Annotated in this window: 57 protein-coding genes, 2 tRNA genes and 1 pseudogene (1 of these 60 only partly in view); 38 read left to right on the top strand and 22 right to left on the bottom strand. The window is 51.5% G+C overall.

Annotation, left to right across the window (positions count from 1 at the left end):
- On the bottom strand, positions 1-1,182 hold the 5' portion of the coding sequence (gene argJ, locus BLV85_RS05025; protein ID WP_090412802.1) for a bifunctional glutamate N-acetyltransferase/amino-acid acetyltransferase ArgJ. Its footprint begins 48 nt before the window's first position; the window shows 1,182 of its 1,230 coding nt (coding positions 1-1,182); its start codon is at positions 1,180-1,182; its stop codon lies beyond the left edge, outside the window.
- 18 nt (positions 1,183-1,200) lie between these two features.
- Here argJ and BLV85_RS15120 point away from each other — a divergent pair, with 18 nt between their 5' ends.
- From BLV85_RS15120 to BLV85_RS04980, 10 genes are all read left to right on the top strand, one after another.
- Positions 1,201-1,362: a hypothetical protein gene (locus BLV85_RS15120; RefSeq protein ID WP_176973934.1), complete on the top strand. Its 162-nt coding sequence runs from the start codon at positions 1,201-1,203 to the stop codon at positions 1,360-1,362.
- On the top strand, positions 1,341-1,760 hold the full coding sequence (locus tag BLV85_RS05020) for a rhodanese-like domain-containing protein (protein WP_090412799.1): 420 nt from the start codon (positions 1,341-1,343) through the stop codon (positions 1,758-1,760). Before BLV85_RS15120 ends, BLV85_RS05020 begins: the two co-directional genes overlap by 22 nt.
- A gap of 113 nt (positions 1,761-1,873) precedes the next feature.
- Positions 1,874-2,131 carry a glutaredoxin 3 gene (gene grxC, locus BLV85_RS05015; protein ID WP_090412822.1) on the top strand — a complete coding sequence of 86 codons (258 nt, stop codon included), beginning with the start codon at positions 1,874-1,876 and terminating at the stop codon, positions 2,129-2,131.
- Positions 2,132-2,200: 69 nt separating this feature from the next.
- Positions 2,201-2,689: a protein-export chaperone SecB gene (secB, locus tag BLV85_RS05010; protein WP_090412797.1), complete on the top strand. Its 489-nt coding sequence runs from the start codon at positions 2,201-2,203 to the stop codon at positions 2,687-2,689.
- A gap of 3 nt (positions 2,690-2,692) precedes the next feature.
- Entirely contained in the window at positions 2,693-3,190 is a 498-nt protein-coding gene (locus BLV85_RS05005; protein ID WP_090412793.1) for an SH3 domain-containing protein, read from the top strand.
- Positions 3,187-4,176, top strand: a complete 990-nt coding sequence (locus BLV85_RS05000; protein ID WP_090412789.1) for an NAD(P)H-dependent glycerol-3-phosphate dehydrogenase — start codon at positions 3,187-3,189, stop codon at positions 4,174-4,176. Before BLV85_RS05005 ends, BLV85_RS05000 begins: the two co-directional genes overlap by 4 nt.
- A 346-nt stretch (positions 4,177-4,522) precedes the next feature.
- Positions 4,523-4,795 carry an HU family DNA-binding protein gene (locus BLV85_RS04995; RefSeq protein ID WP_090412787.1) on the top strand — a complete coding sequence of 91 codons (273 nt, stop codon included), beginning with the start codon at positions 4,523-4,525 and terminating at the stop codon, positions 4,793-4,795.
- A 41-nt stretch (positions 4,796-4,836) separates the two neighbouring features.
- Positions 4,837-4,912 (top strand) — tRNA-Val (locus tag BLV85_RS04990).
- An 81-nt stretch (positions 4,913-4,993) separates the two neighbouring features.
- Positions 4,994-5,070, top strand: a tRNA-Asp gene (locus BLV85_RS04985).
- An 86-nt stretch (positions 5,071-5,156) separates the two neighbouring features.
- The gene (locus BLV85_RS04980; RefSeq protein ID WP_090412785.1) at positions 5,157-7,043 is read left to right on the top strand and encodes a SurA N-terminal domain-containing protein; all 1,887 of its coding nucleotides are present in this window, start codon (positions 5,157-5,159) and stop codon (positions 7,041-7,043) included.
- A gap of 92 nt (positions 7,044-7,135) precedes the next feature.
- On the opposite strand, the gene BLV85_RS04975 is transcribed toward BLV85_RS04980, so the two are convergent.
- The 5 genes from BLV85_RS04975 to clpS all read right to left on the bottom strand — a co-directional run bounded on the left by BLV85_RS04975 (position 7,136) and on the right by clpS (position 13,126).
- On the bottom strand, positions 7,136-7,921 hold the full coding sequence (locus BLV85_RS04975; protein WP_090412782.1) for an enoyl-ACP reductase FabI: 786 nt from the start codon (positions 7,919-7,921) through the stop codon (positions 7,136-7,138).
- Positions 7,922-8,424: 503 nt separating this feature from the next.
- Positions 8,425-9,066 carry an orotate phosphoribosyltransferase gene (gene pyrE, locus BLV85_RS04970; protein WP_090412779.1) on the bottom strand — a complete coding sequence of 214 codons (642 nt, stop codon included), beginning with the start codon at positions 9,064-9,066 and terminating at the stop codon, positions 8,425-8,427.
- A gap of 377 nt (positions 9,067-9,443) precedes the next feature.
- Positions 9,444-10,574, bottom strand: a complete 1,131-nt coding sequence (locus BLV85_RS04965) for a TRAP transporter substrate-binding protein (protein WP_090412777.1) — start codon at positions 10,572-10,574, stop codon at positions 9,444-9,446.
- Positions 10,555-12,810, bottom strand: coding sequence for an ATP-dependent Clp protease ATP-binding subunit ClpA (gene clpA / locus BLV85_RS04960; RefSeq protein WP_090412775.1), 2,256 nt, complete (start codon positions 12,808-12,810; stop codon positions 10,555-10,557). The genes BLV85_RS04965 and clpA overlap by 20 nt, the downstream gene beginning before the upstream one ends.
- A 1-nt stretch (position 12,811) precedes the next feature.
- Complete coding sequence (gene clpS / locus BLV85_RS04955; RefSeq protein WP_090412772.1) at positions 12,812-13,126, bottom strand: ATP-dependent Clp protease adapter ClpS; 315 nt, start codon at positions 13,124-13,126, stop codon at positions 12,812-12,814.
- A gap of 360 nt (positions 13,127-13,486) precedes the next feature.
- Here clpS and BLV85_RS04950 point away from each other — a divergent pair, with 360 nt between their 5' ends.
- Positions 13,487-13,690 (top strand): cold-shock protein, encoded by a 204-nt coding sequence (locus BLV85_RS04950; protein ID WP_004174375.1) that lies wholly within the window; start codon positions 13,487-13,489, stop codon positions 13,688-13,690.
- Positions 13,691-13,835: 145 nt separating this feature from the next.
- Here the strand turns inward: BLV85_RS04950 and icd are convergent, their stop codons facing one another.
- The 7 genes from icd to BLV85_RS04915 all read right to left on the bottom strand — a co-directional run bounded on the left by icd (position 13,836) and on the right by BLV85_RS04915 (position 20,108).
- On the bottom strand, positions 13,836-15,083 hold the full coding sequence (icd, locus tag BLV85_RS04945; protein ID WP_090412771.1) for an NADP-dependent isocitrate dehydrogenase: 1,248 nt from the start codon (positions 15,081-15,083) through the stop codon (positions 13,836-13,838).
- A gap of 23 nt (positions 15,084-15,106) precedes the next feature.
- Positions 15,107-15,766: an SMC-Scp complex subunit ScpB gene (gene scpB, locus BLV85_RS04940; RefSeq protein ID WP_090412768.1), complete on the bottom strand. Its 660-nt coding sequence runs from the start codon at positions 15,764-15,766 to the stop codon at positions 15,107-15,109.
- Positions 15,732-16,520 (bottom strand): segregation and condensation protein A, encoded by a 789-nt coding sequence (locus BLV85_RS04935; RefSeq protein ID WP_090412766.1) that lies wholly within the window; start codon positions 16,518-16,520, stop codon positions 15,732-15,734. The genes scpB and BLV85_RS04935 overlap by 35 nt, the downstream gene beginning before the upstream one ends.
- A gap of 43 nt (positions 16,521-16,563) precedes the next feature.
- Positions 16,564-17,766 carry a tryptophan--tRNA ligase gene (locus tag BLV85_RS04930; RefSeq protein WP_090412761.1) on the bottom strand — a complete coding sequence of 401 codons (1,203 nt, stop codon included), beginning with the start codon at positions 17,764-17,766 and terminating at the stop codon, positions 16,564-16,566.
- 83 nt (positions 17,767-17,849) lie between these two features.
- Positions 17,850-18,515 (bottom strand): site-2 protease family protein, encoded by a 666-nt coding sequence (locus tag BLV85_RS04925; protein ID WP_090412757.1) that lies wholly within the window; start codon positions 18,513-18,515, stop codon positions 17,850-17,852.
- Positions 18,508-19,140 (bottom strand): L-threonylcarbamoyladenylate synthase, encoded by a 633-nt coding sequence (locus BLV85_RS04920; protein ID WP_090412754.1) that lies wholly within the window; start codon positions 19,138-19,140, stop codon positions 18,508-18,510. The genes BLV85_RS04925 and BLV85_RS04920 overlap by 8 nt, the downstream gene beginning before the upstream one ends.
- An 86-nt stretch (positions 19,141-19,226) precedes the next feature.
- A complete protein-coding gene (locus BLV85_RS04915) occupies positions 19,227-20,108 on the bottom strand; it encodes a 3',5'-nucleoside bisphosphate phosphatase (RefSeq protein ID WP_176973933.1) in 882 nt (293 codons plus the stop codon).
- Between the two features lie 125 nt (positions 20,109-20,233).
- On the opposite strand from BLV85_RS04915, the gene BLV85_RS04910 reads away from it, so the two are divergent.
- On the top strand, positions 20,234-21,472 hold the full coding sequence (locus BLV85_RS04910; protein ID WP_090412750.1) for an NnrS family protein: 1,239 nt from the start codon (positions 20,234-20,236) through the stop codon (positions 21,470-21,472).
- A gap of 161 nt (positions 21,473-21,633) precedes the next feature.
- Here the strand turns inward: BLV85_RS04910 and BLV85_RS15115 are convergent, their stop codons facing one another.
- Complete coding sequence (locus BLV85_RS15115; protein ID WP_176973931.1) at positions 21,634-21,789, bottom strand: hypothetical protein; 156 nt, start codon at positions 21,787-21,789, stop codon at positions 21,634-21,636.
- A 396-nt stretch (positions 21,790-22,185) separates the two neighbouring features.
- On the opposite strand from BLV85_RS15115, the gene BLV85_RS04905 reads away from it, so the two are divergent.
- Positions 22,186-24,282, top strand: coding sequence for a TonB-dependent receptor (locus tag BLV85_RS04905; RefSeq protein ID WP_090412747.1), 2,097 nt, complete (start codon positions 22,186-22,188; stop codon positions 24,280-24,282).
- 100 nt (positions 24,283-24,382) lie between these two features.
- Here BLV85_RS04905 and BLV85_RS04900 read toward each other — a convergent pair whose 3' ends face one another.
- Entirely contained in the window at positions 24,383-25,096 is a 714-nt protein-coding gene (locus tag BLV85_RS04900; protein WP_090412744.1) for a DUF2490 domain-containing protein, read from the bottom strand.
- 193 nt (positions 25,097-25,289) lie between these two features.
- Between BLV85_RS04900 and BLV85_RS04895 the strand changes: the two genes are divergently transcribed.
- The 15 genes from BLV85_RS04895 to BLV85_RS04820 all read left to right on the top strand — a co-directional run bounded on the left by BLV85_RS04895 (position 25,290) and on the right by BLV85_RS04820 (position 39,338).
- Positions 25,290-25,607, top strand: a complete 318-nt coding sequence (locus tag BLV85_RS04895) for a c-type cytochrome (protein WP_090412741.1) — start codon at positions 25,290-25,292, stop codon at positions 25,605-25,607.
- Positions 25,608-25,968: 361 nt separating this feature from the next.
- Positions 25,969-26,655 (top strand): helix-turn-helix domain-containing protein, encoded by a 687-nt coding sequence (locus BLV85_RS04885; RefSeq protein ID WP_090412735.1) that lies wholly within the window; start codon positions 25,969-25,971, stop codon positions 26,653-26,655.
- A gap of 242 nt (positions 26,656-26,897) precedes the next feature.
- Entirely contained in the window at positions 26,898-27,665 is a 768-nt protein-coding gene (rpsB, locus tag BLV85_RS04880) for a 30S ribosomal protein S2 (RefSeq protein ID WP_090412732.1), read from the top strand.
- A gap of 115 nt (positions 27,666-27,780) precedes the next feature.
- Positions 27,781-28,665 carry a translation elongation factor Ts gene (gene tsf, locus BLV85_RS04875; RefSeq protein WP_090412730.1) on the top strand — a complete coding sequence of 295 codons (885 nt, stop codon included), beginning with the start codon at positions 27,781-27,783 and terminating at the stop codon, positions 28,663-28,665.
- A 166-nt stretch (positions 28,666-28,831) separates the two neighbouring features.
- Positions 28,832-29,545 (top strand): UMP kinase, encoded by a 714-nt coding sequence (gene pyrH / locus BLV85_RS04870; protein ID WP_090412727.1) that lies wholly within the window; start codon positions 28,832-28,834, stop codon positions 29,543-29,545.
- 74 nt (positions 29,546-29,619) lie between these two features.
- The gene (gene frr, locus BLV85_RS04865) at positions 29,620-30,177 is read left to right on the top strand and encodes a ribosome recycling factor (RefSeq protein ID WP_090412724.1); all 558 of its coding nucleotides are present in this window, start codon (positions 29,620-29,622) and stop codon (positions 30,175-30,177) included.
- Positions 30,178-30,180: 3 nt separating this feature from the next.
- Positions 30,181-30,960 carry a polyprenyl diphosphate synthase gene (gene uppS, locus BLV85_RS04860; protein WP_090412722.1) on the top strand — a complete coding sequence of 260 codons (780 nt, stop codon included), beginning with the start codon at positions 30,181-30,183 and terminating at the stop codon, positions 30,958-30,960.
- A 47-nt stretch (positions 30,961-31,007) separates the two neighbouring features.
- A complete protein-coding gene (locus BLV85_RS04855; RefSeq protein ID WP_090412719.1) occupies positions 31,008-31,835 on the top strand; it encodes a phosphatidate cytidylyltransferase in 828 nt (275 codons plus the stop codon).
- On the top strand, positions 31,832-33,019 hold the full coding sequence (gene ispC, locus BLV85_RS04850; protein WP_090412715.1) for a 1-deoxy-D-xylulose-5-phosphate reductoisomerase: 1,188 nt from the start codon (positions 31,832-31,834) through the stop codon (positions 33,017-33,019). Before BLV85_RS04855 ends, ispC begins: the two co-directional genes overlap by 4 nt.
- Before the next feature lie 223 nt (positions 33,020-33,242).
- Complete coding sequence (gene rseP, locus BLV85_RS04845) at positions 33,243-34,613, top strand: RIP metalloprotease RseP (RefSeq protein ID WP_090412712.1); 1,371 nt, start codon at positions 33,243-33,245, stop codon at positions 34,611-34,613.
- A gap of 2 nt (positions 34,614-34,615) precedes the next feature.
- Positions 34,616-36,895: an outer membrane protein assembly factor BamA gene (gene bamA, locus BLV85_RS04840; protein ID WP_090412707.1), complete on the top strand. Its 2,280-nt coding sequence runs from the start codon at positions 34,616-34,618 to the stop codon at positions 36,893-36,895.
- 28 nt (positions 36,896-36,923) lie between these two features.
- Positions 36,924-37,481: an OmpH/Skp family outer membrane protein gene (locus BLV85_RS04835; protein WP_090412703.1), complete on the top strand. Its 558-nt coding sequence runs from the start codon at positions 36,924-36,926 to the stop codon at positions 37,479-37,481.
- A gap of 49 nt (positions 37,482-37,530) precedes the next feature.
- On the top strand, positions 37,531-37,974 hold the full coding sequence (gene fabZ / locus BLV85_RS04830; protein ID WP_090412698.1) for a 3-hydroxyacyl-ACP dehydratase FabZ: 444 nt from the start codon (positions 37,531-37,533) through the stop codon (positions 37,972-37,974).
- A gap of 179 nt (positions 37,975-38,153) precedes the next feature.
- Positions 38,154-38,732 carry a ribonuclease HII gene (gene rnhB, locus BLV85_RS04825; RefSeq protein WP_090412696.1) on the top strand — a complete coding sequence of 193 codons (579 nt, stop codon included), beginning with the start codon at positions 38,154-38,156 and terminating at the stop codon, positions 38,730-38,732.
- A gap of 126 nt (positions 38,733-38,858) precedes the next feature.
- The gene (locus tag BLV85_RS04820) at positions 38,859-39,338 is read left to right on the top strand and encodes an FKBP-type peptidyl-prolyl cis-trans isomerase (RefSeq protein WP_090412693.1); all 480 of its coding nucleotides are present in this window, start codon (positions 38,859-38,861) and stop codon (positions 39,336-39,338) included.
- An 81-nt stretch (positions 39,339-39,419) separates the two neighbouring features.
- Here BLV85_RS04820 and mutS read toward each other — a convergent pair whose 3' ends face one another.
- The 5 genes and pseudogenes from mutS to BLV85_RS04790 all read right to left on the bottom strand — a co-directional run bounded on the left by mutS (position 39,420) and on the right by BLV85_RS04790 (position 47,997).
- Positions 39,420-42,041, bottom strand: coding sequence for a DNA mismatch repair protein MutS (gene mutS, locus BLV85_RS04815; RefSeq protein ID WP_245725091.1), 2,622 nt, complete (start codon positions 42,039-42,041; stop codon positions 39,420-39,422).
- Between the two features lie 646 nt (positions 42,042-42,687).
- A complete protein-coding gene (locus BLV85_RS04805; RefSeq protein WP_245725093.1) occupies positions 42,688-43,527 on the bottom strand; it encodes a DUF3427 domain-containing protein in 840 nt (279 codons plus the stop codon).
- Positions 43,528-43,567: 40 nt separating this feature from the next.
- A pseudogene (locus BLV85_RS04800) lies at positions 43,568-44,123 on the bottom strand (ISNCY family transposase); the annotation flags it as partial.
- 212 nt (positions 44,124-44,335) lie between these two features.
- Positions 44,336-46,531: a primosomal protein N' gene (locus tag BLV85_RS04795; RefSeq protein WP_090412685.1), complete on the bottom strand. Its 2,196-nt coding sequence runs from the start codon at positions 46,529-46,531 to the stop codon at positions 44,336-44,338.
- An 83-nt stretch (positions 46,532-46,614) separates the two neighbouring features.
- Positions 46,615-47,997, bottom strand: coding sequence for an adhesin (locus BLV85_RS04790; protein WP_090412683.1), 1,383 nt, complete (start codon positions 47,995-47,997; stop codon positions 46,615-46,617).
- 323 nt (positions 47,998-48,320) lie between these two features.
- Between BLV85_RS04790 and BLV85_RS04785 the strand changes: the two genes are divergently transcribed.
- From BLV85_RS04785 to BLV85_RS04740, 10 genes are all read left to right on the top strand, one after another.
- Positions 48,321-49,433 (top strand): aromatic ring-hydroxylating oxygenase subunit alpha, encoded by a 1,113-nt coding sequence (locus BLV85_RS04785; RefSeq protein WP_090412818.1) that lies wholly within the window; start codon positions 48,321-48,323, stop codon positions 49,431-49,433.
- Positions 49,434-49,446: 13 nt separating this feature from the next.
- A complete protein-coding gene (locus BLV85_RS04780; RefSeq protein WP_090412682.1) occupies positions 49,447-50,301 on the top strand; it encodes a DMT family transporter in 855 nt (284 codons plus the stop codon).
- Positions 50,302-50,390: 89 nt separating this feature from the next.
- A complete protein-coding gene (locus tag BLV85_RS04775) occupies positions 50,391-50,735 on the top strand; it encodes a SpoIIAA family protein (RefSeq protein ID WP_090412680.1) in 345 nt (114 codons plus the stop codon).
- Between the two features lie 217 nt (positions 50,736-50,952).
- Positions 50,953-51,438 carry a hypothetical protein gene (locus BLV85_RS04770; RefSeq protein ID WP_090412678.1) on the top strand — a complete coding sequence of 162 codons (486 nt, stop codon included), beginning with the start codon at positions 50,953-50,955 and terminating at the stop codon, positions 51,436-51,438.
- Between the two features lie 3 nt (positions 51,439-51,441).
- A complete protein-coding gene (locus BLV85_RS04765; protein WP_090412676.1) occupies positions 51,442-51,819 on the top strand; it encodes a SirB2 family protein in 378 nt (125 codons plus the stop codon).
- 141 nt (positions 51,820-51,960) lie between these two features.
- On the top strand, positions 51,961-52,395 hold the full coding sequence (rplM, locus tag BLV85_RS04760) for a 50S ribosomal protein L13 (protein ID WP_090412674.1): 435 nt from the start codon (positions 51,961-51,963) through the stop codon (positions 52,393-52,395).
- A 4-nt stretch (positions 52,396-52,399) separates the two neighbouring features.
- Positions 52,400-52,792: a 30S ribosomal protein S9 gene (gene rpsI / locus BLV85_RS04755; protein WP_090412672.1), complete on the top strand. Its 393-nt coding sequence runs from the start codon at positions 52,400-52,402 to the stop codon at positions 52,790-52,792.
- A gap of 121 nt (positions 52,793-52,913) precedes the next feature.
- The gene (argC, locus tag BLV85_RS04750; RefSeq protein WP_090412670.1) at positions 52,914-53,942 is read left to right on the top strand and encodes an N-acetyl-gamma-glutamyl-phosphate reductase; all 1,029 of its coding nucleotides are present in this window, start codon (positions 52,914-52,916) and stop codon (positions 53,940-53,942) included.
- 97 nt (positions 53,943-54,039) lie between these two features.
- A complete protein-coding gene (locus tag BLV85_RS04745) occupies positions 54,040-54,780 on the top strand; it encodes a DUF6776 family protein (RefSeq protein ID WP_090412667.1) in 741 nt (246 codons plus the stop codon).
- 11 nt (positions 54,781-54,791) lie between these two features.
- Complete coding sequence (locus BLV85_RS04740) at positions 54,792-55,229, top strand: bactofilin family protein (protein ID WP_090412664.1); 438 nt, start codon at positions 54,792-54,794, stop codon at positions 55,227-55,229.
- A gap of 482 nt (positions 55,230-55,711) precedes the next feature.
- On the opposite strand, the gene BLV85_RS15110 is transcribed toward BLV85_RS04740, so the two are convergent.
- On the bottom strand, positions 55,712-55,888 hold the full coding sequence (locus BLV85_RS15110; protein WP_176973932.1) for a hypothetical protein: 177 nt from the start codon (positions 55,886-55,888) through the stop codon (positions 55,712-55,714).
- 285 nt (positions 55,889-56,173) lie between these two features.
- The coding region (locus BLV85_RS04730; protein WP_245725090.1) for a reverse transcriptase domain-containing protein at positions 56,174-57,120 on the bottom strand (947 nt) is incomplete at its 5' end.

Genomic DNA, 57,120 nt, shown 5'->3' with positions numbered 1-57,120 from the left:
GCATGTCCATAGCGTGCTGCGGGCTTGTCCTCTATTCAGAACCACACGCATGGTGATTTCGGCAGCTTGCATGACACGCTGACCGTCTTCTTCGCGATAAGCGCTGGCCCGTCCGCCGTGTTCGGCGACCAGGACATCGCCCAGATATAATTGCACGGTGGTGACATCGAGATCATCGATGCCGGCATAACCAATAGCGGCCAAAATCCGGCCCAAATTGGGATCGGAAGCGAAACAGGCTGTTTTGACCAGAGGGGAATGTGCGATCGCGTAGGCGACTTTATCGCATTCCTCGGCAGTCTTGCCTTGTTCGACATGGATGGTAATGAATTTGGTGGCACCTTCTCCATCCCGGACAATCATTTGCGCAAGCGTGATGGCGATCTCGGTGATGGCCTGTTGCAGGATAGCAAAGCCAGGGCTGGCCGATTCGGTGATGGGCGTGTGGCCAGCGCGGCCCGTCGCGATCAGGATCAAGGCATCATTGGTAGAGGTATCGCCATCTACGGTAATGCGGTTGAAGGAATGGTCGGCGACCTGGCGAACCAGGTCCTGCAGCAGGGATGGCGCAATGGCCGCATCGGTGGCGATATAGCCTAGCATGGTTGCCATGTTGGGATGAATCATACCCGAGCCCTTGGCGATGCCCGTGATCGTGACGCTATGCCCATCAATTACAATTTGGCGCGAGGCGGCTTTGGGAACCGTATCGGTGGTCATGATCGCCTGCGCGGCGGCGAACCAATGAGTGGGTGCGAGGTCCGCTATGGCAGCAGGCAAGTTGGCCAGAATTTTTGCGACCGGCAATGGCTCCATGATGACCCCGGTCGAGAAGGGCAAAACTTGCTGGGGATCGCAATCGAGTAACTTGGCCAATGCACTGCAGGTGGCGTGGGCATGGTCGATGCCTGTTTGGCCGGTGCCGGCATTGGCGTTGCCGGTGTTGATGACAAGTGCCTGGATTGCTGTGCTGCTTGCCAGATGCCGTTTGGCAAGGGTGACAGGTGCGGCACAGAATTTATTCTGCGTGAACACGCCGGCCACTTGGCTATGTGCGGCGAGCCGTATGACCAGGAGATCCTTGCGGGCGGTGTATTTGATACCAGCTTCCGCTGTGCCGAGTGTAACGCCATCGACGGGCAGCAAGTGTTCGGGTGACAAAGGTGGAATGTTGACTGGCATAGAGATTCGGATGAAAAAATGGCTATCGTAACTGATCCTGAAGGAAAGGGTGAGTTTACCTCAAGCCAGCTATTGTTTGCGGCAATGGATGGAGGAGTTTACCTGGCGCCCTGGTACTTTGCTAGAATAACGGCTTTGAATAAAGCTGAGTTGTGGTTATGGAATCAACTTTTTTGGTAGACAATGTATTTTTTATCATAGCAGCCATGTTAAGCGGTGGCATGCTGTTATGGCCGCTGATCGCACGTAACAGTGCGCGCGAGATCGACGCACAGCGCGCAGTCCGTTTGATTAATTATGAAGACGCGCTGGTGCTGGATGTGAGAGACGACAGCGAATACGCCAGCGGCCATCTCCCCGATGCCAAGCATATCCCGGTTGAGAGCATCAAAGACCGCTGGAGCGAATTGGAAAAATTCAAAGACAAGCCTGTCGTTATAATATTCACTCCCGGCTTGCGTGCTGGACAAGCCGGCACACTTCTGCGCAAGAATGGTTTTGCGCGGGTCTTCAATCTTTCCGGTGGCATCGAGACCTGGCAACGGGAGAATCTGCCGCTGGTGAAAAAGTCTAAATAGGCAAGCACCCACACAGCTTGCGTGGGTTTGGTCTGCCGTTCCCAAGTTGAATAATGTTTGAAGCTGCGCATTTTCCAAGGGTCGCTAAAAATTTTTACTAACAAACAAACATGATGCCCAAAGTTGTAATGTATGTATCTGGTTTTTGTCCTTATTGTACGATGGCTGAGAAATTGTTGCGTACCCGGGGTGTGGAAGAAATCGATAAAATCAGAGTGGACTTAGACCCGGAGCAGCGGGTGGAAATGATCAATAAGACCGGTCGTCGAACGGTTCCGCAGATTTTTATTGGGCCAACCCATGTCGGAGGCTATGATGATTTGGCGCAATTGGATCGTCAGGGCGAAGTGACTAAATTATTGGCCGGTTGAATGCAATCGGCTTGCTACATCTATTAATGTTTTAAAATTCTGATAATCGTTATTTAACTGGAACTTGCCATGACTGAACAGCAACAGCCTGTTTTTGTGATTGAGAAAATCTATGTTAAGGATCTTTCGCTGGAGATTCCAAACGCCCCGCATATTTTCCTGGATAGGGAAGCCCCGGAAGTCAATTTGCAGTTGGCTACCAAGGATGCCGTCATCGAGGGCGATATTCATGAAGTGGTCCTGACCGCTACGGTGACGGCTCGCCTCAAAGAGAAGGACAAGGTCATGTTTCTGGTGGAAGTCCATCAAGCAGGCATTTTCCGGATTCGTAATGTGCCCGGCGATGATATTGAGCCTGTCCTCGGTATTCTGTGCCCGAATATATTGTTCCCTTATTTGCGAGAGACCGTGTCGGATGTCGTGACGCGTGCAGGGTTCCCTGCAGTCATCCTGAATCCAGTTAATTTTGAGGCTGTTTATCAACAGAAGAAACAGCAGCAACAAGCTGATTCACCAGCTGCTAGTCAAGATTCTGCCGATAGCGGTACCAAGCATTGATTCATGAAACACTTGCCGCTGGTTAAGCGTTCAGTTGGGGTATTTGCCCCGCTTTATGTGTCGTTGGCGCTTCTGCTGCTGGTATTTGCCAGTCAAGCTGTCGCGGCAGATCAGGCTGGAAGTGAATTCCTTTCGATTGCAACCCCCGCTGCCATCCTTTATGACGCGCCTTCACGCAATGCAGAGAAATTGTATGTGGCGAGCGCCAATCTGCCAGTTGAAGTTTTGGTAAAGGTTGAGGGGTGGGCCAAGGTACGGGACAGTAATGGCTATTTGGCCTGGGCGGAAAGCAAGAATCTGAGTGCTAAGCGCTTTGTGATTGTCATTGTGCCGATCGCCGAGGTTTATCCTGCCGCCGATTTGACTTCGCCAATGCTCTTTCAGGCGCAACAGGGTGTTGTGCTGGAGTGGGTGGAAGACGTTCCCAGTGGCTGGACAAAAGTGCGCCATCAGGACGGTCAGGCAGGATATATCAGAAACGACCAAATTTGGGGTGTATGAAAATCCTGGTTCTGGGTGCGGGTGCCTGGGGTACGGCGCTGGCACTGCATTTATCCGCTTGTCATCACGTTACGTTGTGGACACATAGTTCCGAGCACCTGGCAGAAATGATGTCGCTGGGCGAGAACCGACGCTATTTGCCTGGGCGGCATTTGCCTCCATCCATGCGGTTAACGGTGGAACTTGAAGCAGAGCTGAAGCAGGCGGAATTGATTTTTGTCGTAGTGCCGGTGGCAGGACTGCGCGCAACATTGGAAAAAATTGCAGCCCTGAACAGCTCGTTACCACTTGTGCTGGGCTGCAAGGGATTCGAGGCAGGCTCAGCAAAACTGCCGCACCAGGTTGTGCAGGAGGTCTATTCAGCGGACGTCACCTGTGGCGTGCTGTCGGGTCCAAGTTTTGCGCAGGAAGTCGCGCAGGGGTTGCCTGCTGCATTGACCTTGGCTTCGCAGGACGACGGATTCGCTAGAACTGTTGCCAGTGAAATTCATACCCCCTGGTTGCGGGTTTATTCCAGTAGTGATGTGATTGGCGTGGAAACTGGTGGTGCGCTCAAGAATGTGATTGCGATCGCTGCAGGCATTTCAGACGGGATGGCATTTGGCAATAATGCGCGCGCAGCACTCATTACGCGCGGGCTGGCGGAGATCACACGGTTGGGCATGGCAATGGGTGGACGCAAGGAAACTTTTATGGGGTTGACTGGCGTCGGGGATCTGATTCTCACCTGTACGGGTGATTTATCCAGGAATCGCCAGGTTGGCATGCTGCTGGCTACCGGCCAGCCGCTAACGGAGATTTTGCCCAGAATCGGCCATGTGACCGAGGGGGTGTACACGGTTCGGGAGGCCTATGGCCTGGGGCGGCAATTCGGTATCGAAATGCCTGTTACGCAGGCGGTTTACGATATTCTGTATGAAGGTGTTTCGGTGCAGGACGCAATCAGGGAAATGCTTGACAGAGAGGCCGGGCCTGAAGCAGGCTAGTAGGAGGCTGTCCGAGAATAGACCGGTTTACTGCGGACGAACCTGCCAGGCGGGATTTTTCGATCCTTTTCGTTGAATAGAACAACTATCCGCCTCAAAGGATCTAAAAATCCCGCTCAGCCAGCTTCGTCCTCGCTACGATCGCTATTCTCGGACAGCCCCCTAGCCTGGAACGGTTTTGCTGTCCGCTTAAAGTGGAGCAGCGAAAGCAGTTAAAAAACCACAGTTTTTGGGTTTATCACTTGACCCGCGCGGAATGGCTTGATATAAGGGCGTCTACAGTGTCTTCTGTGCTGTATGATTGAATTTACCGGCAACCTAACAAAGCAAAACAAAGGGGAAATATATGAATAAATCTGATCTCATCGATGCTATTGCCCAGTCCGCCAATATTACCAAGGCTGAGGCAGGTGACGCGCTGGATGGCGCATTGTCTGCCATCAAGGATGCGCTTAGCAGGAATGACAGCGTGACCCTGGTAGGTTTTGGAACTTTCAAGGTTGGAGAGCGGGCCGCGCGTACTGGTCGCAATCCACGCACTGGTGAGGAAATTAAAATCGAGGCGGCCAAGGTACCGAAATTTATTGCTGGTAAAGCGTTAAAGGATGCTGTAAACTAGCGCCCATTGTAGCATTGCAGCACAACAAGAAGTACCGAGCAGGGTGCTTAGCTCAGCTGGTAGAGCGTCGCCCTTACAAGGCGAATGTCGGCGGTTCGATCCCGTCAGCACCCACCAAACTTATATGGTATAATTTTTCTTCTTGATGCTGAGAAATTAGATATCTCCAGTCTAATTTTTGTAATAGTTGAACAACCAGGAGTGGTAGTTCAGTTGGTTAGAATACCGGCCTGTCACGCCGGGGGTCGCGGGTTCGAGTCCCGTCCACTCCGCCATATCTGTTGATCATAGGTAAGCATACGGATTTGTATGATTTACACCTCTCGCTTTTCCCATCTCTCTTTTATTCCGGATAACCGCTGTGTTTGATTTTGTCAACCGAAGAAAAACGATCGTTCAGATCGTGTTGCTCATTGCTGTCTTGCCATTTATGTTCTGGGGTGTCCAGTCCTATCGGAGTGAGAGTGACACGGCTTATGTTGCAGTCGTCGACGGCGAGGAAATCAGCCGCAGAGAATATGAACAGGCGTTGCGCAATCAGCAGGAAAATCTGAGGAATATGCTCGGGGAGGATTTTGATATCAAGCTGATGGACGATCCTGAAATGCGGCGCGCTGTCCTGGAAAACTTGATTCAGAAAAGAATATTGCGGCACGAAGCTGGAAATGTTGGATTGACCGTGCTGGATTCGCGTCTGGCCGCAGAAATACAGAATATTGCTTTTTTTCAGGAGGATGGGAAGTTCTCCTATCAGCGTTACCAGGATTTACTGCAGCGCCAGGGCATGACACCCGCGATATTTGAAGCGCGCTTGGTGAGCGAGATCATGGAGCAACAGTTGCTGGAAGGCGTGACCAGAAGTGTTGTCGTCCCGGAGATCGTCGCCAGGAACGTGTTGTCCTTGAGTGAGACGCAATACGAGATTAACCGGATTCTAATCAGTCCTGAGCAATATGTGGCGCAAGTGGAGCCGGATGAAGCCGCAATACAGGACTATTATGACAGTCATTACCGGGATTTTATGTTGCCGGAGCGGGTCCGGGTAGAGTATGTCGTGCTGTCGCTCGAGCAGTTGGCACAACAGGAACAGGTTTCCGAGCAGGCAATCCAGGCATATTTCGAGGAGCACCGGGCTGAATTTGAGCAACCTGAAGAGCGGCGAGCCAGCCATATTTTGTTTACCGTCCCTGCGGATGCGAGTGAAGAGGAAAAGGCTGCGGTCAAGGCCCGGGCAGAGCAGGTTTTGGAACAAGTTCAGCAAGAGCCTGACCAGCTGCCCGAGCTGGCAGCGGAACTATCGCAAGATCCGGGCTCGGCAAAAATGGGCGGGGATCTCGGCTTCTTTTCCCGCGGGTTGATGGTCAAAGCTTTCGAAGATGAAGTGTTCCAAATGGAGCTTGATGAAATACGCGGCTTGGTGGAAACGCCATTCGGGTTTCATATTGTCAAGCTGACCGCGATCAGAGAAGCGGATACTGCCGATTTCGAGGATGTTAGGGACCATGTTGAGCAACAACTGAAATATCAGAAGGTGGCAGAAAGATTTGGCGAATTGGCCGAAGATTTTAGCAATATCGTCTATGAGCAAAGCGATACCCTGCAACTGGCGGCCGAGATGTTCAATTTGCCAATTCAACAAAGTGACTGGCTGGATCGGAAATCCAAGGAACCCGAGCTTATTGCCAACGAGCGCATGCTGCAGGCTATTTTTTCCGAGAGTGCCATTCGCGACCGCTTCAATACTGAAGCGGTGGAAGTTAAAGCAGATACAATCGTCGCGGCCAGAGTGCTCGAACATCGTCCTGCCAGCGCACAATCAATTGAATTGGTCAGGGAGCAAATTCTTACCCGCTTGCAAACACAACTGGCGGCTGAGATTGCAGTGAAAGAAGGAAGCGAGCAGCTTGCACGCCTTCAATCGGGAGAAGCTGATGAGACGATAGACTGGGGAGAATCGGTCAAGGTCTCGTATGCACAGATGCAGGGAGTGGATGTGGAAACGCTGCGTTTACTGGCACAGACTGAATCAAGTCAATTACCTGCCTATACCGGAGCACCTGCCAGGCAAGGCGGGTTTGATTTGATCAGAATCAATCAAGTCACTGCACCTAAAAGTGAGCATGATGCTTCTAAATACGATGCTTTCCTGAAACAACTGCAACAAGTGCGTGGCCAGGAAGAGTTGATGGCCTACCTGAATGGACTCAGGCAGCGCTACGAAGTCAGGATAAGAGAAGAGAGTTTCTAACCAATCTGGGGACTCTGCACGAAGCGCCCAGTATATGCTTTGCTGGACCGCTTCGTCTGTGGCAGTGGCAAACGTGGCAGAGATCACAAAGATCAGAGATCCAAATCAAATGCCACGGTATTGAATCCTGCGTCCACGTAGGTGATTTCTCCCGTTATCCCGCTTGCCAGATCGCTGCAAAGAAAAGCGGCGGCATTGCCTACTTCTTCAATAGTCACATTTTTCCGCAAAGGTGCGACTTTTTCCGCGTAACCAAGCAATTTTCCGAAGTTGCCGATGCCTGAGGCAGCCAATGTCTTGATCGGCCCGGCCGAAATGGCATTCACTCGGATGTTTTTCTTGCCCAGGCTCGAGGCCATGAATCGCACATTGGCTTCCAGGCTGGCCTTGGCCAATCCCATCACATTGTAGCTCGGCATCACGCGCACAGCACCCAGATAACTGAGCGTCAGCAGGGCGGCCTGTCTGCCTTGCATCAGTGGCAATCCAGCCTTGGCAAGCGCTGCAAAACTGTACGAACTGACATCATGCGCGATTCGGAAAGCTTCGCGGTTGACACTTTCCAGGTAATCGCCTGTCAGTGATTCGCGTGGAGCGAATGCGATAGAGTGAACGATGCCGTCCAACCCTTCCCACTGACGGGCGAGCGCTTCAAAACACTGGCTTATTTCCTCATCCTTGCTGACATCACAGCGAAACAGTAGGGTGCTGTCGAAATCTGCTGCCAGTTTTGCCACACGTTCACGAAAATCCTCCGATTGATAAGTGAAAGCGAGTTGAGCACCTTCGCGCCGCATGGCCTTTGCAATGCCATAGGCGATAGAGCGGTTACTCAATAGGCCGGTAATTAGAATATTTTTGTTGGAAAGAAACCCCATGGTCGTACTCCTTATCTTTAATTTTGCACAGCCGAGATTATAACGCAAGAACATTTGTGCAGCCGGCAGGAGGGGAGCAATGTTCTTATTTCATCCTACGATTGCTCAGACAATCGTCAGTCATCAGGCTAAAATCAGCTGGCGCGATCCAGATGATAGATGGATGGATAGAGCGACGCGGGTACGGAAAAAGGGGGGAGTCCGGGCGTTAATCAGGCTTTGGTAGGTAGCCAGAATGCGGTAGTGTAACGGTTATGTCTTTGGTTCGATCTCAACGTGACGAGGCCCATTCCCCTGCCAGACCCGGCAGGGTTTTTTTTGCGAACGATGATCGCTGAAACAATCATCAGGTCCTGTGGGTCGAGAAATATCAGTCAGCTAGGAAGGTCTGCCGGAGCAGGCTTGATTGTTTAGCGGTAATCCTGTGTCGCGTAATCATGGGGCGTCTTTGACATGGCTAATGAAGAAAGACAAGCGAGCAGTCTGGCAAAAACCTGAAGAAGCTATCTGGCACCATATTGGGCGCGGTAGGCTTCAATGGCTGTGACGTAATGCGCTAAATCTTCACGAGTGTGCAAGTATGCAATAATGTCATCCAGCGTGATGAGAGGAAAGGCCTTTATTCCGTGAATGGATTCAATTTCCTGGATGGCAGAAAGTTCCCGCTCTCCCCGTTCCATGCGGTCAAGCGCGACCACAATACCACAGGGTGTGGCATGTGCTGCGTGAATGATATCGATGGATTGTTGCACTGAGATCCCTGCGGAGACCACATCGTCGACAATCAGGATGCGTCCGGCCAACGGTGCGCCCACGATGTTGCCTTCCTCGCCATGATCCTTGGCTTCCTTGCGGTTGAAGCTGAACGGGTGATTGTGCCCATGTTCAGCAAGTGCGATAGCGATGGCGCTGACCAATGGGATGCCTTTGTATGCCGGGCCGAACAGAGCGTCAAATGGAATTTTTGCGTCAAGTATGGCCTGGGCATAAAACTGGCCAAGCTGGCGCAATGCATGGCCATCGTTAAATAATCCGGTATTGAAGAAATAGGGAGAGAGCCGACCCGCCTTGGTTTTGAAGTTTCCAAAACATAGCACTTTATAGTGGATGGCGAAATCGATAAATTTCTGCTGAAAATCTGACATGATTCTGTAATGTTTTAATCTGGAAGTCTCGGCTCCAGGAAGCTGTCCGAGAATAGACTGATCTACTGCGGACGAGCCTGCCAAGCTGGATTTTTCGATCCTTTTCGTTGAATAGAATCACTATTCGCCTCAAATGATCGAAGAATCCCGCTCAGCCAGCTTCGCCCTCGCTACAATCGCTATTCTCGGACAGTCTCCTAGGGGTTACCATGCGGCTTAAAAACTGCGTGATTCAGTTGGATTCGTTGGCAAGGGTTCTGGTGATATCGCCGCATGATGGAATTGAATCAGCCGGCTGAATAAATGAGTGAGTCAGTGTCATTCATGGGTGACCGGCATTTAAGCTGTCTTCAAAGCCGGCCAAACGGGTGCAATGCTCAACGTAGCTCCAAATAGTTATGTTCGGTTATCTGGCTCCATTTTCTGGCTTTGGCCAGGAATGCTTGCTGGCTCTGAATGACTTCCTGGGCGAGTGTTGATCGGCCGGCTGCTTGCAACAACAATTCTTCATTGGATTGCTTGAAGGCGTCCAGCACGTCGTCCGGAAAAGTCCTGATATTGATGCCATGTTCCTTGCGCATGCTTTCCCAGGCCAGGGCATTGCGATAGAAGGATTCTGACAGCATATCGAAGGAAGCTTCTTTGGCAGCGAGCGCGATAATCGTTTGCAGATCGTCAGGCAATGCATAGAATTTTTTCTTGTTGATGAAAAGATGCAGCTCGGCACCTGGTTCGTGCCAGCCGGTGTAATAATACGGTGCGATTTTTTGGAAACCCATTTTCTCGTCATTGGCCGGTCCTACCCACTCCACCGCATCGATTGTGCGGCGCTCCAATGCGGTATATAGCTCACCCGGTGGCACACTGACCGGTTTCATTCCAACTCTTTCCACTACTTCACCGGCATGGCCGGGGATGCGCATTTTCAATCCCTTTAAATCGTCCAGCGAGTTGATTTCGTTTCTGAACCATCCACCCATCTGAATATGGGTGTTTCCGGCAGGAAAAGCGACGATGTTATGCCTGGCATAAACTTTGTGCAAGAGCTCCAGCCCTCCGCCATAGTAATACCATGCATTCATTTCGGTCGGCGTCAAACCGAAAGGTGTTGTGGTGAAGAAGGTGGTGGCGGGATCTTTGCCTTTATAGTAATAGGAGGCTGTATGCCCCATTTCATAAGCGCCGGTGCGCACAAAATCGAAAATCCCAAGTGGCGCTTTGTGTCTGCCGGGTGCATCCACGATAATTTGCATCCGCCCACCTGACATTTTCACTACATTCTCGGCAAATCTTTTGGCTGCATTGTGCAGCATAGGGGTGCCTTCCGGCCATGACATCGCCAGGCGCCATTGATATCGGGGTTCGGCATGCAACTGTGATGCGAAGAGCAGAGTAAATAGCGCAAGCAGTGCAAACAGCGTTTTACGAATGGGCGTTCTGATTAGCTTGTCAGGGGAGAACGCAATATGTTTCTCTGGCGAGGGCAATTCAAACAATTTTTTCTTCATTTTCAAAATTCAGTATTGCCTTGCCTTGTTCATCGATATCCACCGTTACCTTGCCGCCATTGGCCAGGCGCCCGAATAGCAATTCATCGGCCAGGGCGCTGCGGATAATATCCTGTATCAGGCGGGCCATGGGGCGCGCACCCATGAGCGGGTCGAATCCATGGATGGCCAAATGGGTACGCAAATTGTCGGTGAAGGTGGCCTCTACTTTTTTCTCCTGGAGTTGGGTTTCGAGCTCGATCAGGAATTTATCCACCACGCGCAAGATGATCGCCTCGTTCAGGGGGGCAAAAGAAATAATTGCATCGAGCCGGTTGCGAAACTCTGGCGTAAATAAACGTTTGATTTCGACCAGTTCATCACCGGATTTTGCATGTTTGGCAAATCCGATCGAAGTCTTGGTCAGAGTATCGGCGCCTGCATTGGTGGTCATGATGATGATCACATTGCGGAAATCCGCTTTGCGGCCGGTATTGTCAGTGAGCGCACCATAATCCATGACTTGGAGTAAGACATTGAAAATGTCCGGGTGTGCTTTTTCAATTTCATCCAGCAATAGCACGGCATGCGGTTGCTTGATGATGGTTTCGGTCAGCAAGCCGCCTTGATCAAAACCTACATATCCGGGTGGGGCGCCTATCAGCCTTGAAACCGCGTGGCGTTCCATGTATTCGGACATGTCAAAGCGATGCAGAGGGATGCCCAGCGTGTAAGCGAGCTGGCGCGCAACCTCGGTTTTTCCTACGCCGGTAGGCCCCGAGAAAAGAAATGAGCCGATCGGTTTGTGGGTATCTCCCAAGCCGCTGCGAGCCATTTTGATCGCGGCAGTGAGTGCGTCTATTGCCATATCCTGCCCAAAAACGATCGCCTTCAGATCGCGATCCAGTGTTTTGAGTTTGTGGCGATCATCACTGGAGACACTTTGGGGGGGAATTCGGGCAAGTTTGGCGATAACCTGTTCAATTTCATGCTTGCCAATGATTTTGCGCTTTCTGGATTTGGGCAGCACGCGTTGGGCCGCGCCGGCTTCATCGATCACGTCAATGGCCTTGTCTGGCAAGTGCCGATCGCTGATAAAGCGCGCAGACAGCTCGGACGCGGCGGACAAGGCGGCCTCCGTATATTTGACATGATGGTGCTTCTCGTAGCGAGATTTCAATCCACGCAGGATTTCCACTGTTTCACCGATACTGGGCTCGGCTACGTCGATTTTTTGGAACCGCCTGGACAAAGCATGATCTTTCTCGAAGATGCCGCGATACTCATTGTAGGTCGTGGCACCTATGCATTTCAGGCGCCCTGAACTCAATGCCGGTTTTAACAGATTGGAGGCGTCCAGCGTCCCGCCAGATGCTGCACCCGCTCCAATCAGGGTATGGATTTCATCAATGAATAGAATGGCCTTGGGATTATCCGTAAGCTGTTTCAATACGATTTTGAGCCGCTGCTCAAAATCGCCGCGATATTTTGTTCCGGCCAGTAGTGCGCCCATATCCAGCGCATAGACTTGATGTTCAGCCAACACCTCGGGCACCCGGTTTTCTGTGATGCGCTTGGCAAGTCCTTCAGCGATGGCGGTTTTGCCTACGCCAGCCTCGCCCACCAATAGTGGATTATTCTTGCGGCGGCGGCATAAGGTTTGGATGACGCGTTCTATTTCCTTTTCACGCCCGATAAGGGGGTCGATCCGATTTGCCGTAGCTTGATTGTTCAGATTGATTGTATAGTTTTCCAGCGTATTGCTCGGATTCTGTTGATCGTTGTCACCGCCTTCTTCATGCTTTTCCGATTCACTGTTTTGCGACACTTTGCTTATTTTGTGGGAGATATAATTGACAATATCCAGTCTTGTCACGCCTTTTTGTTGCAGGAAGTATGCAGCGTGCGAATCTTTTTCACCGAAAATCGCGACCAAAACATTCGCGCCAGTGACTTCTTTTTTGCCCGAGGACTGCACATGAAGGATCGCCCGTTGGATAACCCGCTGGAAGCCTAATGTGGGTTGGGTATCGACCTCATCGGAGCCTTCCACGATGGGCGTATGGCGATTGATATGATCCTGCAGAGATTTGCGCAAATCTTCAATATCGACCGCGCAAGCTACCAGAACTTCTGCAGCGCTGGGATTGTCGAGTAACGCCAGTAATAAGTGTTCTACTGTGATGTACTCGTGACGCTTTTGTCTGGATTCGACAAAAGCCATGTGTAAACTTACCTCTAGTTCTTGCGCGATCATATCATTCCTTTTCCATCACACACTTGAGTGGGTGTTGATTTTGTCTTGAAAATTCATTCACCTGCTGCACTTTTGTCATCGCAATATCGCTAGGATAAATACCACAAACACTTGCACCTTCAGTATGAATCTTGAGCATGATTCGAGTTGCCATTTCTTCGTTCATGGCGAAAAAGCTCCGCAAAACCTTGACAACGAAATCCATGGGAGTGAAGTCATCATTGATCAATATCACTTTGTATAAAGGCGGTGGACTCAACCTGGTTTTTCCTTTTTCGAGTACCCCGCCACCAGGATTTCGGTTACCTGTTGTCATAACTTATATTATTGATATTCTATAAGATAAATACTGGTAAGTATTTATACTCAGATTTTTTTATTACTTAGAGCTTACAGTCACGCGCTAGTTTCAAAGAAGCGTGGATCGGCATATTTTGACCTATATTTGTCGGTTACGACAACACTCTGGATACCCTTGAGCACCCATTTTACTCCGGCTTGTGGAAATGTGGATTTAAATAGCGCATGACTTGTACTTGACTTGAACAATATTTTGCGTAAAACTGCACTTGGCGTTTGGCTTCAAGTTTTCTGCAGTACTGGTTAGAGCCGTTTGCGGTCTTGAAATTCAAATAGTATCAGGGTATCCGGCCCAGTTTTTTAATAGGAAGTAGAAATGGCAACAGGTACAGTAAAATGGTTCAATGATTCCAAAGGATTTGGTTTTATTACTCCAGATGATGGTAGCGAAGATTTGTTCGCACACTTTTCCGCGATCAACATGTCAGGTTTCAAGACCCTGAAGGAAGGCCAGAAGGTTAGCTTCGAAGTGACTCAAGGGCCAAAAGGCAAGCAAGCTTCAAACATCCAGTCAGCTTGACCATCCGGCACGACCGGCGTTGATGCCGGTCGGGCCTGGTTGTAAACGGCCGTAATAATTGTCCTGCCAGGATGTAGTTGTTGCGGTCGTTTGAAAGAGAATTGGTCCCATCAGGCAAAGCGTGTCTGCCCGATGAGAGTAGTCGTTACATTCTCTCTATCATCGCATCGCCGAAACCAGAGCATGATACTTGTTTGGCATCCGGCGTTAATCTCGCCAAGTCATAAGTCATCATGCCATCCTTGATCGTGTTCTCCATTGCTGTAATGATGATGTCAGCGGCTTCCTGCCATCCGATGTGCCTGAGCATCATTTCAGCGGAGAGGATAAGGGAGCCTGGATTGACCTGATCCTTGCCGGCATATTTGGGGGCGGTGCCATGTGTGGCTTCAAATATTGCGATGGTGTCGCTCAAGTTTGCGCCTGGTGCAATGCCGATGCCGCCGACTTGCGCGGCCAGTGCATCCGAAATATAGTCACCATTGAGATTCAGGGTGGCGATAACATCATATTCTTCTGGGCGCAACAATATTTGCTGCAGGAAGGCGTCGGCAATGACATCCTTAATGATAATTTCATTGCTCTCGTGACGCAGCTTCATCCATGGTCCGCCATCGAGCAATTCCGCGCCAAATTCTTTTTCAGCCACCGCATAGCCCCATTTCTTGAACGCACCTTCGGTAAATTTCATGATATTGCCTTTATGAACCAAGGTTACCGACTGGCGTTTATGATCGATTGCATATTGAATGGCCTTTCTGACCAGCCGTTCGGTACCTTCTTTCGAGACCGGCTTGACGCCAATCGCCGAAGTGCTGGGGAAGCGTATCTTAGTGATTTCCATATCCTTCATCAGAAAATCAATGACTGTGCGCACTGCTTGAGTGCCGGCTTCCCATTCGATACCCGCATAAATATCTTCAGAGTTTTCGCGGAAGATGACCATATCCACCTTTTCCGGATGCTTGACGGGGCTGGGAACGCCCTGGAAGTAGCGAACCGGACGTAAGCATACATATAAGTCAAGCAGCTGCCGCAAGGCAACGTTGATCGAACGGATGCCGCCACTGACAGGAGTGGTCAACGGCCCCTTTATCGATACTGCAAATTCTTTGGCCGCATGCAGGGTTTCATCCGGCAGCCAGACATCTTCACCGTAGACCCGGGTTGACTTTTCGCCCGCATAAATCTCCATCCAGGCAATTTGCCGACGGCCCTGATAGGCTTTCTTGACTGCTTCATCGACAACCTTAATCATGACCGGTGTAATATCGATTCCGATACCATCCCCTTCGATGAAAGGAATGATCGGCTGGTCAGGAACAATGAGGGAAAAGTCGTTCTTGACCTGAATTTTCTGACCCGTAGCAGGTACCTTGATATGTTGATACATAGCATCTCCAGATGGTTAAAAGATTATAGTGACTTGTTGTTCGAGTGCGATGGGTTGTTTTCCTGAGCGGTAGTGGCTTCTCCATCGACGCGCTCCAATTTATCAGCGACGATGCTCAAAGAATCCAAATCCTCCAGAGGCGGCAACTGCTCCAGGGACTGCAGATTCAAATCATTGAGAAAATGTTGAGTTGTTGCATAAAGGAAAGGTCTGCCGGGCACGTCACGTTGACCAACAGTCTCAATCCAGCCTCGCGCTTCTAGTGCCTTGATGATCGAGCCTGCGGCGACAACGCCACGAATGGCTTCGATATCGCCTCGTGTGACAGGTTGCCGGTAAGCAATGATTGCCAGGGTTTCCATTGCGGCGCGGGAATAGCGTGGGGGCCTGTGTGGAGTAAGGCGGTCGAGATAAATCTGCATTTCGGGCTTGCTCTGAAATCGCCAGCCGCTGGCCACCTGGGTCAACTCTAACCCGCTGTCATGCCACTTTGTGCGCAAATTGGTCAACGCTGCATGCAGTGCCTTATGATTGATTTGGCCATCGAATAGTCTGCCAAGATCGCTCATGGATAGGGGTTCCTGAGCTGTCAGCAAGGCTGTCTCAAGAATCCTGAGGATGTCGTCCGGCTTGAATGCTGCATCGATTTCAACTGGTTGAGTCAGAGTGGATAGAGTGGACATAGATGGTTCCAAATCGCTCCGTTTGCACAATGTTGATCAACGATTCACGCGCCAATTCCAGCAAAGCGAGGAAACTGGCCACAAGCTTATGAACATTGGCAGTATCGCTAAATAATTCAGTGAAGGGAACTTCTTTTCGGGCCCGCAAGTTTCTCAGAATCTCACTCATGCATGCGCGCACGGAAATGGCTTCATGTTGAATATGATGGTGGCGGTTAGCTCTGGCACGTTCCATCAAGGCGAGCCATGTGTTGCGCAAGTCATCAAGATTTACATTGGGCAGCTGCTCGACCGCGACCGAATCGATCCACACTTGCGGCAACAGAAAATCCCGGTGGGCCACGGGCAAGGTATTCAAGTGCATGGCAGCTTTTTTGATTTGCTCGTATTCCAGAAGTCGGCGCACCAGTTCAGCGCGTGGATCGGCTTGCTCTTCCTTGCTGGCTGCCGGACGTGGAAGCAGTGAACGGGATTTGATATCGATTAATAATGCGGTCATGAGTAAATATTCTGCAGCCAGCTCGAACTGGTCAGTGCGCATCGATTCTACATAGGCGACATATTGCCGGGTCAGCTCGACCATGGGAATATCCAGGATATTCAGATTATGCTTGCGAATCAGATAAAGCAGGAGATCGAGCGGTCCCTCGAAGGTTTCCAGAAAGATTTCGAGTGCTTCCGGGGGTATGTACAGATCCTGTGGGATCTCCAGGAATGGCTCGCCACGTACTTTTGCAATGGTCTGGTTTGACATTTACCTGCTAACGGATGAATGCCGGCTGGTGGGTGTCTGATTGTCAGAGATAGCTCAAGCCGAGTGCTTCTCTGACATCGCGCATGGTTTCTTCAGCAAGCCGATTGGCTTTTTCGCACCCATCCGCAACAATATTGCGCATCAAGGCAGGATCTTCCTCGTACATGCGTGCACGCTCCAGAATCGGTGCCTGTTCCGCCAGAATCGATTCGATCACCGGCTGTTTGCACTCCAGGCATCCAATTCCGGCTGTCGTGCAGCCTTGCTGAACCCAGTCCCGGACTTCATCGGGTGAGTAGAGTAAATGAAATTGCCATACGGGGCACTTTGCTGGGTCACCGGGATCGCTGCGACGGATGCGGGCCGGATCGGTCGGCATGGTACGAATTTTTTTGCGGACACTGTCGGCATCTTCCCGCAGGCCAATCGTATTGCCATATGACTTGGACATTTTCTGACCATCTAGGCCGGGCATTTTCGATGCCTTGGTCAGCAGGGTTTCTGGCTCGGATAAAATGATCCTGCCGCCACCTTCCAGATAACCAAATAAACGTTCACGATCGCCGGTATTCAGGCTTTGTTGTTCTTCCAGCAAGGATCTGGCCTCTGCCAGGGCATTCTCATCACCATGTTCCTGGTAGCGATTGCGTAGTTCGCGATAAAGCCTGGATTTCTTGGAGCCAAGTTTTTTTATAGCCTGGCTCGCTTTTTCTTCAAATCCGGGTTCCTTGCCAAAAATATGATTGAATCGTCGCGATATTTCCCGGGTAAACTCCAGGTGGGGGGCCTGATCCTCGCCGACCGGTACGAGGTTGGCGCGGTAAATCAAGATATCGGCACTTTGCAGAAGCGGATAGCCGAGAAAACCATAAGTGCTCAAATCTTTCTCGGTAAGCTTTTCCTGTTGGTCTTTATAGGTCGGGACACGTTCCAGCCATCCGAGAGGGGTGATCATGGATAGCAACAAATATAATTCCGCATGGGCGGGTACTTTGGACTGGATGAACAGCGTTGCCTGGGAGGGGTCTACGCCCGCGGCCAGCCAATCGATTACCATATTCCAAGTATTCTGTTCGATGATTTCTGGTGCATCGTAATGGGTGGTCAGCGCATGCCAATCCGCAACAAAAAACAGACATTCGTACTTTTGCTGCAGAGTCAGCCAATTCTTTAGAACACCATGATAATGCCCCAAGTGCAAACTGCCTGTGGGGCGCATACCTGAGAGAACGCGGTCAGCGAACATTTTATGAAACCTTAAACAACATTAAAATGAAATAAATGGAAATTTCCAGCGATATGGAAACGTGATGCAATGTAGTTTATAACTTACACATAAAGACCGAAAAGCATGACGATCATTTGCTTGGTAAACTTGATTAGGGGCCACAAGACAACCCCCAAAGCGCCGCTGATCAAGAGCGTCAGTAATATTATGAAACCATAGGGTTCTATTTGGGCAAATTTCCAGGCAAGCTTATTAGGCAGTAAGCTGACCGCGATACGGCCGCCATCGAGGGGCGGGAGTGGCAATAAATTCAAAACCATCAGAATGACATTGATTTCAATGCCAGCAATGCCCATCAGGATTAATGGTTTGGCGTAGGTGCTTTCCGGAAAAGCCAGGCCCAGCTTGATGACTGCCGCCCAGAAAAAAGCCATGAGCAGGTTGGCAGCCGGCCCGGCAGCGGCAACCCATAGCATGTCGCGTTTCGGCCGCCGCAATTGATTGAAATTGACCGGGACGGGCTTGGCCCAGCCGAAAAGGAAGCCGCCACCCATCATAAGTTTGCTGGTGACAAACATGGTCAGTGGAACGAGTATGGTGCCAACTGGATCGATATGCCGGACTGGGTTCAGGCTGATACGTCCGGCCATTTCAGCGGTCAGATCGCCAAAATGCTTGGCGACATAGCCATGTGCTGCTTCGTGCAGGGTGATCGCGAAGATGACTGGCAGCGCATAAATGGTAATGCCCTGAATGATGCTATCCATGAGTAAATCCAAACGGTGAGAGGCTGCCTTTCCCCGAGCGGATTAATGCCGGCATATCCTGGGTTAAATCGATTACGGTGGTCATTTCGGTACCACAGGAACCGCTGTCCATCACCAATTCAACCTGGTGCTCTAGGCGTTCACGAATTTTCTCTCCATCATTCAAAGGCAATTCATCGCCGGGTAGGATCAGCGTCGAGCTCAGCAATGGTTCGTCAAGCTCAGCCAGCAGTGCGTGTGCGACAGGATGCTCCGGGATGCGCAACCCAATCGTGTGCCGTTTGGGATGCTGCAGGCGGCGCGGGACTTCGCGTGTAGCGGCCAGAATGAAGGTATAACTGCCTGGCGTGGTGGCCTTGAGCAGGCGGTATTGCGCATTGTCCACCTTGGCATAGGTTGCAATTTCGGCCAGATCCCGGCATACCAGGGTGAAATGGTGATTTTTATCGACTTTGCGAATGACGCGGATGCGATCCATTGCTTCTTTGTTGCCTATTTGGCAACCCAGAGCATAGCAGGAGTCGGTGGGATAAACGATCACTCCACCTTTGCGTACAATATCCACCGCCTGGCGAATCAACCTCAAATGCGGGGTTTGCGTGTGTATGGAAAAAAATTGAGCCATGGTCAATATTATTTACTGTTAAGGGTTGGAATTATAGCCAGCCTCGCGTACTGTAAATGAATTTGCTGGAAAAAAAGCATATTGTTTCATTGTCCGATTATTTTATTATCGGCTTGATTGCTGCGATCAAGCGGAATGTTCCAGTCATGCCAGATGGGTGTGCATTCGGACGGCAATGACGGTAAGCGGCCAAGATCGAAATAACTTTCTCCCGGGCCGTGATAATCGGAGCCACTGGATGCAAGCAGATTGAAGCGTGTTGCCAATCGAGCAAACTGTCTGATCTGGTCGGGTGTATGGCTGGAAGAGACGACCTCTATACCCGTGCCTCCCAGTTCGCAAAAATCATGGAACAATTGTTCAAGTAAATTTTTGCCCAATTTATAGCGAGCCGGATGTGCGATGACAGCTTGGCCACCGCTGCCACGTATCCAACCAATTGCTTCCTCCAGTGTTGTCCAGATATGTGGCGTGTAACCGGGCTTGCCCTTGACAAGAAATTTTTTGAATACGGATCTGACATCTTTGGCATGCCCACTTTCGACCAGAAAGCGGGCAAAGTGCGTGCGCCCAATCAGCTTGCTTTCGCCGGCCTGGGCGCAAGCGCCTTCGAAGCTGCCGTGAATCCCGTATTTATCCAGCTGTGCGGCGATGAGGCGTGCACGTTCGGTGCGGCCGTCACGGATCTTTTGTAATCCCTTGGCTAAGGGTGCATGACTTGGGTCAATGCCGAGCCCGATAATATGCAGCGTGCGTCCATGCCATGTGACAGAAATTTCAACGCCTTTGATTAGCAGAATGTTTTCTTCATGTGCTGCAAAATCAGCTTCAACCAGTCCCGCGACATCATCATGGTCAGTCAGTGCCAGTACCTGTACGCCGCGTGAGGCGGCATGCGCCAACAGTTGCGTAGGTGATAATATGCCGTCGGAGGCAGTCGAGTGGGAATGCAAATCAATATTGGGCATCAGAAAGGTGTGAAATCGTCTTGTGCCCTTCATCATAGCAAATAACTGCCATGATTAAAAATTACCTGGTTAAGGGCTAGCATGCAAACAAATCAATTCTCTATCGAATCTAACAGGAAAGCATTATGAATAAACTTCGGAATATCTGGTGGCAGTTGTCAGCTGCGCCCCATCGCAGTTTGTTTCTGGCAGGGACGCTGCAGGGAGTATTGACGATATTGTGGTGGGTGTTCGATTTAGCTGGGCGTTTCGGTCTGATAGCCGGTGTGATGGCCTGGAGCATCGTGCCAATCTGGGCGCATGCCTTTCTGATGATTTATACCTTCTTTCCGTTTTTCATCCTCGGATTTCTGTTCACGACTTTTCCCAATTGGATGAATGGTCAAAAAATTCAACCACGGCAATATATGACGGTTTGCATGCTGATGGTGGCTGGAACGATGTTGTTTTATGCAGGATTGTTTGCCGGAGAATTGATTGTGATTGCGGGCATCGGGCTGGTGCTCATGGGATGGGGGAAGGCGATCATTCTGCTGTTTGACGTGCTGCTGACGGCTCCCGCCGAGGACAAGCGCCATGCCTGGATGGCCGCTATCGCATTGGCCGCAGGTGGACTGGGTCTGGGCGCCTTCCTGTTATGGGTGATAACCGAGAACAGCGTTTTTCTGGATTTTTCCCTCCAGGCTGGTATCTGGTTCTTCCTGTTGCCGATTGTCGTGACCGTTTCACATCGGATGATTCCCTTTTTCTCTAGTCGAGTGTTAACGGATTATGTCTTGGTTCGTCCCTATGGCCTGTTGTGGCTGATGGTGGGGTGCTCGGTTCTGCATGGTTTCCTGCAGTTGCTGGGCTATTCGCAGTATGCCTGGGGGGGGGATTTATTGCTGGCCGGATGTGCGTTGTATCTTAGTTTTGTCTGGGGGTTCTTGCGCAGTTTTGGTGTCAGGTTGCTGGCTGTGTTGCATGTGGCCTTTGCCTGGCTAGGGATATCTATGCTGTTGTTCGCCTTGCAGGGGTTGCTTGATTGGCAGCTGCCAGCGTATCGTTATGGATTGGGGCTGGCGCCTCTACATGCACTAAGTATCGGTTTTTTTGCCAGCATGGTGATCGGCATGGCTTCACGCGTCACGTTGGGCCATTCCGGCCGCCCGTTAATACTGGATAATGTGACGTGGTGGCTGTTTATTGGGTTTCAGGCTGCGACTTTACTCAGAATTTTGCCGGATATTGTGCCTGCCATTGCATTTCTGGCGCCGTCGTTTTATTTGGCTGCGGGAGGTATATGGTTGAGCTGCTTCTTGCTGTGGGCGGCAAAATATATGCCGATATACTGGCGGGCGAGAGTGGATGGTAAGGCAGGCTGAGCAGTAGCTGTCACATTTCTAATGTGAAAATCCATAGGTATGACCTGCTTCTTGTGAAATGGATTGCATCAAGAAGCGGTCATACACGGGTTCGGATTCAAGAGCGTTTGATATTCAACTAGTTATGATGGCGCTCATGAAGCAAACTCATGACACGTATTCTACTCAGATGAGCCGTTGTCCGCATCAAGGTCATTTGGAGCAGCTTCACGTTCGATAAAAGCGGACGGAGGCGGCTTGTCCATAGGGTGTTTTTTCGAGTCGCAGGCAGATAATGCAATTGCCATGAACACAATGACGAAATAGAAATATTTCACAATTGACCTCTTGTTTATTTAGTTAATAAGAAGTAGTAAATGATAGTATAACCATAAAGTTAATACAACCTGAGATGTGGGCCCGAGCGATGGCCGAGGGTGTGAATGCTGTCAGGAAGAGTGTTCCTGAGGGCAATGTCCCTGGATTTTCCTGCATTGGTGGATCCAGGAATCGTCAACCGTTCCGAGTGGGTGTTGACTCCTGTTGGTGTTGCCCCGACGGGGCTCAAGGCTATATGCGGGTTTGGTTAGCGAGGGGGTATGAGAAATTCATTGTCTGCTATATATGTTATGTTGCAACATAACATATATAGCAGATCGTTGTAGGACGTCCAGTTGAGGACGCTGGGTGGGTTGAACAAATGGATTAACTATGGTGAATAAAAGGTTTGGTAAATGAAAGATCTGAAAACGCTGGCCGGTTCGGTCATCCTGGTAGGTGTGCTGGCCGGTGCCCATGCTCAGGAGGTGCCGCTTGTGCCGACTCTGGAGCCCATGATCATTCGGGCAGATCCCTTGGAACGGGCAGAGGCGAGTATGGTGCGGCCGGTATCAGTCCTGAAGCGTGAGCATATTTTGACCAGAGATTTGCGCAATATCGGGGAGACCGTTTCTCAAGAATTGGGCGTTTCCGCTAGTGACTTTGGGCCGGGAGCCGGGCGTCCTGTGATCCGTGGACTGGGCGGTCCGCGGGTGCGCGTGCTGGAGAATGGGATAGGTGCAATGGATGTGTCGACCATTAGCCCTGATCATGCAGTGGCGCTCGAGCCATTGTTCGCTGAGCAAATCGAGATTCTTCGTGGCCCGTCTACCTTGCTTTACGGTTCCGGCGCCAGTGGTGGGATTGTCAATGTGGTGAATCACCGTATTCTTGATGCTGTGCCCGAAGACATCAATGGCGATCTTTATGGCCACTACAATTCAGTTGCCGATGATTTTACGGGTGCCTTTCGCTTGAATGCAGGTGCTGGTAATTTTGCCTTTCACTTGGATGGAATGAAGCGCCATACCCAAGATTATTCAATTCCGGGTTATGCGGATGCAGTGCCCGAGCACGGCGCCCGTAGGGGTGTGCTCAAGAACAGTGATATTCGGGCCGAAAATTTCTCCGGTGGTGTGTCCTATGTGGGTGAACAGGGATTTCTGGGTGTGGCAGTCAGCCGTTTTCGCAATCACTATGGTGTGCCCGGTCACGATCACCCTCATGCCGAGGGTGAAGACGGGCATGATGATCATGATGGCCATGATCATCATGAGCACGAAGATCACGAAAATCATAATGATGTGCGAGTGAAGCAGCGTCAAACTCGCTTCGATATCAAGGGGGCGGTTTATGATCCTTTGCCGGGGCTGAAAATGGTTAAAACCCGCTGGGGTTACAACGATCATACGCATAAGGAGCTGGAAGGTCATGAGGTCGGGACGCTGTTGAATAATCGCGAATGGGAAGGCCGGGTGGAAATGCTGCATCAGCCGCTGGCTGGCTGGGATGGCGTGTTGGGGTTGCAGTATCAGGATCGTAATTTGTCCACAGCTGGAGAAGAAGCCTTTGTTCCAGGCTCGCGGTCGGATGCGCTCAGCGTTTTCATGCTGGAGAAGCAGGCCCTCGGGCGCTGGCATTTTGAACTGGGCGGGCGTTATGAGCATCAACAGGCTATACGTAAAGCGGATGATTTCAAGGTCAGCCATAATGCTGTCAGCATTTCCGGTGGCGCGAATTGGGCGTTTCTGGATGGTTATGCACTGGGGACGAGTATTACGCATGCTCAGCGTGCGCCAGCGCTGGAAGAATTGTTCTCAAATGGGCCACATTTTGCGACGGGTTCGTTTGAAGTGGGCAACACTTCTCTCCGCAAAGAAAAATCCAATAATTTCGATGTTTATGTGCGCAGACGAGATGGTTATCTGGATTGGACTCTAAATTTATTTGCCAATCTGATCGATGATTTTATTTACTTGCAGGCAGTTGATCGGGCAGGGGATGGCCTGGCAGACCGTGTCGACCGGGAAGGCAGGCTAGACGGAGATGGCTTGCTGTTGCTGAATTACCATCAGACAAACGCGCGTCTGCTGGGTGTTGAATTCGAAACCATTGCGCATTTGCTGAATGATAACCGGGGAAAATTGGATGTGCGGTTGTGGACTGATTATGTCCGGGGGCGATTATCGGGAGGGGAATCTGTGCCGCGCATGACACCCTTGCGCTTTGGGGGTGTGCTCAATTATGGACGCGGACCTTGGCGTGGCATTGTCGATGTCATGCGCGTGCACAAACAGACCCATGCGGCTGCGTTAGAAACAGCCACTGCCGGTTACACGATGCTCAATATTCAATTGGGCTATACGCTCGAGGGGCAGGCGGCAAACTATAGTATTTTTGTACGCGGTGCCAATTTATTGAATGAGGAGGCCAGGCGGCATACTTCATTCCTGAAGGATCGCGCGCCGTTGCCGGGGCGTTCGGCCATGGTCGGCATGCATGTCAATTTTTAACGGCGGGTAAATGGCCGTCATTGTGGCCGGGTAATCGGGCCATGCCTGGTGAGCGGGCGGCGAATCTGGTCCCCCGAACGGATTCGCTGGCGGACATGTACTAGAAATTGAAGTACAAATTGACGGACAGTATGTGCTGCATTTGATCGGCTTGCTTATATTTTTTGATATAGTGGTTCATATAGCCGACTTCCATGGTCGTTTCCTGATTGAACCGGTAGGCAATGCCTGCAAAAGCCCTGTTCTGGTCGAAGCCGCGCCTCAGGCCCTGATCGGTATTGTTCAAGTGCACGAAGACTTCGTTCGTGAAGGCAAATCTGAATGCCTGTGGTGCAAATGGAATGGGTAGTGTTAATTTTGCCAGTTGGCGGAAGCGGAAGGCGACATCATCGCTTTGAGAGATGTCGAAGAATCGCTCTTCGAGACGAAAGCGCAGCATCGTTGCGGCATCGGAGAAGGTATCATTCCAAAGCAATTGTTGCCATATGCGGTATTCGTTAAACGGACTCTGAGTGAATGGTTTGCTGGTTGGCGCCCAGGCAAAACCGGTCCAGATACTGGTTTTGCTGTTAATAGCATAGCCGGCTCCAAGTCGTATGAGGCTTTGGGAGAATCGTGAGCTGTCGTCGCCAAATCGTCCCTGTCCTTCCAGCCAATACTTGAAATTTTTCCAGTCTTGGTTAAGTGTTCCAAAATTGCCTACCGCAGTGATATTGCCCCAGGTCTGGAAATCCTCGGTTACGCCAGCCGCGTGAATCGTTTTCGTCGAAAAGGCTAATATGGCAATGCTGGCGAGATAAAACGTTTTTTTCATTGTTGTCGAAAGTTGGTAGTGGTTTATCGGACAGTTTCACCAGCGCAGCCAGTGCATGATTTTGCTAGTTGAAGCTAGCAAGGGGCGCAGGTGTGCTAAACTCGGAATACCTTCGGCCGGAATTTCTTAATTCCTGCTTTTGCAAATGATTATAACTTGAATTGATTATAACTTGAATTGGAGCTAGAGAAATATGAGAAGAATTGTTACTTTGTCGCTGGCATTATCTAGTAGCGCATTAATTTTGTTGAGTGGTTGCTCCAGAACTAGTGACTATATGCCTAGCGGGGATGCAACGGGCGAACAGATCTTTAAGGAAGCGTGCGTAGAATGCCATACGCCGGTAAATGGCAACGTCATGGTCCTGAAGGCTGAAATGGCGAATCCGGAAGCGATTATCGAGCGCGTGAGAAACGGCAAGGGTATGGGCATGCCTGCATTCCGGAACCTGATGGGCGATTCAGTGGAAAGCTTGGCAAATTATGTGCTGGAGAATAGCGCGACCCAATAGCTAACAGCGAGGCAGATAACAAGCCAAGTCACGATGCATGCTATGGAAACAGCAATCGTGACGTATAGTATTGGCTATCCGGGATGTGCGGATTCTGCAAAATTCCGGATGGCTTTACTGCACTCGCAATGATTGATTCAGCATTGCTTTGGTCAAGAAACTATCAAGCTGAGTGCACGTCAGGTCAGCGGGATTGGCGTTGTAGCTTGTTGAGTGTTGCTGGTGGCCGGCTTGCTGTATGGCTCTGGCCGAAATATTAGTGGCATTGTTAATACTGAAATTTCCATATAGGTAGGATTCGATCTTGTTAGAGAGCACATTAGCCAGAAATTCCACAACACCGCCTTACAAATCGAGTTGCATGACCTGCAGCTTTCGCGAGCTGTGTTTGCCTGTAGGGCTGGAGGATGAGGAAATTGAGCTTTTAGGTAAGTTGATTAATCATAAATTCAAAGTACGGCGGGGCGAATTTTTATTGCACGCGGGATCCCCGTTCAAGTCGCTCTATGCCGTCAAGAATGGGTTCTTTAAAACGAGTGTACTCAAGGCGGATGGACGCCAGCAGGTGACAGGCTTTTATATGACCGGAGAATTGCTGGGATTGGATGCGATCAGTCTTGGCAAGCATGCCGGCGATACCGTGGCGCTCGATGATAGCGAGGTCTGCGAAGTTCCCTTCAACAAGCTGGAAGAGATCGGGCGGAGTATCCCCTTGCTAATGAGCCAATTTCACAAAATTATGAGCCGAGAAATCGTTCAAGACCACAGTGTCATGATGTTGCTCGGTAGTATGCGCGCAGAGGAGCGGCTGACAACCTTTCTGCTTAATTTATCCGATCGATTGTCCAAGCGCGGTTATTCGTCAACCAGTTTTATCCTACGCATGACCCGGGAAGAGATTGGCAGTTATTTGGGTCTGAAACTGGAAACTGTCAGCCGATCCTTTTCCAAGCTGCAGGAAGAAGGTCTCATCACAATTAATAACAAACACGTCACATTGAATAATATTGATGCACTGAATCGTAAAATCGGTGATGCCGTCTACTGATCCTGTCTTTAAAGTGAATTTGACTTTTCTTGAGCACGGCCCGGGCCATGGTATAATCCGATGAAGGATTATGCGGCTTGTTCGCGTGTATGAGGAGCCGATAGGTCCTTTCTGTGATGCAAAAAAATCTGTTCTAATTTTAATCAACTCAAGTCAATACACAAAACTCGTGCCTGCTAAGATAGGGTGCCTTCTGAGAAGGAAGCGTGTCGGCAGGTGACGGTTAACCCTAAGGAGAATTTATGTCAGTGACCCTGCGTCAAATGTTGGAAGCCGGTGTGCATTTTGGACACCAGACTCGTTTCTGGAACCCCAAGATGGCCCCCTATATTTTTGGCCAACGCAATAAAATCCATATCGTCAATCTTGAAAAGACCCTGGTAAAGCTTGATGAAGCGTTGGGCTATGTCCGCAGGCTTTCAGCAAACAAGGGTACGATACTTTTCGTTGGCACCAAACGTCAGGCGCGCGATATCGTTAAGGAAGAAGCGATCCGTTGCGGCGCTCCCTATGTCAACCAGCGTTGGTTGGGCGGCATGCTGACTAATTTCAAGACAATCAGGCAATCCATCAAACGCCTGCAGGACATGGAGAAAATGGTACAGGATGGTTCGCTGAACAAACTCGTCAAAAAAGAAGCACTTGATTTCCAGCGCGAGTTGGAAAAGCTTAATAACAGCCTCGGTGGTATCAAGGACATGAAGGGACTGCCCGATGCCATGTTTGTGATCGACGTGGGCTATCAAAAGGGGGCGATTGTGGAAGCCAGCAAGCTTGGCATCCCGCTCGTAGGAGTTGTGGATACAAATCACAATCCTGTGGGAATCGATTACGTGATACCTGGCAATGATGATTCCAGTCAGGCTATCCGGCTTTATGCCCGTGCCATGGCGGACGCCGTGCTGGAAGGCCGCAACCAGTCTATTCAGGAAATCGTTGATATGAGTAAAACCGATGAGGAGCTGGCGCTCGCTGCAGGCCAATCTTCAACGGTCGAGGAGCAAGCATAGCCCTTGGAGGCGAGTTTTAAATCATTGGTTTAATGGATGTGCATGGTGCAGAGTTGGCTAGCGCCATTCTGGACTGCCACATCCATGTGGTTGAATTTTGGTATTTGGAGCGAATATGGCGGAAATTACCGCGAGTATGGTGAAAGAACTGCGTGAGCTTACAGGCTTGGGCATGATGGAATGTAAAAAAGCGCTCTCGGAAGCTGACGGGGATATGAAAGCGGCCGAGGATCTTTTGCGGATAAAGAGTGGAGCCAAAGCCAGCAAAGCGGCTGGGCGTATTGCCGCTGAGGGAGTGGTGAGCGGATTCGTTTCGGCTGATGGCAAGCGGGGTGCGCTGGTAGAGATTAACTGCGAAACCGATTTTGTCGCCAAGAATGAAGATTTTATCAATTTTGCCAAAAGCTTGGCGCAGTTGATGGTGGACAGGAATGTCTCGGATGTTGCCGCATTGACTGAAATGGCGCTCTCTGAAGGTGAAACAGTGGAGGCGGCGCGCAAAGCATTGGTCATGAAACTGGGCGAGAATATCAGTTTGCGGCGCGGGGCAAATTATGAAACCGAAGGCCAACTCGCCATGTATTTGCATGGATCAAGAATTGGTGTGCTGCTTGATTATTCGGGAGGGGATGAAGTGCTCGGCAAAGATCTGGCGATGCATGTGGCTGCGAGCAAGCCAGTCTGTGTTTCAAGCGCTCAGGTGTCGGCTGATTTGCTGGCCCGTGAACGCCAGATTTTTGCGGCCCAGGCAGCGGAAAGTGGCAAGCCAGCTAATATTGTAGAGAAAATGGTAGAAGGGCGTGTGGCTAAATATCTGGCGGAAGTGACCTTGCTCGGCCAACCTTTCGTCAAGAATCCAGAGCAAACAGTCGAGAAGCTTCTGGCAGAAAAATCCGCCAAGGTGAATCGGTTTGCATTATTCGTAGTCGGTGAAGGAATCGAAAAGAAATCTGATGATTTTGCTGCAGAAGTCATGGCGCAGGTAGGCCAGTCAAAATAAGGAGGTATCTCTGAGACTTCCGTTTTCCGGGTCGTGCAAGCTGCGGACGCTGCTCACTAGGCAAGCATTGATTTATTCTGAGTACAGTGCAGCCAAGAAAATGGAACCACCAGAGATATCCGTAACCAGTCCCCGATCCTCAGTCATCCACTCTTGAGTTTATAAAATGCCGGCAATCTATAAACGTATTTTGTTGAAACTATCAGGTGAAGCACTCATGGGGGATGCCAATTATGGTATCGATCGCATGGTGGTTGAACGCATAGTGGTCGAGATTGCCGGTATTCTGGAGCTGGGGGTTGAAGTCGCAATCGTAGTCGGGGGCGGCAACATTTTCCGCGGCATGAAGTCGGCTGGTGACGGCATGGACCGTGTGACAGCGGATTACATGGGCATGCTGGCGACCACAATGAATGCGCTGGCGCTGCACGATGCGATGAAACGAGGTGGAGTCGTCTCGCGCGTGCAATCAGCCTTGCGCATTGATCAGGTCGTGGAGCCTTATATTCGCGGCAAGGCACTGCGTTATCTGGAAGAGCGGAAGGTGGTGGTGTTTGCAGCGGGGACCGGCAACCCCTTTTTCACCACGGATACGGCTGCTGCCTTGCGCGGCATGGAAATGAGCGCAAACATCGTGTTGAAGGCGACTAAGGTCGATGGTATTTATACCAGCGATCCACTCACCAATCCGGACGCCCAACGTTTCCAAAAACTGACTTTTGATGAAGCCATTGGCAAGAATCTACAAGTGATGGATGCGACAGCCTTGACATTATGCCGAGATCAAAAACTGCCTATCAACGTATTCAGTATTTTCAAGACCGGCGCACTCAAGCGGGTTGTCATGGGAGAAGACGAGGGAACATTGGTGGTGGCCTGAGTTCGAAAATAGATTGTAATTCGACAAGCAATTCGGAAATTGTTTAATTCTCAAACAGAAAAGTCTACTAACATATGATTGCTGATGTAAAGAAATCTGCAGAACAAAAGATGCAGAAAAGTCTGGAGGCGCTCCAAGTTGATTTTGGCAAGGTCAGAAGTGGACGTCCGCATGCGGGCCTGCTGGACCATATCATGGTTGACTATTACGGTACTCCAACGCCTATCAAACAGCTGGCAAACGTTACCCTGGCCGATGCTCGGACCATTGGCATCATCCCGTGGGACAAGAAGATGCTGGCAGTTATCGAAAAAGCTGTGCGAGATTCTGACTTGGGCTTGAATCCTATGACTGTGGGCGAAATGGTGCGTGTGCCAATGCCACCGTTGACGGAAGAAAGACGCCGGGATTTGACCAAGATTGTCAAAGCGGAAGCCGAAACGGCACGTATTGCCATGCGCAATGTTCGCCGTGATGCCAATAATCAGCTCAAAGAGTTGCTCAAGGACAAGCTGATCGCTGAAGATGAGGATCGGCGCGGGCAGGAAGAAATTCAGAAACTGACCAATCATTATATTGCTGAAGTTGATAAGTTATTGCAGACCAAAGAATCTGAGTTGATGGCCGTCTGACGTATGTCCCAAACACCGAGCTCAACACGCGACATTCCTGAAATTGGTGCGATACCCAGGCATGTAGCCATCATCATGGATGGTAATGGCCGATGGGCTAAGCAGCGTTATCTGCCTCGTACAGCGGGGCATAGACAAGGTGTGGAAGCGGTGAGAGGGGTGATTAGGGCTTGCATCGAGCGCGGGATCGAATACTTGACGATTTTTGCGTTTAGCAGTGAGAACTGGCGCAGACCCGAAGAAGAAGTGAAATTGCTGATGCAGCTGTTTCTGGTCGCGCTGGAACGAGAAGTTGCAAAACTGCATGAAAATGGTATCCGATTCAGAGTGATCGGTGATATCTCCAAATTCGACACCAAGGTTATCGATTGCATACGGCAAGGCGAGGTGTTGACTGCCAACAATACGCGCTTGCACTTTACAGTCGCGGCTAATTATGGTGGGCGCTGGGACATTATGCAAGCAGTGAAAAAAATGCTAGCTGAAGATAGCTGGCTGGCGGATGGTTTTGACGAGCTCGCTCTCTCCAGGCACTTGGCAATGGGCAATGCACCCGAGCCTGATTTGTTTATCCGTACTGGCGGTGAATGCCGAATCAGTAATTTTTTATTGTGGCAGCTCGCCTATACGGAGTTGTACTTTACCGAAACGCTATGGCCGGATTTTGATGCGGCGTCACTCGATCAGGCGATTGCATCCTATCAGCAACGCGAACGCCGATTTGGGCGAACCAGCGAGCAGCTGGCGGCTTCCCTGACAAAAAACAGAGTAAACGGTTTATGAAGATGATATTTACTTACCGCTCCCAAACCAACGGGATATGACCGTTCATGCTTAAAACTCGAATTCTTACTGCATTAGCTATGTTGACCGCCTTTCTGGCGGCATTGTTTTATTTGCCAGCCATATTCTGGGCGGTCTTGCTCTTGGGCGTGACAGTTACGGCAGCCAGAGAATGGGCGCGGCTAGGCCATTTTACAGTCAGGCAAACAATTTTATATCTAATTCTTACCACCTTGCTGGGCGGAGAGCTATTGTTTCTGGTCAGTGAGGCCGTAGCGGTGGATCCAGGCAGTACGGCTATGATCTGGCTATATGTGGTTTCGACTCTGTTTTGGCTATTGCTGGTACCGATCCTGCTAAGGATAAACAGCCCGATCCAAAACAGCGGGCTATTCATGCTGCTCGGTTGGCTGGTATTGCTGCCGACCTGTCTGGCGCTCTATCAACTGCGCGCAATCGATCCTTGGCTGTTGCTTGGATTCATGGGGGTTATTTGGGTATCGGATAGCACCGCTTATTTTGCCGGGCGCGCATATGGCAAACATAAACTTGCGCCACGCATCAGTCCTGGCAAAACCTGGGAGGGGGTGGCGGGCGCCTTGTGCGGTGTTTTGGTTTATGCACTTGCCTGGCTGTACTTGCTGGACGAAGGGAATTTATTGATAACCTGGCAGGTTCCATTGTTATTTGTGCTAACGATGCTGGGCATCATGGGCGACCTTTTTGAGTCGTTGCTAAAGCGGCATGCTGGAGTCAAGGATAGCGGCAATATTCTGCCCGGCCATGGTGGTATACTGGATCGGATTGATGCGCTGACTTCGACTTTGCCGGTTGCGGCAATGGCAGTAATCCTCATATATTCAACTGAACTATGATTAAAATGCGGTACCTGACCATATTGGGGTCGACGGGCAGTATCGGAGAAAGTACATTGGATGTGGTCGCGCGTCATCCTGACCGCTTCAAAATCGTTGCGTTGACTGCGAACGAAAGCGTGGAGAAACTGTTTGCGCAATGCCAGCGCTTTCATCCCCATTATGCGGTCATGCTGAACGAAGATGGGGCTGAGCAACTCAAGGACAAGCTGCGCATGATCGGCTCCGATACCGAGGTACTTTCCGGCGTTGAATCACTGGAAAAAGTGGCATCCTTGCCGGAAATCGATACCGTCATGGCAGCCATAGTCGGTGCAGCCGGCATCCGGCCGACACTTGCGGCCGCGCGCACCGGCAAGCATGTACTGTTGGCCAATAAGGAAACCTTGGTCATGGCAGGGCGTATTTTTATGGATATGGTCAAGCAACACCAAGCGACATTGCTGCCAATAGACAGCGAGCATAATGCGATTTTTCAGTCTCTGCCACCGCGTTTCAGTGGTGATTTTGGAGCATCCGGTGTTCGCCGGATATTGCTGACCGCCTCGGGCGGCCCTTTCCGGAATGCGGCCTGGGCGGAGCTGGAAGGCGTGACACCTGAACAGGCCTGTGCGCATCCCAACTGGGTCATGGGACGTAAAATCTCGGTGGATTCGGCGACCATGATGAACAAAGGCCTGGAAGTGATTGAAGCGCACTGGCTATTCGATGCTGACCCAGAGAAAATTCAAGTGGTGGTGCATCCTCAGAGTGTCATTCATTCCATGGTGGAATATATCGATGGTTCAGTGCTCGCGCAGCTGGGTAATCCCGACATGCGCACGCCGATCGCGCACGCCCTGAGCTATCCGGAAAGGATTGAAAGTGGGGTGCGGTCCCTCGATATCTTTGAAATTGCACAACTGGATTTTGAGAAGCCGGATTTCGAACGTTTCCCTTGTCTTGGTTTGGCCTACAAGGCTTTGTCAATGGGAGGAAATATGCCCGCTGTGCTGAACGCCGCCAATGAAGTGGCAGTTGAAGTTTTCCTGGCTGGCAGAATGCCTTTTACAGCCATTCCGGTTATGATCGAACAGGTGATGCAAACGATCAATCAGCAAGAAGTCACCAACCTGGACGATGTGCTTGCTGCCGACTCTCTTGCACGTGAGACGGCCCGGGAATGGCTGGCCTGTCAGGTTTAGCAACGCTAATCTGGCCAGATACACATGCTGCTCATCCTGGAGTTGGGACGGCGGCATCTTCGTATTCTGGAAATCAAGGGCCGCAAACGCAATGTCCAGGCTGCAGCATGTCATATGCTGATTGCAACAAATTGGGTTCATTTATGTAAATCTCACTGCGGACAAGCTTGATACATTCGGCTGCTTCCTCATCTTTCCTGGCTTCTAATAACTTCAACCTGATATGACACTATTCACGACTATTCTCGCTTTCGTGGTGGCATTAGGCCTGCTGATCACCTTCCATGAATTTGGCCATTATCTGGTCGCTCGTTGGAGTGGCGTCAAGGTTTTGCGTTTTTCTGTAGGCTTTGGAAAGCCATTGTTCAGAAGACGGTTAGGTACGGATCAGACTGAATGGGTGGTTGCGGCAATTCCGCTTGGGGGATATGTCAAAATGCTGGATGAGCGCGAAGGGAAAGTATCGCCGCATGAACTCCCGCGCGCATTCAATCGGCAGACAGTTTCCCGGCGCTTTGCGATCGTGGCGGCCGGTCCTATTGCCAATTTTTTATTGGCAATATTGCTTTATTGGCTGCTCTTTGTGCTGGGGGTCGGTGGTGTTAAACCTGTTTTGGGTGAAATTGCACCCTCGACACCTGCTGCTTCTGCCGGTTTCAATGAGGGGCAGACCATCACCAGAATTGGCGACCGATCCGTCACAACCTGGCAGGATGTCCGCCTGGCATTGTTGGCGCACGCAGTCGATCGCACGCCCGACCTGGATGTGGAAACGGTTGCAGAAAACGGCGTTATCCATCAATTGAAACTGGATCTGAGCAGTCTTGAGGCGGATGATTTCGATGCGGATTTTTTAGGCAAGATTGGTCTGTCATATTACCAGCCTGCTTTCAGTTCGATTATAGGCCAGGTAATGGCAGGTGGCGCAGCGGAGCGCGCTGGACTGCAGGTGGGGGATGAGATCCTGGCGATTGACGGTCAGGAAGTGCTTTATTGGCAAGAGGTCGTCGGTATCATACGTGCCAGTCCCGGGCATCTGCTGAATCTGGAAATTATGCGTAATGGCCAGCTGATCGTCGACCTGCCGTTGACGCCCGAGATTGCGCTTGAGGATAAGATCGAAATTGGAAAAGTTGGCATTGCGCCCAAGATCGAGCATGAGATGCTGGAAAATCTGCTGGTGAAAATCAGTTACCCGCCAGTGACGGCTTTAAGCAAAGCCGCCGCAAAAACCTGGGAAATGACCTACTTTACCTTGCGCATGCTTGGCAAAATGGTGATGGGGGATGTTTCGCTGAAGAATGTCAGCGGCCCAATCACCATTGCCGATTATGCCGGGCAGTCAGCGCAAATGGGATTTGTTGCCTACCTGGGCTTTCTGGCCTTGATCAGTGTGAGTCTGGGTGTGCTCAATTTACTGCCGATCCCGGTGCTGGATGGCGGGCATCTGATGTACTACTTGATAGAAATGATTCGCGGCAAACCGTTACCTGAGAAAGTAATGGAAATCGGGCATCAAATCGGCATGTTGCTGCTCATAACGTTGATGATATTTGCCCTGCATAACGATTTGCTTCGCTTGATTGCAAGGTAAATATGAGATTCAGGTATTTGGCATTATTTCTTATACTCAATTATTCGGCAGCCTACGGAGCAAATGACACTTTTATCGTTCGGGATATCCGGGTAGAAGGCATACAGCGCACCGAAGCGGGTACGGTCTTCAGCTATCTTCCAGTCAAGGTCGGCGATGTGCTTGATAGCACCAAGGCGAGCGCGGCCATCAAGGCGCTCTATGCGACCGGCTTTTTTAAGGATGTTAAATTAAAGGCTGAAGGCAATTTGCTGATTGTCCAGGTTCAGGAGCGTCCCGCCATAGCGCAGATCAGTATTGATGGCGCCAAGGAATTTGATAAAGACAAGCTGAAGGAAGGCCTGAAACAGGCCGGATTATCCGAATCGCGTATTTTCAGTCGCTCGCTTCTGGAGAAAGCCGAACAGGAACTGAAGCGCCAGTACATCAGCCGCGGGAAATATGCCGTCAAAATCACGACGACGACGACCCCGCTGGAGCGGAACCGGATCGGAATCAATTTCAACATCAAGGAAGGCAAGACTGCGCGTATCAGGCAAATCAATATCGTCGGCAACCAGGCTTTTCGGGAGAAAAAATTACTGGGGCTGCTGAACCTCAAAACGCCTGGTCTTCTGACCTGGTTTACCAAAGACGACCAATACTCGAAGCAGAAACTATCCGCCGATCTTGAAACGCTGCGCTCCTATTATCTTGACCGGGGTTATCTCGAGTTCAATATCGAGTCCACCCAAGTGTCCATTACGCCGGATATGAAGGATATCTACATTACCATCAATGTAACGGAAGGTCCGCAATACACGGTATCCGATATCAAGCTGGCTGGCGAACTGATATTGCCCGAAGAAGAGCTGCGTGCGCTGATCAAGCTTGAGCCGGGTGGCGTATTTGCGCGTGAGAAGTTGACCGAATCAGTCAAATTGATCAGTGACCGGTTGGGTGATGAGGGGTATGCCTTTGCCAACGTCAACGCATCTCCGGAACTGGATAAGGAGACCAGGGAAACCGCCTTTACCTTTTTCATCGATCCTGGTCGCCGGGTTTATGTCAGGCGCATCAACATCAGCGGCAATGATCGTACCCGGGATGAAGTCATTCGTCGTGAATTCCGACAGATGGAGGGTGCATGGCATTCGACCACGCAGATCAATCGTTCCCGGCAGCGCGTGGATAGGCTGGAGTTTTTTACCAGTGTCAACGTTGAAACACCACCGGTTGCGGATGTGCCGGATCAGGTGGATATCAATGTCAGCGTGGTCGAGAGACCAACCGGTGCGATCATGTTCGGTGCGGGCTATTCCGACCGGGAAGGCATTATTTTGAATGGTTCGATTGCACAGAATAATATTTTCGGAACTGGCAACTTTCTCAGCTTGCAGGTGAATACCGGCAGAGTTAACAAAGTCATATCTGGCTCGTTTACCAATCCGTACTATACGATCAATGGTGTGAGTCTTGGTCTGGAGGCCTACAAACGCGATATCAATACACGTTCGCTATCCAGCGTCGGGGTGTTCAATACCGATACTACGGGTGCCAATATTCGTTTTGGAATTCCTGTTGCCGAGAATGATATCGTTTCGCTTGGGGTGGGGGCGGAGCATACCAAGATTAATTTGCGTGATGACAGCCCTGAGCGTTTCAGGGAGTTTGTCAGCCAGTTTGGTAGGAGCTCTAACAACATTCCCATTACCCTGAGTTGGGCGCGTGACCGTCGTGACAGTGCGATCTGGACAACTTCCGGCATGACGCAGCGCATATTCGGGGAATTCAGCCTGCCGTATGGCGATTTGAATTACTATAAAATCAGCCTTGAACAAAGATGGTTCTATTCGATTTCCAGATTTTTCACCCTGATGCTCAATGGCGATATCGGGGTGGGTGATGGTTATGCCGGCAAACCACTTCCCTTCTTCAAGAATTTCTTCGCTGGTGGCTTTAACTCCGTCCGGGGCTATAACATCAACACGCTCGGACCGCGTGATAGCGAAGGGCGCGTCCTGGGCGGCAGCAAGCGCATTGTGGGCAACCTCGAAGTGTTATTTCCTGCACCATTCATGCCAGACGACAAAACCATCCGTTTGAGTGCGTTTATGGATGCCGGCACACTCGTCAATTCTTTCTCCGGACTGGACTTGAATGATTTCCGTTATTCTGCCGGCCTGGCAGTCACCTGGATTTCCCCTATGGGGCCGCTGAAGTTCAGTATTGCACAACCATTCAATGACCAGCCGGGAGATAATTTGCAGCGCTTCCAGTTTCAGTTAGGACAAACTTTCTAATTCTGGGAGACAGCCACCGGGAGAATCAATGAAATTCGTATTACAGGAATGGCGCCAAATGGCGTCTGCAGGGTTTTGTATGATGTTGGGCTTGGTTGTGCTGCTGACCTTGCCGGCTGCATCCTTGGCTCAGGAAATCAAGATTGGGGTTGTCAATACCGAGAAAATTCTGCGGGAGTCGATTCCCGCCGTCATGGCGCAAAAGAAAATTGAACAAGAATTCCAGGCACGTGATGCGCGCATCAAGCAACTGTCCAGCCAGGCGAAAGCCTTGCAACAGGAGCTGGAGAGTAACGATGGCATGACAGAAGCAGACAGGCGGATCAAAGAACGCGAGCTGGCAACCCTCAGCCGCCAATATCATCGTGCCCAGCAACAAATGCGGGAGGATTTGAGCCTGCGCCAGAATGAGGAATATGGACTGATACTGGACCGTATCAATCAAGTCATCCAGGAACTGGCAGAGTTGCAGGCATATGATCTTATTCTGCAATTGCAGGATTCGGTTTACCGGAGCGCGCGTATCGATATTACCGATCAAGTGATCAAAGTGCTGGATGAACAGGCATCCGCTGCCGAGAAGTGACCCGCGCCATTAACCAAGCCAACAATAGTCATACAGGGAGAAGAAAAATATGACCACCATGGATATCCATGAAATCCTGAAATACCTGCCACACCGCTATCCATTGATTCTGGTGGACAGAGTGGTGTCTTTTGAGTCAGGTAAACGGATCCATGCCTACAAGAATGTTTCCATCAATGAGCCTTATTTCGTTGGGCATTTTCCGCACTATCCCGTCATGCCGGGTGTTTTGATCGTTGAAGCACTGGCACAAGCCGCGGCGCTACTGACTGCCCGTTCCCAGGAGGCCGAAAAAAATACCGAGCAGGTGTACTATTTTGTCGGTATTGATGCGGTACGATTTAAAAAACCTGTCATTGCGGGTGACCAACTTTCCCTGAAAGTCGAGATTGCCCGGCAGATCAAGGGAATCTGGAAATATACTGCTTGCGCCGAGGTGGATGGCCAGATCGTAACTGAGGCGCAATTGATGTGTACGGCAAGAGAAATTTAGCCTATTCATCAGAACCGGTAACAAGGCTGCCACCAGCTACGCTGTGCGATTTTCGAGGTGTTGCATGGCTGTCTTGGATAGCGCGCACGATAGCCCTTCCGACTGAGGCATTTCCCGGGGGATTGGCTGTTGACAGGTCACTGTTCTCGGAAATCTGATATGATCCGGCGATTTGATCGATGCACCTAAACCGGCCAATTTATGGGGTGGATGAGGCAGGCAGAGGGCCGCTGGCGGGTCCTGTTTACGCCGCCTGCGTAAGATTGGATGCGCGCAGAGTGATCGAGGGACTGGCCGATTCCAAGCAGTTAAGTGTGCGCAGGCGTGAATCTCTGGCTGAGCAAATCAAGCGAAAGGCCGCAGCCTGGGCCGTTGCTTCCGCCTCTGTTGCCGAAATTGACCGGTTGAATATCTTACAGGCGAGTCTGCTTGCCATGCGAAGGGCCATACAGCAATTGGTACTTAGCGAGGATGCCCTGGTGCTGATAGATGGAAAGCATGCCCCGCAATTGAATTCTGAGGTGGAAACAATTGTCAAAGGGGATTGTCTGGTCGCTGAAATTTCGGCTGCTTCGATTCTGGCCAAGACTGCACGAGATGCCGAAATGATACGGCTGCACCAGCTTTACCCGGTATATGGGTTTGATCAACATAAGGGCTATCCAACCAGGGCCCATCTTGATGCGATCCGTTTATATGGAATTACCGATGTCCATCGCCACAGTTTCTCCCCTTGCAGGCCAGGCAATCAATCCTGATTTTTCTGACATAAACAGAGTGGATTCAGCCAGCATGCGGGAATAGGGCGCAGTGACAAGTGTTGTGCACATCGTAAATAAAGCGTTTTATCAACTACATGAAAGCCTTGGACAGGCGGAGGAAGTATGCGTATAGAAAAGAATACAGTGGTTTCCTTGCACTATAAAATGATCGACCCGGAAGGCAAGATCCTGGAGGAAACCGAAATACCGATCAGTTACCTGCACGGTGGTTTTGATGGCATTTTCCCTACGGTGGAGGAAGCCTTGCATGAGAAGGAAATCGGGCATACGCTGTCACTGTTGATGGAACCAGAAGAAGCATTTGGCGACTATGACACTGAACTGATGCGGGTCGAGCCCCGGAGCGCCTTTCCCGAGGAAGTGGCTATCGGGATGCAGTTCGAGGGCGGGGAAGAGGGTTCGGATGATTTCCTGATTTATACCGTGACAGATGTGACTGACGATATTGTGGTGGTGGACGGCAACCACCCCTATGCCGGCATGGCATTGCGCTTCGAATGTACGGTCACGGCAGTTCGGCCAGCGACAACGGAAGAGCTTGCGCACGGCCATGTCCACGGACCACAGGGCCATGAGCATTAACGGAGCCGGATGATCTGTTGGATCTCGTAATATGACTGGCAGGGCGGCTGTCCATGCATGATGATGCCCCGCCAGTCAGCATCATATTGTCCGATCAAGCATTGATCGCATCAAGTAAATCTGTTCCAGCGCTTCCTTGGGCGTGAGTTCATCCGGGTGAATGCGTTCGAGATGAGCGAGTACCGGATGAGCGGGGCAGGCTACGTCGTTTTCATCCTCGCCGATTTCTTCAAATAATGTTTGCTGCGGGTTTCTGCCAATCGCTTCCTGTTCCAGCCTGGCGAGAATTTTTCTGGCGGCTTTGATGACTTTGTCTGGCACGCCCGCCAATGCCGCGACATGCAATCCATAGCTCTGACTGGCCGGTCCTTCCTTGACTGCATGCAGAAACACTATCCGTTGCTTGTGTTCGATTGCGCTGACATGAACATTGGCAGCCTGCGGGAATTCCTGTGCCAGTTGCGTGAGCTCGAAGTAATGGGTCGCAAACAGGGTATAGCTCCGGTTCTGACCCAACAAATAGCGGGCAATGGCAAAAGCGAGCGCAAGGCCGTCGAAGGTTGATGTGCCGCGGCCGATTTCATCGACCAGCACCAGGCTTTGTGCAGTGGCATGACGCAGGATGTTGGCGGCTTCAGTCATTTCGACCATAAAAGTCGAGCGTCCGCCGGCCAGATCATCGGATGCGCCAATCCGCGTGAAAATCTGATCAATTGGCCCCATGCATGCATGCCGGGCCGGCACAAAACTTCCGCAATGCGCCAGCAAAACGATCAGAGCCGTCTGACGCATATAAGTGGACTTGCCTCCCATGTTGGGCCCAGTGATGATCAGCATTTGCCTGCCTGTACGGGTTACGGCGCCCAGTTGTACATCATTGGCGATATATTGCTCAACTTGGCTTTCCACGACGGGGTGGCGGCCAGCCTCAATTGTCAGGACAGGATCATTGGAAAACAGGGGCCTGCTGTAGCCCAGCATATTTGCGCGTTCGGCAAAGGCACACAAAACATCCAGTTCCGCAACCAATCGGGCCATCTTCTGCAACGGCGCGATGAAAGCTTGCAACTGTTCCAACAGCAAATCGTATAGCTCTTTTTCGCGCGCAAGCGCTTGTTCTCGCGCTGTCAGGGCCTTGCTCTCGAACGCCTGCAATTCCGGTGTGATATACCGCTCGACATTCTTGAGCGTTTGTCTGCGGCGATAATCGGCCGGAATATTCTCGCTCTGTGCGCGCGAAATTTCGATATAAAAGCCATGCACCCGATTGTATTCCACCCTAAGACCGGAAATCCCGGTGCGCTCACGTTCTTGCGCTTCCAATTGCAGCAGAAATTCGGCGCAGTTATCGTGCAGGGCGCGCAACTCATCCAGTTCGCCATCAAAGCCAGGCGCGATGACGCCCCCTTCGCGTATCACCGTGCCGGGAGTGGGCTGCAAGGCATCGGTCAGCAATTTGCTGAGCGCGACATCGGGCATCATGCCGGTAGCGAAACGATTGACTGCTGACGCAGGGCTGGTTGCCAGCAGCTTGCCGATATCGGGCGCGATAGCCAGGCTGTCGCGCAGGCCGGACAAGTCGCGAGGGCGGGCGGTTTTCAACGCAATACGGCTTGTAATGCGCTCGATATCCACAACATGTTTGAGTGGTTCCCGGATTGTCGCGTACAGCGCGGAGGGCTCCGGATCGATCAGGGCGGAGATGGTGTCGTAGCGCCGTTGCAGAATGGCGCGATCCCGCAAGGGGTGATGCAACCAGTGCCGCAACAGGCGGCTGCCCATGCTGGTCGAGCAAGTGTCCAGCAGCGAGAGCAGCGTGGGCGCATCCTCCCCGCGCAAGGTTATAGTCAGTTCCAGGTTGCGGCGTGTGGCAGCATCCATGCGCAAATAGCTGTCATGCTGTTCGACGTGCAGGGTGCGCAAGTGGCTGAGTACGGGTTCTGCACTGGCATCGCTCGCTGTGTGTTGTGTGACCCGGATGTAGTCGAACAGTGCGCTCGCTGCCTGAAGCGATGCATGGAGTGCTTCACCGCCAAATGCAGCCAAATCATGCGTGCCAAATTGGCGGGTCAGCAACTGGTGCGCGCGATCGAAATCGAATTGCCAATCGGGCAAGCGCTGGTGTGTCGCGCCATCATCCAATGCCAGCGGCAGCTGGAGTGATTCCGGCAGCAACAGCTCCGCTGGACGCAGCCGTTCCAGCTCATTTGCCAGATTCTCCGGAGCAGTTTCCAAGACACGCAGATCGCCTGCAGCCAGGTTGAGCCATGCCAGGCCGATGGTGCCCCGGTGCATTGCCAGTGCCATGACAATGCTGTCGCGGCGTTCTTCCAGCAATGCCGCATCTGTCAGGGTGCCTGGTGTAATGATGCGTGTGACCTGACGTTCCACGGGCCCCTTGCTGGTGGCCGGATCACCGGTTTGTTCGCAAATGGCGATCGTTTCTCCCAGCTTGACCAGTCTGGCCAGGTATTGATCCGCAGCATGGAACGGGACGCCCGCCATTTTGATCGGCTGCCCAGCCGAAGCGCCGCGCTGGGTGAGCGTGATATCCAGCAGGCGTGCCGCTTTCTCGGCATCTTCGTAAAACAGCTCGTAGAAATCTCCCATGCGGTAAAACAGGAGCTTGTCTGAGTGCTGCGCCTTGATGCGCAGATATTGGCGCATCATGGGGGTGTGCGAGGAATTATCAATATTCGTCATGTGGAACAAGTGTTTATGTTTTCTCTGCAATGCTTTTGGAGCTGATTTGGCAGGAGGCTTCTTGCGTTTCACGCTTCTGGATCATTGACGAGTGGCTGCTGCCTGTTTTGGAGCATGAAAAATTCAAGAAGACCAAGGAGCATCGCCCGGTCATCCACCCTCCATTGCTGCCATTCTCGCAAGGAGGCTTGAATCTTGTGAGCTGCTTCCGTCTGGGTCAGTCCGGAAGTTATGCGTACTTCACGGATTTCCGCAGGTGTCGGGTCGTTTCATTGAGTCGGTTATGGCATTTTGGCTGTTGCCCAGTTAACCGATGTTGACAACCGTGCGGGTCAAGGTATCTACTGGCATTATTTTACGCTCAATGCGCGTATCAGTACCAGCTCTCGAACTTATCCAAGCTCACGAAGATTTGAGACCCTACCAACTACTGATCCACCAGCGGGGAATAACACCGTGACCACCAGCAAACTGCGCTTGGCGTCATGTCCAGGGCCGAAACCGCCAAGCTGATCTTTGCCTGCTCAGCATCCCTGAAGGATGACCTTGAGCGCCATGCAGAGCTGCATGGGCAGACCCAAGGTGAGCCGGTGTGATGCGTCGTCAAGTGTGTGATAAGCAACAGCGGCGCCGTATTGGCAGGCTTTCAAGACTCATGCTGCCGATCCGTGGGCCAGGGCTGCATCAACTTCAACACCACACTCATCGGCGCACTGCCTTCATGGCGCTGGTATTCAACGGGCCCGTAGTAGGTGAAGGGTGCAGCCTTACCGGCACGGAGTTTGTTGTCGCGGACGAATAGGTGGATGAAATGGCGAAGAGTCTTGTGATTGATTAGTTCCCAGCCGCGCTTGCTGTCGGGGGTGGTGGCGTGCTGGCTTTGCCAGTGGAAGGTGTTTTCGTCGATCCAGTGGTCGATATAGCGGTGGTCTTCAGCCTTGCCCTGCTTGTTCAGGGTGACCAGCAGCACATGGGCATTGGCGTCTTTCAGGAACACATGGCCGCTTTGCCAGTTTCCGGGATTGAAGGTTTCGCCAAATAGTTCCGGGATGTCCTCTCGCATCAGCTCCTGGCCGATCATCATCTCCAGCGGGTCGACCACACCTCTGAGTCGGGCAAAGGTGCGGAACTGCTCGCTCAGTTCCGGCGTAACAACAATATCGTCGTACTCCGGATTTGTGGCTTTCAACACATACTCGCCAGCGTCTGATTTTTGCACCGTGCGCAGCAGATACTGGGTATCACCGGCTTCGTCAAGGCGTTCAATGGCGAGTGTTTTGCCGGTGATCGAGCCGGCCTGGTTCGGGTTGATGTGCTCCAGCAACAGATAGTCGCCATCCTGAATGGGTCGCTTGCCGCCATTCATGGAATTACCGGAGGCGCGGGCGATGAAATGCTTGCTGGGGTCCAGTCGACCATATCCCGAGCCGAGGGCGCGGTATTCTTCAGTTTCCGCTTGGCTGTTCCTGAAATGCCCGCAGGCAATTTTCAGAGACGGGAAGTACGGCAGCTCGGCCCCGGATGAGGAGTTGGCGCAGATTGTGGCGATACTGACGCCAGTCGCTGAACTGTTGGCTTTCGCTCCATTGTGCAGTCAGCGTGATCGCTTTGCGCATGGCATCCCATAACAGGCTAATGTCGGTGGGGAAATGAACGTTGGTTTCAACGACAAAGGAGTCGCACCGCCTTTGCCGGGCTGCGCCGCCCAACGTTATCCACCAGAGTTTGGTAGGCATATGCCTTCTCATCATATAGGCTATGTCCGAGCATTTGGCGTAGCGTTCGATGCTGATTGACCAGTTCGTAAAGGCGGTCGTAGTCGATATTCAGGTCCAGGCGTAATACGCCACAGACCAGGATGTTCCATAGCGTCATGCCAGGGCGGCCATTGCGCTTGTTCACTTCGGGTGCAATGTCACTTTCCAGCAGGGCAAAAACTGCTTCGCGCAATGGTACGTTTATGTACAGGTGCTGCAACCCGCGCAGTATCTTCGGTATGTCGTCTCGGGACCGTAAATCAAATTTGATTTCCGATATGTCGACTTCACCTAATTTCATCTGGGCATTTTGAACTACGCGCATGAGGCACTCGATTCGAATGAAGTGGGTTTCTGGAAGTAGATATTCTCTCAAACTATTGTCGAAGTTTGAGGTTTTTATGGCTCAAAATCTACTAAAACGGGCTATTTATGGCAGTTTTGGCCAGAATTCCGTAAATCTTCCTTGCCAAAATAACATGCAACATGTTGTTTTGTAATAATATAATTGGTTTTCAGGCAGACACTAAATATGCGTCATAGCATCAGAGGATCGATATCCAGATGCCAGCGTACTTTTTTTTGGGCGGCGAGTGTGTGCAGGCGTTGCTGCCAATCAAACAGAAATTCTTGCAGGTGCTTGCGCGAATGAGCATGCACGAGTAGCTGCGCGCGTTCCCGGCCTTTGAGACGCATCATCGGCGCAGGGACCGGATCGAATAGTTGAATCTGGCCGAATTGCTCGCAGGCAGTGGCTATTTTCGCAGCCTTGCCAAGAAAAGCCAACGCACTGTCAATGACGATTGCTTCTGCGCGCAGTACGGCCTGATAAGCAAATGGCGGGAAGTGGGTCAACTGGCGTTCTCTCAGGAGAGTGCGGGCATGGCTGTCATAGTTTTGGCGGCTGAGTGCCTGATATAGCGGATGATGAGGGAATTCGGTCTGGATGAGAACCGTGCCAGGGATGTCTGCCCGGCCGGCACGCCCGGCCACTTGCATCAGTTGCGCGAATAATTGTTCTTCCGCGCGAAAATCGGTGCTGTAGAGTGATGCATCGGCGTTGAGGATGCATACCAGTGACAGATTGGGGAAGTCATGTCCCTTCGCAAGCAGCTGGGTGCCTACCAGAATATCCACTTGTTGATTCTGAACGGCATCGAGCACCGATTGCCAGGCATGTTTGCGGCGTATGCTGTCACGGTCGACGCGCAGGATGCGCGCTGCGGGAAAATGGCTGCGCAGGGCCGCTTCGATGCGCTGGGTGCCTTGACCGAACGGCAATATATCTGGATCGCCGCATTCCGGGCAGGCGGCTGGAACGGTTTGCTGGTGTCCGCAATAATGGCAACGCAGCTGCCGGGCATGCAAGTGCACAACCAGACGGCTGGAGCAGCGCGTGCAGGCTGCAACCCAGCCACAGGATTTGCATAACAATACCGGCGCGTAGCCACGACGGTTGATGAATACCAGACTTTGCTGCTGTTGCGAGAGTGCTGTCTGTAATGCAGTCAGCAAGGGCTCGGTAAGTCCTTCCGGGGCTTTGGTCAGGCGTAAGTCGATGCAGCGTATGACCGGTAACGTTGCGCCGCTGACTGCACGGGAATGCAGGCGTAATAGCCGGTAATGCCCTGCAAGAGCATGCTGGTAACTTTCCAGTGAAGGGGTGGCCGAACCAAGAATGATGGGTACACCAGCTTGTTTTGCCCGGTAAATAGCCAGATCGCGGGCGGAATAGCGTAAACCATCTTGCTGCTTGAAAGAGAGATCCTGTTCTTCATCGACTACGATCAGGCCCAGTTCGGGTAGTGGTGTAAACACAGCCAGGCGGGTGCCCAGGACAATGCCGGCCTTGCCTTGTTGCGCAAGTAGCCAGCCTTGCAGCCGTTCATTGTCATTCAAACCACTATGCAGACTGACCACAGCCGTTTCTGGAAAGCGCTGCTTGAACCTTGCTTCCAGCTGCGGGGTAAGATTGATTTCGGGCACCAGCAGCAACACCTGCCGCTGCTGTTTCAACAGCGCGGCAGTGACACGGAGATAGACCTCGGTTTTGCCGCTGCCCGTGATGCCGTGTAACAGCCATGGGGCAAACATGCCAGTATCGGCCAGAATGGCGGCTATGGCGGCGTTTTGCTCGGGTGTCGGGCTGGGCGGCTCTGTTTGGGCGGTGGGGAGCCCCGGCACGAGAGGCATTTGCGTGACCCAGTCCAGCGCCAGAAATTCACGCAGCAATTTCCGGTTGTGGGCGCTCATCTGCTTGAAAGCTTCGGGTGGAATCTGGCCATTATCCTGGAGCGTGGTGAGCAGCAACCGTTTTGCTCTCGATCTGGCTGGGATATCGGTGGCGTCGAGCAGGCGCCCCTTGTCTGTGATCACCCATGCAAATGCCCGGGACGGCTGGTCGATCGTCAGTTTGAACTGGCGTAACCGGTTGGGTATGCTGTTCATGACCACTTGCCCGATGGGGTGGTGATAGTAGCGATTGCAGAACTTGAATAATTCAAGCAAAGCGGGCGGCAGGGGAGGGATGTCGCGGTAGATCCGCTCGGCTTGCTTGAGCTTGTTGCCCGGAACAGAGGTGTCTGTGCAGACAGACAGGATAATGCCCAGTGTTCGCCGCTTGCCAAAAGGCACACATACGCGCAGGCCGATATCGGTTATGCTGGCATCCGGAGCAAGGTAGTCGAACAGGCAATCCACTGGCACATCAAGCGCGACACGGATAATTGCCATGCGGTAGCTTTCTGGGGCCGGTTTATCGAATGACAGCGACGTAACCGGCCCGCTGGGAAATCAATGCCCCTGGCGGGGTTTGATTAAATGGAAATACGGTACAGGGTAATGGGCGTCCGGCCTTCCCGGCCGAGGGTTGCGCTTTGGCCATCCGTATCGATTTTGAACGTCAGCGCCTGCCCGGTATGCTCCGATAGGCCAGCGCAACCGCTGGTGTTATAGATGAAGGTTGACAGTTTGAGCGCACTGCTGGCGGTATCGTATGCGTACGTGGCAAACTCTACACCAGGCTTGGCGCAGGCAGATGGTGCTGATTGACCCGCTGTGCCGACTGGATCGACCAGCATATAGCGATTGTTGGCAAAGAACAGCAGAGTGGGTGTCTTGATAGTGTCTCTGCTCTCAGCCCATGCGCCGACTATATCGCTCGGATTGTTATCCATTTTCATATAGCGCGTTTCTTGAACCTCGGTCTCGGCAACTTCGTCATCGGAGCTGAGCTCGATGGGTTTCGAAATGTGAAACAGCTCGCCAAACAGACTGGCCTGTTCTCTTTCCCGCTGGACAACCACAATGTCTGACATGATTAACTCGTCGCCATCGGTATGGATGCGCCAGGTAGGACGCGGGTGTGAGAGGCCGGATTGAAGATTGGTATCGACTTCCGTTGTGCTGGCAAGTTTGAAGCCACGTTCATCAACCTCGGTGGCTTCGGCGACACCGTATTCCACGCCAGCCGTGAAAACCACTTTGCTGCCACATGAGCGATTGGCATCACAGACGTCATCGGCCGTCGCGATGCCATGCAGATATTCTCCGCTGCCATCGGTTGACATGCGAAAGAAGCTGGCGCTGGAATCGTCATAATTCGCCCAGAGATGGTTGCCGAGTAGATTGACTGCCTGGGACAGAAAGTGTGCATTCGCCTGTTCGGCGGTTCTGATATCACCTGGAATATCGGCGGCTTCCCGTGCAGCAAGCAGAGCGGGCGCGTTGACAAAATCTTCGGGCGCGGTTTTCAGATCGATGGATGCATCGAGTGCGGCGGCCGCAGCAGGGGGAATGGTGATGCCATTGCCTGGATCATTGTCGGCATCGAGTGACTGAAACAGAATCAGCAGGTTTTGCAGTTTGTTTGCATGGCCTGAAGCCAATTCGATCGGCGTGATGAGAGCTGCTCCAGGAACTTCACCCAGGTTCAATTGACCAATCCGGAATTCAACGCGATCACCGTAGTTGAATTTGAACAGGCCTGCTGCGTCAGTGATGCCCGATGCGCCTGAAGATGCGGCATAGGATACGCCTTCAATGGCGGCATCCGTCAATATTCCGGTGGCCGGGCCTTGGCGCAAGGTGGTTGATTTTCCGCTGGTTGCGTCTTGTTCACTGTCACAGGCTGTCAGCGTTAATGCGAACAAGCTTGTGAGCAGCAATGGGATGGCTGTTTGCTTGTAGTGTAATTTCATTGAGTCAACTTATCTTGTGTGTTATCAATTCCGATGATCATTGATCACGCCAGCCAATTGTAATCTTATGAAAGAAGAGGATAATGCGGCGTTCAACGATTCGGGTGGGTTATTAGGTTTATCCCGCAATTATAGTCGATGCACGAAGGGATGTGATTAAATCCTCAAAGTGACTGGCTGTCCAACGGGATGCTGCACATGTTGTAAGACTGTATGGCAGGGAATGGCCTGGGGCCGTTTTCATGGTTTTGGTGATTGATTTCTTATAGCATAAAAATACTTGATTTATGATGATTGATCAGGAGGTGGTACTTAAAAAGCATATGTCCAGCTTAGCACAAGTTTTGGATTCCGCTGCACTGCATCCGCAGCTTCCCGTGGAATGGTATCTGGATCCACAGGTGTTTGAGATCGAAAAGCAGATTTTGTTCGATCAAGGGCCTGGATATGTGGGTCACGAACTGATGGTCCCCAACAAGGGAGATTATTATGTATTGCCATGGCAGGACAATGCCAGGATGCTGGTCCATAACGAACATGGCATCGAGCTCCTGTCGAACATCTGCCGCCACCGTCAGGCACTGATCCTGGAAGGAAAAGGCAATGCCAGAAATATCGTCTGTCCGATTCATCGCTGGACCTATGCAACCGATGGCAAGCTATTGGGTGCGCCTCACTTCAAGAAGAATCCCTGTCTGAACTTGAGCAAGACGACTTTGCAGCAATGGAACGGGCTGGTGTTTGCGGGCAAGCGCGATATTGCGCAGGAATTGAGCAGCTTGAGCCTACGGGAGGAATTTGATTTTTCCGGGCATGTGCTGGATCGCGTGCAGATTGATCATTATCCATGCAACTGGAAAACATTCATCGAAGTCTACCTGGAAGATTATCATGTTGACCCATTTCACCCGGGATTGGGGCATTTTGTCGATACAAGCAAACTCGATTGGGAATTTGGCGATCGGTACAATGTTCAGGCTGTCGGTGTGAATCCCAATTTTGCTCGGGCCGGTTCCGAGGTTTATGCTGGCTGGCATGCCCAGGTATTGCAGCAACATGAACAACGGCTGCCTCGCCATGGCGCCATCTGGTTGCTCTATTATCCCAATATCATGCTTGAATGGTATCCGCATACGCTCGTGGTCAGCACGATCCATCCGACTGGCGTGGAAACCTGCATGAATGTGGTCGAGTTCTACTATCCGGAAGAAATCGCCTTGTTTGAACGCGAATTTGTGGAGCAAGAACAGGCTGCCTATCGAGAAACTGCGAAGGAAGATGATGAAATATGCAGACGGATGACTGCCGGACGGCGTGCGCTTTATCAACAGGGAATCAACGAGGTGGGCCCTTATCAAATGCCCATGGAAGCCGGCATGGCCCATTTCCACAGCTTCCTGCGGCGTGAAATTGGGCACCTTCTGCCCAAGCGCTAGCACTTCCCATTAGATGGCTGCGTTGTGGATGCTGGCGGCGGGCTTCATGTTCGCCTGCATGGGTGTATTGGTCAAATTGGCCGCAGTCTATTTTTCCAATACAGAGCTCGTCTTTTATCGATCGCTGGTCGGGGTGGTGGCCACTTTTATGATGATGCGGATCTATTCCATTCCGCTGGCGACTGCTTATTGGAAAATCCATTGCTGGCGAGGGCTGTCCGGGTTGGGCGGGGTGCTGTTGTTTTTCTACTGCATCTTGCAATTGCCGTTGGCGACAGCCATTTCCCTGAATAATACCTGGCCTTTGTTTCTGGTTTTTCTGGCCGTCATGTTGTTGAAGGAGAATTGCAATTGGCGGTTGGCCCTGGCCGTGTTGTTGGGCTTTCTGGGTGTGATTTTGCTGCTTCGGCCAACCTTGAACGAAGGCCAGTGGGATATGGCACTGATTGGACTGGGTTCCGGTTTGTTTGCCGGCGTCGCGCATTTCAACGTCAAGCAATTGAGCGCACTGGGTGAATCGGACTGGCGCATCGTATTTTATTTCGCGCTGATGTGTACCGTGACCACCGGTGCCTGGCTGGCGTTTACCACCTTTAGCCCTGTCAATACTGAAGGACTGATGTTGGCTCTGGGCGTGGGGGTGACTGCAACCTTGGCGCAGCTTGCACTTTCTCGCGCACATCGGGGCAGCAATACAGTCGTCGTTGGCACACTTGCCTACAGCTCAGTATTGTTTGCAGGGCTGCTGGACTTGTTCTTTTGGAACGCATGGTTGCCTGTCTCGGCATGGCTGGGGATGGGGCTGATTGTGCTGGGAGGGCTTGTGAGTATCCGGGTGATGCCGGCAGCAGTCCGCAAGCCTGGTTGAATCCCAGAAACTGCACGCATCAAAACCTTATTTGCAACCTAACCCCCATTTAACTATGATTGCGGACTCATAATTCGGAGCAGACAACCATGATTAGTATCGAAAAAATCGACAATTTAATTACCGTTGCGGTTATCGGTGAATTCACTCTTGATGATTTCAAGCAGTTTGAAGATCAAGTGCTTTATCAATTTCGTTTCGGTGGCGAAGCCAATGTGCTGCTCGACTGGCGCGACATGGTGTCCTATACGGTAGATGTTGCTTGGGAAGAGATCAAGTTTATGCGTGAACATGGCAGCGAGATCAATCGTGTTGCCATCGTGACCGATGACCAGTGGCAGGCATGGAGCGCCTGGGTTTCCAATTTGTTTACCGATTCAGAGGTTGTCGTTTTTTCGGATTATGATGAGGCCAAGGCTTGGGTTATGGCTTGAGCGTTTTTCCAAGTGCTAGGAGGCTGTCCGAGAAGAGCGATCGTAGCGAGGACGAAGCTGGCTGAGCGGGATTTTTCGATCATTGGAGGCGAATAGTAATTCTATTCAACGAAAAGGATCGGAAAATCCGGCCAGCCAGGCTCGTCCGCAGTAGATCAGTCGATATTCTCGGACAGCCTCCTGGGCTGATCGCTGAATCGGATGAGTGCCATCAATCATGGATGACTATATCGTAGCAAGAGTATTGCATGTACTTGGAGTCGTATTATGGATCGGCGGGGTGGCAATGGTGACCAGCACAGTGCTGCCGATGATCAGGCGGATGCCATCCGCTTCTGATGGTCTGGAGATTTTTTTGCGGATCGAGAAGCGCTTTGCGTGGCAGGCGCGCTTTACCACCGTGTTGGTGGGACTGTCCGGTTTCTATATGATCCACCTTCTGGACGCCTGGCATCGCTTTGCCGAGCCACGATTCTGGTGGATGCATGCCATGGTTTTGGTCTGGGCGATATTTACAGTATTTCTATTCATACTCGAACCCCGGGTATTGCCCCATCGGGAGCATGGGCGCACACCACCGGATCCAGAAGCCGTGTTGACAAGAATGCAGCGCATGCACTGGATATTGCTCGGTATCAGCCTGGTCACGGTTGCCGGTGCTGTGGCAGGCAGCCACGGCTGGCTATTTTCTGGAGAATGGTAAGTAATGGACTATGCAATCTTGAAACTGCTGCATGTGACTTGCGTGATACTCAGTTATTTGCTGTTTTTGTCGCGTGGGGTGTGGATGCTGCGTGCTTCTTCCGCATTGCAGCAGCGCTGGGTGAAAATCATGCCGCATATCAATGATACGGTTTTGCTGGCAAGTGCGATTGCCTTGGCCATGCTGACACAGCGAAATCCAGCCGAGGAGCCTTGGCTGGCAGCGAAAATTGGCGGATTGTTGGTGTATATTGCCCTCGGTATGGTTGCCTTCCGGTTTGCCAAGACTCGTCGCGTCAAAGCCACCACCTGGATACTGGCGCAAGGCGTGTTCATTTACATCGTCCTGGTTGCTGTGACAAAAAATCCCGTCTTGGTCTGATTCTGCTTTTGAGAAAGCATCCAGCGCTTGCGGAGCGTGATGCATGCCTGGCATTTTTTGCAGCATTGCAATGAAGGCGTTTGACTTTTTTCTTACGCTAACAGATAATCCTCGATTATTTTGTACCACAGAGGAAAATCAGTGAAAACCTTTTCTGCCAAACCACATGAAGTCAAGCATGAATGGTTTGTGGTTGACGCAACCGATAAAGTTTTGGGAAGACTGGCGGCGGCTATTGCCCATCGCTTGCGCGGCAAACACAAGCCCATTTACACACCGCATGTAGATACCGGTGATTACATCGTGGTCATCAATGTTGATAAACTGCGGGTAACTGGCAATAAAGCCGAAGACAAGATATATTATCGTCACAGTGGTTATCCTGGTGGTATTTACCAAACAACTTTCCGCAAGATGCACGAGCGTTTTCCTGGGCGGCCGCTTGAGAAAGCAGTCAAGGGGATGCTGCCGAAAGGTCCACTGGGCTATGCCATGATCAAGAAGCTCAAACTGTATGCAGGGGATACGCATCCTCATGCCGCTCAACAACCACAACCACTGGAAATCAACGCTTAATCTTATGGCGATTCAATACAATTACGGAACAGGGCGCAGAAAAAGCGCCGTCGCGCGTGTTTTTATCAAACCGGGCACAGGGGTCATTACGGTTAATCGCAAGCCTGCCGATGAATATTTTTCTCGAGAAACTGGGCGCATGATTATTCGCCAGCCCCTGGAACTGACGGGCAATACTGGCAATCTGGATATTATGGTCAATATCCGTGGCGGTGGAGAGTCGGGCCAGGCTGGTGCCGTGCGGCATGGCATTACCCGCGCATTGATCGATTACGATGAAACGTTGAAACCCGTGCTGAGCAAAGCCGGTTTTGTCACGCGGGATGCGCGTGAAGTTGAGCGGAAAAAAGTCGGCTTGCGCAAAGCTCGACGCCGCAAGCAATTTTCAAAACGTTGATCGATGCATATTGCTCAAAGAGCCGCCTTGTTGGGCGGCTTTTTTGTATCGACTTTTCATCAATTGCAGTGCAATTTATTGTATAAATTGTCTTTATTTCAGTCATAACCGGTTAACTTGGATGATCAAGGTTGGCATTGTAGGTGGAACAGGTTACACAGGCGTTGAACTGCTGCGGATTCTTGTACAGCATCCCAAAGTTCGATTGAAGGTGATTACCTCTCGGCAGGAAAGTGGAATGGGCGTCGATGAACTCTTTCCGAGTTTGCGCGGGCAAGTGGCGCTTAAATTCAGTGATCCCGCTCAGGCAGATCTGAGTCAGTGCGATCTGGTATTTTTTGCCACACCCAACGGCGTTGCCATGCAGCAGACAAAAAAGCTGCTGGACGTGGGGGTGAAGGTGATCGACCTGGCTGCCGATTTCAGAATCAAGGATGTCGCCGAGTGGGAGAAGTGGTATGGCATGCAGCACGCCTCTCCCGAATTGGTGGCAGAAGCCGTTTATGGTTTGCCTGAGGTGAACCGGGAGAAAATACGGCAGGCAAGATTGATCGCCAATCCCGGTTGCTATCCTACGGCGGTGCAGCTGGGTTTTCTGCCGTTGATCGAAGCAGGTATAGTGGATGTTGATCATTTGGTGGCCGATACCAAATCCGGCGTTTCTGGTGCCGGACGCAAGGCGGAAGTGCATACACTGTTTGCAGAAGCGGCCGATAATTTCAAATCCTATGGGGTGCCAGGCCATCGTCATTTGCCGGAAATCCGGCAAGGGCTGGGCGCGCGATCCCAAAAACCGGTGGGTTTGACCTTTGTGCCACATCTGACGCCGATGATCCGGGGTATTCACGCAACACTTTATGCGCGGCTTCTCAAAGAGACCGATCTACAGGCCTTGTACGAGGAACGCTATATTGATGAACCCTTTGTGGATGTGCTGCCAGCAGGCAGCCATCCGCAGACGCGATCGGTGCGTGGCTCGAATTTCTGCCGCATTGCAGTGCATCGCCCGCAGGGTGGAGACATGGTCGTTGTGTTGTCGGTGACGGATAATCTGGTTAAAGGGGCTGCCGGGCAGGCCGTTCAGAATATGAATATAATGTACGGGTTGCCAGAAACGATGGGTATCAAGCATGTGCCGCTTCTGCCATAGCCGCTGGTTGGCGGGTATGAAAACTGCCTGGCCAGAAGCCGGTGGCTGTCTCCAGGCATCCCATCTCCTGTGATTTTTAACACCTGGGGAAAGTAAATTGTTGCATCATAAGCCGGCCATCAGCGCCTCCAAAATGATTGTGCGTCCTCACGTACCCTGGTACCGGCGTCTGCTGGTGGCTGTGATCGGCTTGCTGCTGATTGCTTTGCTCGCATGGGGTATGTTTGAAGTCGGCCGCAATTCCGTTTCATCGGGTAATGGCAACCCCGCCCCCGATCCAGCGCTTGAACAAATTCTGGCGTCGAGCAACTGCCTGGAGAAATACAATCCGGCATTGTGCGCGCAGATAGCTGAACTTGTCAGGCAGTTGCAGATCAGTAACGCCACGCGCATGGATCTCGTGAAGCAGGTCAAATCGCTGGATGAAGAGAATGAGCGTTTGCGGGAAGATCTGGCCCTGTTCCAGCGCTTGATTTCCGGCAATGAAGGGTCATCTGAAGCCGAGCTCACCATTCATCGTTTTACGCTTGAGCCCGGACAATTGCCGGGCGAATACCTTTATACCCTGTTGCTGGCTCAAGGGGGACAGCCTGTCAAAAACTTCAACGGTAAACTGGAGTTTGTTGTGGGCCTGCTCCAGGAGGGTGAAAAAAAACTTATCTCACTCGTGGATGAAAATGCATCCAAGGGCTTCCCCATCGATTTCCGCTTCTATCACAGACTGGAAAAAAGTTTTCAGGTACCGTCCGAAACAGTAGTGGAGAGCTTGCAGGTGCGTATCTATGAGAATGGCGAGTCCAATGCGATTCTGACCAAAACGATTCAATTATCTTTGTAAGGTATCAGTGCATGTTTGGACGAAAAAAGAAAGCCCTTGGCCAGATCGATACACTCGTTGGGGCCAACACCGTCATCACCGGCGATATTCAGTTTAGTGGCGGTTTGCGTGTGGATGGCCGCGTTTGCGGAAATATTCTCGCAACCGGTGATGAGCCGCACGCAATGTTGGTGCTGAGCGAGCAGGGCGTGATCGAGGGCAAGATCAAAGTACCACACCTGATCATTAACGGGATGGTGAAAGGTCCGGTTCACGCAGACCAGGATATTGAATTGCAGCCGAATGCCAGAATCATTGGCGATATTCACTATAAGACCGTGAAAATTCATGAAGGCGCGGCTGTCGAAGGCAAGATGATCCGCCAGGAGAGCCTGCAAACCGAAAAGCTGATTACATTGATGGCCCCCCCCGCTGTCGAACAGAACAAATCTACAGAAAATCCGGAGTAATCCCAGCCAGGGTGTGTTGGGCTGGAACGGCTGCCATGCTCCCTTGGCCTGAAGCGCGCTTTTAAGCCACAAAGCAAGGCGTTGCCACCCTGACCATCTGGTTTAGGAGCTGTAAAATTCAGCTTAAGCGCCAGTACCTGCTGGACCAGTTGGGATAAGCTCCAGTGCTTGCTGTAGTGATATCCTTTGCCCACATCACGCATCGTGGTTCGCCCCATCGTTTAGCGAAGCTATAAATCGAAGAGCCGGATGCGCTAATCGTGCCTGTCCGGATCTGTGAGGAGCCAGCGCGGCTAACTGCCCGCGCCGACCTGATCGATAGCGCTATTCTGCTGTCAGTAAAGCGATCAATAAAATTTCGCTCAAAAATTCATGATCGCAAGTCTTGCTGCCTTCTTTGCAATTAATTTCACTCTGACCCCGATTATCCCTGACCCCGATTATCCGACCCCGATTATCTTTCTACCCCAACCAACAACTCGTCACTGTCTGCGTTCACAAACGCTACAAGCGTTTGTGATATTAGTTGCTATGTCTTTTGTGGCGCGTTTGATCTTTTCTCCCGGACATCCGTCGACACTACTTTTAAATTCTCTAAAATGACTCTCGCCTAAAGAGATTGCCACTTTTGCTCTTTCTACAACTGCAATTCCTTCCATATTTTCCACCAAGTTTTCTATAGCTATGCTCGCCGTCGCAGTAGGAACGCCGGTTACCCGGCGCCCCCTGCACAGATCCCGGCGTGCGGTTTTCCCGCACCGGGCTCTTCAATCATACTCACTCGCGCAGTAAAGCAGCTCTTCACGCAAGCCCCCGATTCATTTCTGTCCGATTGGTTTGGGTTGGTGATGGAAAGGCTTATGCCGCCAGCAGCCGCTTTATCCCGTCCCATGTCAGACTTCGTCTTTGGCTCCTTCGATTTAACCACTTATAGAGCAATCTGACTACCTCCCTGTAGAACACCCCTTGCAATTCTTGATGCTCGTTTGCAGTCGCTTTCTGGCCGTGCGCCGCCATACCCTTGGATCGCCTTTTGTATCCGCTTCCCAGTAAAACTCGAAACCTAGAAAGCTGAACCGCCGCTTACGGCTAGGATGGAAGCGGCTGAAACGCTGAATACAGGTCTTCTCCGGGGCTACCTCCAGGCTGAACTTTCCCAGCCGTTTGGGTAGCGTCCGATAAAAGCGCTCCGCGTCCGCTTGATACTGGAAGGCACAGACAAAATCATCGGCATAGCGAATGATATGCGCCCGCCCATGACAGTGGCGTTTAACCACCCGCTCAAACCAGTGATCCAACGCATAGTGCAGGTAGATGTTTGCCAGAATTGGCGATATCACCCCGCCTTGCGGTGTACCGGTTTGTGGGTGAATTACCGTGCCATCGCGTTCCAATATCCCTGCCTTGAGCCAGGTATCGATGAGCCCAAGAAACGGTTTGTCATCAACCCGTTGTTCCAGCATCCGCAGTAGCCAGTCATGGTCGATGTTGTCAAAGAAGCCTTTGATATCAGCTTCGACCACATAGCCATAGCGGCCAAATTGGAGTTCGACATTGAGGTCTTTGACTGCCTGCTGTGCACCCAGCTTTGGCCGGTAGCCGTAGCTGACCGCATGGAAGTCCTCTTCATAGATGGCTTCCAGTAGCAGACGTGCGGCCCCTTGCAGTAGTCGGTCTTCAACAACCAGTATGCCAAGGGGCCGCTCTTTGCCGTTTGTACGCAGTAACAGCAGCAAATCTAGCGGGTTGAAGTCCCGTCCGGGGAGTTGTCCGTACGCCCCGGTAGCATGAGGAAACGGCGTCGCGGCAACGCGGGGTCGTGAGTTTCCACACAGCAAGAGAGCAGGCCGTAACGCAAGTGAACCCATGAGTAGCCTCGTAAACGAAGTGG

Origin of the sequence: Nitrosomonas halophila (assembly GCF_900107165.1) — a bacterium.
GTDB lineage: Bacteria > Pseudomonadota > Gammaproteobacteria > Burkholderiales > Nitrosomonadaceae > Nitrosomonas > Nitrosomonas halophila.
Note: the sequence above shows the minus strand (reverse complement) of the source record. Positions and strands in the feature narration are given on the sequence as shown.

Coding starts and splice junctions, on each gene's coding strand:
- rpsB (WP_090412732.1), top strand. CDS start 26,898: ATGTCAGTGACCCTGCGTCAAATGTTGGAAGCCGGTGTGCATTTTGGA.
- BLV85_RS05020 (WP_090412799.1), top strand. CDS start 1,341: ATGGAATCAACTTTTTTGGTAGACAATGTATTTTTTATCATAGCAGCC.
- BLV85_RS04775 (WP_090412680.1), top strand. CDS start 50,391: ATGATTAGTATCGAAAAAATCGACAATTTAATTACCGTTGCGGTTATC.
- scpB (WP_090412768.1), bottom strand. CDS start 15,766: ATGTCCACTCTATCCACTCTGACTCAACCAGTTGAAATCGATGCAGCA.
- BLV85_RS04770 (WP_090412678.1), top strand. CDS start 50,953: ATGGATGACTATATCGTAGCAAGAGTATTGCATGTACTTGGAGTCGTA.
- BLV85_RS04965 (WP_090412777.1), bottom strand. CDS start 10,574: ATGAAGAAAAAATTGTTTGAATTGCCCTCGCCAGAGAAACATATTGCG.
- bamA (WP_090412707.1), top strand. CDS start 34,616: ATGAGATTCAGGTATTTGGCATTATTTCTTATACTCAATTATTCGGCA.
- BLV85_RS04780 (WP_090412682.1), top strand. CDS start 49,447: ATGGCTGCGTTGTGGATGCTGGCGGCGGGCTTCATGTTCGCCTGCATG.
- BLV85_RS04795 (WP_090412685.1), bottom strand. CDS start 46,531: ATGGCAATTATCCGTGTCGCGCTTGATGTGCCAGTGGATTGCCTGTTC.
- BLV85_RS04740 (WP_090412664.1), top strand. CDS start 54,792: ATGTTTGGACGAAAAAAGAAAGCCCTTGGCCAGATCGATACACTCGTT.
- BLV85_RS04885 (WP_090412735.1), top strand. CDS start 25,969: ATGACCTGCAGCTTTCGCGAGCTGTGTTTGCCTGTAGGGCTGGAGGAT.
- BLV85_RS04910 (WP_090412750.1), top strand. CDS start 20,234: ATGAATAAACTTCGGAATATCTGGTGGCAGTTGTCAGCTGCGCCCCAT.
- BLV85_RS04895 (WP_090412741.1), top strand. CDS start 25,290: ATGAGAAGAATTGTTACTTTGTCGCTGGCATTATCTAGTAGCGCATTA.
- tsf (WP_090412730.1), top strand. CDS start 27,781: ATGGCGGAAATTACCGCGAGTATGGTGAAAGAACTGCGTGAGCTTACA.
- BLV85_RS04765 (WP_090412676.1), top strand. CDS start 51,442: ATGGACTATGCAATCTTGAAACTGCTGCATGTGACTTGCGTGATACTC.
- fabZ (WP_090412698.1), top strand. CDS start 37,531: ATGACCACCATGGATATCCATGAAATCCTGAAATACCTGCCACACCGC.
- mutS (WP_245725091.1), bottom strand. CDS start 42,041: ATGACGAATATTGATAATTCCTCGCACACCCCCATGATGCGCCAATAT.
- icd (WP_090412771.1), bottom strand. CDS start 15,083: ATGTATCAACATATCAAGGTACCTGCTACGGGTCAGAAAATTCAGGTC.
- ispC (WP_090412715.1), top strand. CDS start 31,832: ATGATTAAAATGCGGTACCTGACCATATTGGGGTCGACGGGCAGTATC.
- BLV85_RS04925 (WP_090412757.1), bottom strand. CDS start 18,515: ATGGATAGCATCATTCAGGGCATTACCATTTATGCGCTGCCAGTCATC.
- BLV85_RS05000 (WP_090412789.1), top strand. CDS start 3,187: ATGAAAATCCTGGTTCTGGGTGCGGGTGCCTGGGGTACGGCGCTGGCA.
- frr (WP_090412724.1), top strand. CDS start 29,620: ATGATTGCTGATGTAAAGAAATCTGCAGAACAAAAGATGCAGAAAAGT.
- grxC (WP_090412822.1), top strand. CDS start 1,874: ATGCCCAAAGTTGTAATGTATGTATCTGGTTTTTGTCCTTATTGTACG.
- pyrH (WP_090412727.1), top strand. CDS start 28,832: ATGCCGGCAATCTATAAACGTATTTTGTTGAAACTATCAGGTGAAGCA.
- rpsI (WP_090412672.1), top strand. CDS start 52,400: ATGGCGATTCAATACAATTACGGAACAGGGCGCAGAAAAAGCGCCGTC.
- BLV85_RS04900 (WP_090412744.1), bottom strand. CDS start 25,096: ATGAAAAAAACGTTTTATCTCGCCAGCATTGCCATATTAGCCTTTTCG.
- BLV85_RS04930 (WP_090412761.1), bottom strand. CDS start 17,766: ATGTTCGCTGACCGCGTTCTCTCAGGTATGCGCCCCACAGGCAGTTTG.
- BLV85_RS04855 (WP_090412719.1), top strand. CDS start 31,008: ATGCTTAAAACTCGAATTCTTACTGCATTAGCTATGTTGACCGCCTTT.
- BLV85_RS15120 (WP_176973934.1), top strand. CDS start 1,201: ATGGCTATCGTAACTGATCCTGAAGGAAAGGGTGAGTTTACCTCAAGC.
- BLV85_RS05005 (WP_090412793.1), top strand. CDS start 2,693: ATGAAACACTTGCCGCTGGTTAAGCGTTCAGTTGGGGTATTTGCCCCG.
- BLV85_RS04995 (WP_090412787.1), top strand. CDS start 4,523: ATGAATAAATCTGATCTCATCGATGCTATTGCCCAGTCCGCCAATATT.
- BLV85_RS04905 (WP_090412747.1), top strand. CDS start 22,186: ATGAAAGATCTGAAAACGCTGGCCGGTTCGGTCATCCTGGTAGGTGTG.
- clpA (WP_090412775.1), bottom strand. CDS start 12,810: ATGATCGCGCAAGAACTAGAGGTAAGTTTACACATGGCTTTTGTCGAA.
- BLV85_RS04975 (WP_090412782.1), bottom strand. CDS start 7,921: ATGGGGTTTCTTTCCAACAAAAATATTCTAATTACCGGCCTATTGAGT.
- clpS (WP_090412772.1), bottom strand. CDS start 13,126: ATGACAACAGGTAACCGAAATCCTGGTGGCGGGGTACTCGAAAAAGGA.
- BLV85_RS04935 (WP_090412766.1), bottom strand. CDS start 16,520: ATGTCAAACCAGACCATTGCAAAAGTACGTGGCGAGCCATTCCTGGAG.
- BLV85_RS15110 (WP_176973932.1), bottom strand. CDS start 55,888: ATGGAAGGAATTGCAGTTGTAGAAAGAGCAAAAGTGGCAATCTCTTTA.
- rnhB (WP_090412696.1), top strand. CDS start 38,154: ATGCACCTAAACCGGCCAATTTATGGGGTGGATGAGGCAGGCAGAGGG.
- BLV85_RS04820 (WP_090412693.1), top strand. CDS start 38,859: ATGCGTATAGAAAAGAATACAGTGGTTTCCTTGCACTATAAAATGATC.
- BLV85_RS04915 (WP_176973933.1), bottom strand. CDS start 20,108: ATGCCCAATATTGATTTGCATTCCCACTCGACTGCCTCCGACGGCATA.
- BLV85_RS04835 (WP_090412703.1), top strand. CDS start 36,924: ATGAAATTCGTATTACAGGAATGGCGCCAAATGGCGTCTGCAGGGTTT.
- rseP (WP_090412712.1), top strand. CDS start 33,243: ATGACACTATTCACGACTATTCTCGCTTTCGTGGTGGCATTAGGCCTG.
- BLV85_RS04920 (WP_090412754.1), bottom strand. CDS start 19,140: ATGGCTCAATTTTTTTCCATACACACGCAAACCCCGCATTTGAGGTTG.
- secB (WP_090412797.1), top strand. CDS start 2,201: ATGACTGAACAGCAACAGCCTGTTTTTGTGATTGAGAAAATCTATGTT.
- BLV85_RS04790 (WP_090412683.1), bottom strand. CDS start 47,997: ATGAAATTACACTACAAGCAAACAGCCATCCCATTGCTGCTCACAAGC.
- uppS (WP_090412722.1), top strand. CDS start 30,181: ATGTCCCAAACACCGAGCTCAACACGCGACATTCCTGAAATTGGTGCG.
- BLV85_RS04950 (WP_004174375.1), top strand. CDS start 13,487: ATGGCAACAGGTACAGTAAAATGGTTCAATGATTCCAAAGGATTTGGT.
- argC (WP_090412670.1), top strand. CDS start 52,914: ATGATCAAGGTTGGCATTGTAGGTGGAACAGGTTACACAGGCGTTGAA.
- BLV85_RS04785 (WP_090412818.1), top strand. CDS start 48,321: ATGTCCAGCTTAGCACAAGTTTTGGATTCCGCTGCACTGCATCCGCAG.
- pyrE (WP_090412779.1), bottom strand. CDS start 9,066: ATGTCAGATTTTCAGCAGAAATTTATCGATTTCGCCATCCACTATAAA.